The 57,671-nt window shown below is 53.5% G+C and carries 55 protein-coding genes and 1 other RNA gene (2 of these 56 cut by a window edge); 31 read left to right on the forward strand and 25 right to left on the reverse strand.

The features are described from left to right. The 4 genes from NMC31_RS11730 to panE all read right to left on the reverse strand — a co-directional run. Nucleotides 1-557: the start of a 6-phospho-beta-glucosidase gene (locus NMC31_RS11730; RefSeq protein WP_253898021.1), read on the reverse strand. 763 nt of this gene lie to the left of the window's left edge; 557 of the gene's 1,320 nt are visible here — the first part of the coding sequence; its start codon is at nucleotides 555-557; the stop codon falls past the left edge of the window. Between the two features lie 14 nt (nucleotides 558-571). After that, nucleotides 572-1,834, reverse strand: a complete 1,263-nt coding sequence (locus tag NMC31_RS11735; protein ID WP_149462139.1) for a PTS sugar transporter subunit IIC — start codon at nucleotides 1,832-1,834, stop codon at nucleotides 572-574. Nucleotides 1,835-2,124: 290 nt separating this feature from the next. Then, nucleotides 2,125-2,715 carry a protein deglycase YajL gene (gene yajL / locus NMC31_RS11740; RefSeq protein ID WP_253898022.1) on the reverse strand — a complete coding sequence of 197 codons (591 nt, stop codon included), beginning with the start codon at nucleotides 2,713-2,715 and terminating at the stop codon, nucleotides 2,125-2,127. After that, the gene (panE, locus tag NMC31_RS11745) at nucleotides 2,678-3,589 is read right to left on the reverse strand and encodes a 2-dehydropantoate 2-reductase (protein WP_149462137.1); all 912 of its coding nucleotides are present in this window, start codon (nucleotides 3,587-3,589) and stop codon (nucleotides 2,678-2,680) included. The genes yajL and panE overlap by 38 nt, the downstream gene beginning before the upstream one ends. 127 nt (nucleotides 3,590-3,716) lie before the next feature. Between panE and NMC31_RS11750 the strand changes: the two genes are divergently transcribed. After that, nucleotides 3,717-4,208, forward strand: coding sequence for a YajQ family cyclic di-GMP-binding protein (locus NMC31_RS11750; protein ID WP_015965590.1), 492 nt, complete (start codon nucleotides 3,717-3,719; stop codon nucleotides 4,206-4,208). 99 nt (nucleotides 4,209-4,307) lie between these two features. On the opposite strand, the gene NMC31_RS11755 is transcribed toward NMC31_RS11750, so the two are convergent. The 8 genes from NMC31_RS11755 to NMC31_RS11790 form a co-directional block, all read right to left on the reverse strand. Then, nucleotides 4,308-5,669, reverse strand: a complete 1,362-nt coding sequence (locus NMC31_RS11755) for an MFS transporter (RefSeq protein WP_253898023.1) — start codon at nucleotides 5,667-5,669, stop codon at nucleotides 4,308-4,310. Nucleotides 5,670-5,808: 139 nt separating this feature from the next. Then, complete coding sequence (locus tag NMC31_RS11760; protein WP_253898024.1) at nucleotides 5,809-6,816, reverse strand: Gfo/Idh/MocA family protein; 1,008 nt, start codon at nucleotides 6,814-6,816, stop codon at nucleotides 5,809-5,811. Further along, complete coding sequence (locus NMC31_RS11765) at nucleotides 6,813-8,177, reverse strand: MFS transporter (RefSeq protein WP_149462134.1); 1,365 nt, start codon at nucleotides 8,175-8,177, stop codon at nucleotides 6,813-6,815. The genes NMC31_RS11760 and NMC31_RS11765 overlap by 4 nt, the downstream gene beginning before the upstream one ends. 22 nt (nucleotides 8,178-8,199) lie before the next feature. Next, on the reverse strand, nucleotides 8,200-9,003 hold the full coding sequence (locus NMC31_RS11770) for a sugar phosphate isomerase/epimerase family protein (RefSeq protein ID WP_253898025.1): 804 nt from the start codon (nucleotides 9,001-9,003) through the stop codon (nucleotides 8,200-8,202). 66 nt (nucleotides 9,004-9,069) lie between these two features. Then, nucleotides 9,070-10,770, reverse strand: coding sequence for an FAD-dependent oxidoreductase (locus tag NMC31_RS11775; protein WP_253898026.1), 1,701 nt, complete (start codon nucleotides 10,768-10,770; stop codon nucleotides 9,070-9,072). A 10-nt stretch (nucleotides 10,771-10,780) separates the two neighbouring features. Further along, nucleotides 10,781-11,101 carry an NIPSNAP family protein gene (locus tag NMC31_RS11780; protein WP_015965584.1) on the reverse strand — a complete coding sequence of 107 codons (321 nt, stop codon included), beginning with the start codon at nucleotides 11,099-11,101 and terminating at the stop codon, nucleotides 10,781-10,783. 13 nt (nucleotides 11,102-11,114) lie between these two features. Then, a complete protein-coding gene (locus NMC31_RS11785) occupies nucleotides 11,115-12,791 on the reverse strand; it encodes an FAD-dependent oxidoreductase (protein WP_253898027.1) in 1,677 nt (558 codons plus the stop codon). Beyond that, nucleotides 12,788-13,609 carry a shikimate dehydrogenase family protein gene (locus tag NMC31_RS11790; protein WP_253898028.1) on the reverse strand — a complete coding sequence of 274 codons (822 nt, stop codon included), beginning with the start codon at nucleotides 13,607-13,609 and terminating at the stop codon, nucleotides 12,788-12,790. The genes NMC31_RS11785 and NMC31_RS11790 overlap by 4 nt, the downstream gene beginning before the upstream one ends. Nucleotides 13,610-13,761: 152 nt before the next feature. On the opposite strand from NMC31_RS11790, the gene NMC31_RS11795 reads away from it, so the two are divergent. Beyond that, a complete protein-coding gene (locus NMC31_RS11795) occupies nucleotides 13,762-14,520 on the forward strand; it encodes an IclR family transcriptional regulator domain-containing protein (protein ID WP_253898029.1) in 759 nt (252 codons plus the stop codon). 68 nt (nucleotides 14,521-14,588) lie between these two features. On the opposite strand, the gene cyoE is transcribed toward NMC31_RS11795, so the two are convergent. From cyoE to NMC31_RS11830, 7 genes are all read right to left on the reverse strand, one after another. Then, nucleotides 14,589-15,479: a heme o synthase gene (gene cyoE / locus NMC31_RS11800; RefSeq protein ID WP_149462128.1), complete on the reverse strand. Its 891-nt coding sequence runs from the start codon at nucleotides 15,477-15,479 to the stop codon at nucleotides 14,589-14,591. Nucleotides 15,480-15,490: 11 nt separating this feature from the next. Continuing rightward, a complete protein-coding gene (locus tag NMC31_RS11805; protein ID WP_015965577.1) occupies nucleotides 15,491-15,820 on the reverse strand; it encodes a cytochrome o ubiquinol oxidase subunit IV in 330 nt (109 codons plus the stop codon). Continuing rightward, on the reverse strand, nucleotides 15,820-16,431 hold the full coding sequence (locus NMC31_RS11810; protein WP_108474837.1) for a cytochrome o ubiquinol oxidase subunit III: 612 nt from the start codon (nucleotides 16,429-16,431) through the stop codon (nucleotides 15,820-15,822). Before NMC31_RS11810 ends, NMC31_RS11805 begins: the two co-directional genes overlap by 1 nt. Beyond that, nucleotides 16,421-18,412, reverse strand: a complete 1,992-nt coding sequence (cyoB, locus tag NMC31_RS11815; protein WP_253898030.1) for a cytochrome o ubiquinol oxidase subunit I — start codon at nucleotides 18,410-18,412, stop codon at nucleotides 16,421-16,423. Before cyoB ends, NMC31_RS11810 begins: the two co-directional genes overlap by 11 nt. A gap of 19 nt (nucleotides 18,413-18,431) precedes the next feature. After that, nucleotides 18,432-19,379, reverse strand: coding sequence for a cytochrome o ubiquinol oxidase subunit II (gene cyoA / locus NMC31_RS11820; protein ID WP_253898031.1), 948 nt, complete (start codon nucleotides 19,377-19,379; stop codon nucleotides 18,432-18,434). 470 nt (nucleotides 19,380-19,849) lie between these two features. Beyond that, complete coding sequence (gene ampG, locus NMC31_RS11825; RefSeq protein ID WP_253898032.1) at nucleotides 19,850-21,325, reverse strand: muropeptide MFS transporter AmpG; 1,476 nt, start codon at nucleotides 21,323-21,325, stop codon at nucleotides 19,850-19,852. 47 nt (nucleotides 21,326-21,372) lie between these two features. Further along, nucleotides 21,373-21,951, reverse strand: a complete 579-nt coding sequence (locus NMC31_RS11830; protein ID WP_108474841.1) for a lipoprotein — start codon at nucleotides 21,949-21,951, stop codon at nucleotides 21,373-21,375. A gap of 298 nt (nucleotides 21,952-22,249) precedes the next feature. Here NMC31_RS11830 and bolA point away from each other — a divergent pair, with 298 nt between their 5' ends. The 9 genes from bolA (at nucleotide 22,250) to NMC31_RS11875 (ending at nucleotide 32,680) form a co-directional block, all read left to right on the forward strand. Then, entirely contained in the window at nucleotides 22,250-22,567 is a 318-nt protein-coding gene (gene bolA / locus NMC31_RS11835) for a transcriptional regulator BolA (RefSeq protein WP_041686300.1), read from the forward strand. A gap of 337 nt (nucleotides 22,568-22,904) precedes the next feature. Beyond that, the gene (gene tig / locus NMC31_RS11840) at nucleotides 22,905-24,203 is read left to right on the forward strand and encodes a trigger factor (RefSeq protein WP_015965570.1); all 1,299 of its coding nucleotides are present in this window, start codon (nucleotides 22,905-22,907) and stop codon (nucleotides 24,201-24,203) included. 270 nt (nucleotides 24,204-24,473) lie between these two features. After that, nucleotides 24,474-25,097 (forward strand): ATP-dependent Clp endopeptidase proteolytic subunit ClpP, encoded by a 624-nt coding sequence (gene clpP / locus NMC31_RS11845; RefSeq protein ID WP_003021624.1) that lies wholly within the window; start codon nucleotides 24,474-24,476, stop codon nucleotides 25,095-25,097. 128 nt (nucleotides 25,098-25,225) lie between these two features. After that, entirely contained in the window at nucleotides 25,226-26,500 is a 1,275-nt protein-coding gene (clpX, locus tag NMC31_RS11850; protein ID WP_015965568.1) for an ATP-dependent protease ATP-binding subunit ClpX, read from the forward strand. 184 nt (nucleotides 26,501-26,684) lie between these two features. Beyond that, nucleotides 26,685-29,039, forward strand: coding sequence for an endopeptidase La (lon, locus tag NMC31_RS11855; protein WP_015965567.1), 2,355 nt, complete (start codon nucleotides 26,685-26,687; stop codon nucleotides 29,037-29,039). Between the two features lie 208 nt (nucleotides 29,040-29,247). Further along, entirely contained in the window at nucleotides 29,248-29,520 is a 273-nt protein-coding gene (gene hupB, locus NMC31_RS11860; RefSeq protein ID WP_015965566.1) for a nucleoid-associated protein HU-beta, read from the forward strand. Nucleotides 29,521-29,782: 262 nt separating this feature from the next. After that, nucleotides 29,783-31,657 (forward strand): peptidylprolyl isomerase, encoded by a 1,875-nt coding sequence (ppiD, locus tag NMC31_RS11865; protein ID WP_253898033.1) that lies wholly within the window; start codon nucleotides 29,783-29,785, stop codon nucleotides 31,655-31,657. 148 nt (nucleotides 31,658-31,805) lie between these two features. Further along, nucleotides 31,806-32,177 carry a helix-hairpin-helix domain-containing protein gene (locus NMC31_RS11870; protein ID WP_149462122.1) on the forward strand — a complete coding sequence of 124 codons (372 nt, stop codon included), beginning with the start codon at nucleotides 31,806-31,808 and terminating at the stop codon, nucleotides 32,175-32,177. A gap of 104 nt (nucleotides 32,178-32,281) precedes the next feature. After that, a complete protein-coding gene (locus tag NMC31_RS11875; RefSeq protein ID WP_015965563.1) occupies nucleotides 32,282-32,680 on the forward strand; it encodes a YbgC/FadM family acyl-CoA thioesterase in 399 nt (132 codons plus the stop codon). Between the two features lie 31 nt (nucleotides 32,681-32,711). Here the strand turns inward: NMC31_RS11875 and queC are convergent, their stop codons facing one another. Both queC and NMC31_RS11885 read right to left on the reverse strand, forming a co-directional pair. After that, nucleotides 32,712-33,407 (reverse strand): 7-cyano-7-deazaguanine synthase QueC, encoded by a 696-nt coding sequence (gene queC, locus NMC31_RS11880; protein ID WP_253898034.1) that lies wholly within the window; start codon nucleotides 33,405-33,407, stop codon nucleotides 32,712-32,714. A gap of 66 nt (nucleotides 33,408-33,473) precedes the next feature. Further along, on the reverse strand, nucleotides 33,474-35,171 hold the full coding sequence (locus NMC31_RS11885; RefSeq protein ID WP_253898035.1) for an SgrR family transcriptional regulator: 1,698 nt from the start codon (nucleotides 35,169-35,171) through the stop codon (nucleotides 33,474-33,476). Nucleotides 35,172-35,269: 98 nt separating this feature from the next. On the opposite strand from NMC31_RS11885, the gene cof reads away from it, so the two are divergent. Beyond that, complete coding sequence (cof, locus tag NMC31_RS11890; RefSeq protein WP_149462119.1) at nucleotides 35,270-36,088, forward strand: HMP-PP phosphatase; 819 nt, start codon at nucleotides 35,270-35,272, stop codon at nucleotides 36,086-36,088. Between the two features lie 49 nt (nucleotides 36,089-36,137). Here cof and NMC31_RS11895 read toward each other — a convergent pair whose 3' ends face one another. Beyond that, nucleotides 36,138-37,184 carry a PLP-dependent cysteine synthase family protein gene (locus NMC31_RS11895; protein WP_253898036.1) on the reverse strand — a complete coding sequence of 349 codons (1,047 nt, stop codon included), beginning with the start codon at nucleotides 37,182-37,184 and terminating at the stop codon, nucleotides 36,138-36,140. A 115-nt stretch (nucleotides 37,185-37,299) separates the two neighbouring features. On the opposite strand from NMC31_RS11895, the gene NMC31_RS11900 reads away from it, so the two are divergent. From NMC31_RS11900 to amtB, 5 genes are all read left to right on the forward strand, one after another. Beyond that, nucleotides 37,300-37,758: an Lrp/AsnC family transcriptional regulator gene (locus NMC31_RS11900; RefSeq protein WP_149462117.1), complete on the forward strand. Its 459-nt coding sequence runs from the start codon at nucleotides 37,300-37,302 to the stop codon at nucleotides 37,756-37,758. A 23-nt stretch (nucleotides 37,759-37,781) separates the two neighbouring features. Next, nucleotides 37,782-39,545, forward strand: coding sequence for a SmdA family multidrug ABC transporter permease/ATP-binding protein (locus NMC31_RS11905; RefSeq protein WP_253898037.1), 1,764 nt, complete (start codon nucleotides 37,782-37,784; stop codon nucleotides 39,543-39,545). Next, on the forward strand, nucleotides 39,538-41,316 hold the full coding sequence (locus NMC31_RS11910) for a SmdB family multidrug efflux ABC transporter permease/ATP-binding protein (RefSeq protein WP_253898038.1): 1,779 nt from the start codon (nucleotides 39,538-39,540) through the stop codon (nucleotides 41,314-41,316). The genes NMC31_RS11905 and NMC31_RS11910 overlap by 8 nt, the downstream gene beginning before the upstream one ends. Nucleotides 41,317-41,548: 232 nt before the next feature. Continuing rightward, complete coding sequence (gene glnK / locus NMC31_RS11915) at nucleotides 41,549-41,887, forward strand: P-II family nitrogen regulator (protein WP_015965555.1); 339 nt, start codon at nucleotides 41,549-41,551, stop codon at nucleotides 41,885-41,887. 31 nt (nucleotides 41,888-41,918) lie between these two features. Beyond that, the gene (amtB, locus tag NMC31_RS11920) at nucleotides 41,919-43,205 is read left to right on the forward strand and encodes an ammonium transporter AmtB (RefSeq protein ID WP_149462114.1); all 1,287 of its coding nucleotides are present in this window, start codon (nucleotides 41,919-41,921) and stop codon (nucleotides 43,203-43,205) included. 55 nt (nucleotides 43,206-43,260) lie between these two features. On the opposite strand, the gene tesB is transcribed toward amtB, so the two are convergent. Further along, nucleotides 43,261-44,121 carry an acyl-CoA thioesterase II gene (gene tesB / locus NMC31_RS11925; RefSeq protein WP_253898039.1) on the reverse strand — a complete coding sequence of 287 codons (861 nt, stop codon included), beginning with the start codon at nucleotides 44,119-44,121 and terminating at the stop codon, nucleotides 43,261-43,263. A 216-nt stretch (nucleotides 44,122-44,337) separates the two neighbouring features. Between tesB and NMC31_RS11930 the strand changes: the two genes are divergently transcribed. Next, complete coding sequence (locus tag NMC31_RS11930) at nucleotides 44,338-44,907, forward strand: YbaY family lipoprotein (RefSeq protein WP_253898040.1); 570 nt, start codon at nucleotides 44,338-44,340, stop codon at nucleotides 44,905-44,907. A gap of 33 nt (nucleotides 44,908-44,940) precedes the next feature. On the opposite strand, the gene NMC31_RS11935 is transcribed toward NMC31_RS11930, so the two are convergent. Beyond that, entirely contained in the window at nucleotides 44,941-45,252 is a 312-nt protein-coding gene (locus NMC31_RS11935) for an MGMT family protein (protein ID WP_149462111.1), read from the reverse strand. A 166-nt stretch (nucleotides 45,253-45,418) separates the two neighbouring features. Here NMC31_RS11935 and ffs point away from each other — a divergent pair. The 4 genes from ffs to NMC31_RS11955 all read left to right on the forward strand — a co-directional run bounded on the left by ffs (nucleotide 45,419) and on the right by NMC31_RS11955 (nucleotide 47,940). Further along, nucleotides 45,419-45,515: signal recognition particle sRNA small type (ffs, locus tag NMC31_RS11940), an RNA gene on the forward strand. 108 nt (nucleotides 45,516-45,623) lie between these two features. Next, nucleotides 45,624-46,712 (forward strand): site-specific integrase, encoded by a 1,089-nt coding sequence (locus NMC31_RS11945; protein ID WP_253898041.1) that lies wholly within the window; start codon nucleotides 45,624-45,626, stop codon nucleotides 46,710-46,712. A 68-nt stretch (nucleotides 46,713-46,780) separates the two neighbouring features. After that, on the forward strand, nucleotides 46,781-47,221 hold the full coding sequence (locus tag NMC31_RS11950; RefSeq protein WP_253898042.1) for a hypothetical protein: 441 nt from the start codon (nucleotides 46,781-46,783) through the stop codon (nucleotides 47,219-47,221). Nucleotides 47,222-47,253: 32 nt separating this feature from the next. Continuing rightward, entirely contained in the window at nucleotides 47,254-47,940 is a 687-nt protein-coding gene (locus NMC31_RS11955) for a DNA N-6-adenine-methyltransferase (protein ID WP_253898043.1), read from the forward strand. Between the two features lie 327 nt (nucleotides 47,941-48,267). On the opposite strand, the gene NMC31_RS11960 is transcribed toward NMC31_RS11955, so the two are convergent. Further along, nucleotides 48,268-48,822, reverse strand: coding sequence for a tyrosine-type recombinase/integrase (locus NMC31_RS11960; RefSeq protein WP_253898044.1), 555 nt, complete (start codon nucleotides 48,820-48,822; stop codon nucleotides 48,268-48,270). Nucleotides 48,823-48,996: 174 nt separating this feature from the next. Here NMC31_RS11960 and NMC31_RS11965 point away from each other — a divergent pair, with 174 nt between their 5' ends. The 9 genes from NMC31_RS11965 to NMC31_RS12005 form a co-directional block, all read left to right on the forward strand. Continuing rightward, entirely contained in the window at nucleotides 48,997-49,497 is a 501-nt protein-coding gene (locus NMC31_RS11965) for an HNH endonuclease (protein ID WP_253898045.1), read from the forward strand. 1,983 nt (nucleotides 49,498-51,480) lie between these two features. Further along, nucleotides 51,481-51,927 (forward strand): hypothetical protein, encoded by a 447-nt coding sequence (locus NMC31_RS11970; RefSeq protein WP_253898046.1) that lies wholly within the window; start codon nucleotides 51,481-51,483, stop codon nucleotides 51,925-51,927. An 88-nt stretch (nucleotides 51,928-52,015) separates the two neighbouring features. Beyond that, nucleotides 52,016-52,213, forward strand: coding sequence for a hypothetical protein (locus NMC31_RS11975; protein ID WP_253898047.1), 198 nt, complete (start codon nucleotides 52,016-52,018; stop codon nucleotides 52,211-52,213). Beyond that, a complete protein-coding gene (locus tag NMC31_RS11980) occupies nucleotides 52,194-53,009 on the forward strand; it encodes a hypothetical protein (RefSeq protein ID WP_253898048.1) in 816 nt (271 codons plus the stop codon). The genes NMC31_RS11975 and NMC31_RS11980 overlap by 20 nt, the downstream gene beginning before the upstream one ends. A 13-nt stretch (nucleotides 53,010-53,022) precedes the next feature. After that, entirely contained in the window at nucleotides 53,023-53,496 is a 474-nt protein-coding gene (locus NMC31_RS11985) for a hypothetical protein (protein WP_253898049.1), read from the forward strand. Nucleotides 53,497-53,710: 214 nt separating this feature from the next. Beyond that, the gene (locus NMC31_RS11990; protein WP_253898050.1) at nucleotides 53,711-54,055 is read left to right on the forward strand and encodes a hypothetical protein; all 345 of its coding nucleotides are present in this window, start codon (nucleotides 53,711-53,713) and stop codon (nucleotides 54,053-54,055) included. After that, complete coding sequence (locus NMC31_RS11995) at nucleotides 54,055-56,220, forward strand: tape measure protein (RefSeq protein ID WP_253898051.1); 2,166 nt, start codon at nucleotides 54,055-54,057, stop codon at nucleotides 56,218-56,220. Before NMC31_RS11990 ends, NMC31_RS11995 begins: the two co-directional genes overlap by 1 nt. A gap of 767 nt (nucleotides 56,221-56,987) precedes the next feature. After that, a complete protein-coding gene (locus NMC31_RS12000) occupies nucleotides 56,988-57,341 on the forward strand; it encodes a hypothetical protein (protein ID WP_253898052.1) in 354 nt (117 codons plus the stop codon). 18 nt (nucleotides 57,342-57,359) lie between these two features. After that, nucleotides 57,360-57,671, forward strand: the start of a protein-coding gene (locus NMC31_RS12005) for a major capsid protein (protein ID WP_253898053.1). Its footprint extends 717 nt past the window's final position; the window shows 312 of its 1,029 coding nt (coding positions 1-312); it begins with the start codon at nucleotides 57,360-57,362; the stop codon falls past the right edge of the window.

The raw sequence follows: 57,671 nt of genomic DNA on the forward strand, positions 1-57,671 counted from the left end.
ACGCTATATGCTTTGGCGATATCCATCATCATGCTGTTCGCGCCGCTACAAATACCAATGGTTTTAATATTGCTGTGGCGGGTAATCGCCTCGGTGACAATACCTGCCGGGTTGGTAAAGTTAATCAGCCATGCATTGGGGCACCATTTTTCCATATCTCGGCAGATATCGAGCAGCACGGGAATGGTTCGCTGCGCTTTCATAAAACCGCCCGGGCCAGTGGTTTCCTGGCCGAGTACACCATACTTCAGCGGAATACGCTCATCGGTGATACGGGCTTCAAGAAAACCGACGCGCAGTTGGGTGGTCACAAAGTCGGCGTCTTTCAGCGCTTCTTCGCGATCCAGCGTCAGGTGAATGTTCATCGGCACGCCAGCCTGCTGCACCATCCGCTGCGCCAGCTTTCCAACGATCTCCAGCTTCTCTTTTCCTTCCTCAATATCCAGAAGGTAGTAGTCGGTAACGGGTAATTCAGCGTAGCGCTTAATAAATCCGTCAATTAATTCCGGCGTATAGCTGGACCCGCCACCAATGGTGACAACTTTAAGCTTTTGCATAGGACATCCTTTTATTAAGCGGATTCTGTGGTGGCGAAAGCGTCTTCGCCTTTTTCTTCTGCCAGCTCTCTTTCAACCTGCTTGCGTTCGGCGAGTTTGAAAAAGGGGAGGTAAATCAGAGCTGAGATGACAATGGTGCAGATGGACCAAATCACCGCCGGAATATTTCCCCCTGTGACAAACCAGGCAGCGAAAATAGGCGGCATGGTCCAGGGGATTTGCAGAACAGGGCGGCCAATAATGTCGAAATACATCAGGCAATAGGTGGCGGTGCACAGCAGCATCGGCGTCAGGGTGAAAGGGATCATTAGCAGCGGGTTAAAGACGACCGGGCAACCAAATATCACCGGTTCGTTGATGCAAAATACCGCAGGCGTGACTGAGAGTTTACCCACCGAGCGATAAAGTTTGCTGCGAGAACGCAGCATCGCCAGCACCAGACCCAGCGTTGCGCCCGTACCGCCGATACACATAAAGACGATATAAAAACCATCGGCGGTAATATGGGGAATGGGCTGGTGGTTAAGATAAGCCTGGGTGTTCTCCGCGATGTATTTTAAAAAAATCGGGCTGGTAATACCGGATAACACGTTATCGCCGTGAATACCGCAGCACCAGAGCAGAGAAATCAGGAAAATCAGAGTAAGCATACCCGGCAGTGAGCCAAGGCCGCTAACCAGGGGGCTGACCAGCCAGGTGAAAAAACTATTGATATCGAAGTTGAGTAATACCCGAATCAGCCACACCAGGGTGATGACAAAAATGGCCGGAATCAGGCTGGAAAAAGATTGTGCGACCGCAGGCGGCACGCCATCGGGCAGGCTAATAACCAGGTTGCGCGTAATAAAAAAACGCAGAGTTTGAACGGTAAATATCGCCAGAATAATGGCTGAGAAAAGACCCGCTGCGCCAAGGTTATCAACGTTAAGCTGATATTCATTATTTAACTGCGCCAGTAAAAAAACGACAACGGAAACTACGCTACAGGTTATCGCGCTGAGCTTATATTCTTTCGCTAAATTATAACTGATGCCAATTGATGAAATTAAGCCAATGGCGCCAAAGGTGACTGCCGCAGGAGCGCTAAGCTTAGCAGCAAAAGGCCCAAGTAACTCCGCCCAGCCTGGGATGGGCAAATTGGCCAGAATGAGGAACAGACTTCCGGTAATGGTAAAGGGAAGCGTCAAAACAATGCCGTTACGCACGGCGACCAGATGTTTATCTTCCCCGATCCTAATCAGCAACGGAATAATACGATTTTCAATAAATGTGACCACGAGAAATGCCTCCAGTGAGGTGTTGTATTTCCCCTGTTTATTAAATCTCTTTCTCAGGAGTTTAACTGGTATATACCAGTTGATGCGGAGTTTTTCACGGATTGATTTCCGAGTCAATGCGTTGCCAAAAGGCAAGTTTTGTTAAATATCTAATTGAATAAATGATGTTTTTTTATGGGGTGACAGTACGGGTCAGGAAATTAAGAGGGGAAAAAAGTGATGTTCTGTGAGCGCTCGCACAAAAAATCGAAGGCCCGATAAGCGCAGCGCCATCGGGCGTTTCAAACGGGTTACTCGTAGTAGTTATAAATCCCCGCCGCCATCACCAGCTGTGAGGCAACTTCATGGGCTTTTTCACGCCCAACCAATAAGTCGATGATCTTCAGGCCAAAATCAATCGAGGTGCCAGGCCCCTGGCTGGTGAGCAGATTTACACGAGGATCCCACGCGACGCGCCGGTCCATCCACTGATCTTCCGGGATCTGATCCTTCAGCGTCGGGAAGCCGGTCATGTTACCGACAGGGAAGAGATTGTGCGGGACCAGTACGGTGGCGGGCGCGGCGCAAATTGCGGCCACAATACGCCCGGAGAGGTGGAACTGACGCACGGTTTCAATCAACAACGGGCTATCGCGGAAGCACTCTGCGCCTTTGATGCCGCCCGGCAGGATGATGATGTCGTAATCGCCATCGGCAACTTCCACCAGCGGGGCATCGGCCAGCAGCTTCACGCCGCGCGAGCAGACGATAGTCAGGTTGCCATCGCTGGCGACGCTTGCCGTGGTGACGTTAATGCCGCCGCGAACCAGCAGGTCGATCGTGGTGACGGCTTCCGTCTCTTCACTACCAGGTGCGAGGCAAATCAGTGCCGACGCGCTCATATTCACTCTCCTTACGTTTAATCTGTTCATACAGGCGGGTGTTTTCCGGCAGGCTAAGACCGTGGGCGCGGGCGCGTCGGAGCAGATAACCGGTGATATAGTCGATTTCCGTGTGTCGCAGCGCCCGAACATCCTGAAGCATGGAGGAGATATTTTCTCCTGTGCGTTCAATCACCTGGGTGACGTAAAATAGCAGGTTTTCCGTCGAAGTATGAATGCCTTCTCGCGCCATGGTATGGGCAACTTCCGCACAGATAAGCTCAATTTGCGCTAAATGTTGGCTCAGCTCTCCGTTCGGGCAGTTCATCAGCGCGGTCAATGGGTTGATTACGCAGTTTACCGCCAGCTTGCGCCACATCGCCGAGTGGATGTTGTCGTGCCAGGCGACATCGGGCAGCACGTCCTGCAGGGTAACCGCCAGATGGCTGTAATCGCGATCGTAATGTTTAGCCGGGCCAATGTGCGTGGTGCCGTTGGCGACGTGGATGATGATGTTACCATCACGGCGTGCGGCCTGCGTGGTCGCGCCCAGCAGTAGGGGCTGCGTAACGTCGTTTAACTCTTCTACTGTGCCCATGCCGTTATGGATGAGCAAAATAGGGGACGTTGCCGGCAGTTTCTTTGCCAGCGTTTTTACCGCGTCGGAGACCTGCCAGGCTTTAAGCGTCACCAGCAAAAGGTCACTGTGCGCCAGAAAGTCGGGGTCGTTAGCGGTTACGGACTGATTAAATACCGTGCCATCCAGCTCAAGCAGATTTACGCTACAGTAAGGCTGGGGGACGCGTAGCCAGCCCTGAACATCAAATCCTTTTTTGTATAACGCTGTAAGCCATAGCTGGCCCAGCGCGCCACATCCTAGTACTGTAATTTTCACACTGCCTCCTGAACGGCGTTGACACCCAAATTATAGCCTCGGGCGCTAAGCTTTCGGGGATAACAAGTTGAGTTATGCCGCATTGCAGGTATTATGCAACGCAAAAGTCACTGAGGGAGAGGAAAAGATGCCATCTTTCGATATTGTCTCTGAAGTTGATCTTCAGGAAGCACGCAACGGCGTGGATAACGCGGCGCGTGAAGTTGAATCACGTTTCGATTTTCGTGGCGTAGAAGCAAAAATTGAGCTGAACGATGCGAATAAAACCATCAAAGTGCTGAGTGAGTCTGATTTCCAGGTCAACCAGTTACTGGATATTCTGCGCGCCAAACTGCTCAAACGCGGCATCGAAGGTACGTCCCTGGATGTGCCGGAAGAGTTCGTGCATAGCGGAAAAACCTGGTTTGTGGAAGCGAAGCTGAAGCAGGGTATTGAGAGCGCGATTCAGAAGAAAATCGTTAAGCTCATCAAAGACAGCAAGCTGAAAGTGCAGACGCAAATTCAGGGCGAAGAGATTCGCGTGACCGGGAAATCCCGTGATGATTTGCAGGCGGTGATGGCGCTGGTGCGCGGCGGCGATTTAGGCCAGCCGTTCCAGTTCAAAAACTTCCGCGATTAATCTGTATTGCCGGATGGCGGCTTCGCCTTATCTGGCCTACGGGAATGTTATGTTGCTTCCGTAGGCCCGATAAGCGTAGCGCCATCGGGCATTTCAGGCTCAGGCGACAATAGCCTGCTCCACTTCAAACCGGTTGGTCACTTTGCTGTCGATTTTAACGTAAGCCGAACGCTCATCACCCACCAGCAGCACCTCTTTAATCCCTTCCTTCGCCAACAGTCGCGCCTTCAGGGCATCATCAACCTCGACGCCGTCGGGAATTTCAATGCGTAAACTGCTGACATAAGCCGGTTCGCTCATGGTGACGGCGACCAGCATCCAGATTGTCGCCAGCAGTGCGCCCGCCAGGAACACGGTTTGCGAATCGAAGAAGCCGTCAATCCAGCCGCCCAGCGAGCCGCCGATGGCCACGCCGAGGAACTGGCTGGTGGAGTAAATCCCCATCGCCGTGCCTTTGTAGCCCGCCGGAGACTCTTTACTGATAAGCGACGGTAACAGCGCTTCCATCAGGTTAAAGGCGAGGAAGAAAATCTGCACGCCCGCTACCAGCGCCCAGAAATCGCTGCCGGACCCCCACAACACAATTTCTGCAATCAGCAGCAGGGCGATACACAGCAGAAACACGCGCTTCATTTTGCGCTTCACTTCGGCATAAATAATGAACGGCACCACGGCGATAAACGAGACCAGCATGGTAACCAGATAAATCTTCCAGTGCTCGGGGGCCGGGAAACCTACCGCTTCCAGTTGGCCCGGCAGGGCGACGAAGGTCGACATCAACAGAATGTGCAGACACATAATGCCGAAGTTCAGACGCAGCAGTTTGGGCTCCATCAGCACTTTGCTAAAGCAGCCTTTTACCATGCCGGATTCGCGGTTCAACGTGTGATTATGACTGTTTGGTACGACCCACAGCGTCAGCAGGATGGCCAGCGACGCGAGGATGGCGATCATCCAGAACAACGCATGCAGGCCCAGCTTATGGGTGATAATCGGCCCTAATACCATGGCGATCGCAAAGGTGACGCCAAAACTCACGCCGATAAACGCCATCGCTTTGGTGCGATTCTGTTCGCGAGTGAGGTCGGAAAGCAGCGCCATCACCGCGGCGGCGATCGCCCCGGAGCCTTGTAAGGCGCGGCCAAGAATAATGCCCCAGATGGAGTCTGAGAGCGCGGCAATCACGCTACCGGCGACAAATATCATCAGCCCGCCGATAATCAGCGGTTTGCGGCCAATGCGGTCGGAGAGTAAACCAAAGGGGATCTGGAAGACGGCCTGTGCCAGCCCGTAAATACCAATCGCCAGGCCAATCAGCGCTTCGCTTGCGCCTTGCAGGGCCATACCGTACGTGGTCAGAACCGGCAGGACCATAAACATGCCGAGCATGCGCAACGAAAATACGGTCCCTAAACCCCAGGTCGCGCGCAATTCACCCGGCGTCATTTTGTAATCGTTCATTCCCACCTCATTATTAATCGCCCCATAGTGTAGTGCGGAGCGCAGGCAGGGTAAACAGAGTGTTAATGAGCAAATATTACATTCGTGAATTATTTGTGCGGTATAGAAAAGGCCCCTGCGCGGGGCCCCGGTCTGAAGATCAAATTGCCTGGCGGATCTCGTCAATCACTTCAAGCGATCGCAGTGCATCAGCGGCGTCGATAATCGGCGTCGCCTCGCCGCGAATGACGGCAATAAAGTGATTCAGTTGCAGGATAAACGGGTCGATGGCGTCTATGTGCAACGTTTCACTGATAAGCGGCTCGTGCCAGCCGCTTTTCTCGCCGTAGCGCCACCAGCGCATCTGCGGAATCGCCAGCGCGCCCAACGTGCCGGAAATCAGGTAGCAGTTTTCCGGCGTATGCGCGTAAATCGGATTTTCCGCCGAATTCATCTCCCAGCTCCACGGGCTGACGCTGCAATCGCTTAACACCGCGCTGCCCAGTGTGCCGCGCGCGAAACGTAAATTCACCACCGCGCTGTCTTCGTTAGCAAATCCGCGCGTTTCGCTGGAGGCCATCGCCTGTACCTCTTCAATTTCGCCCAGCAGATAGCGCATCAGATCGATATCGTGCACCAGGTTGACCAGCAGCGGCCCCGCACCGGGCTCGCGTCGCCAGCTCACGTCAAAATAGTCCTCCGGTTTTTGCAGTATCCAGTGGGCGGAAACGGCGACGATATTGCCGAGTTTGCCGCTATCGATGAGCGTTTTCGCTGCCGCCGTCAGGGCGTTATGGCGGCGATGATGACCGACTAATACCGGTACGTTGTGCGCAAGCGCTGCGTCCACCAGTTCACGTGCGCGCTCAGGGGATTCTGCCACCGGTTTTTCCACCAGCACCGGAATACTGCGTGTTACGCAGGCCAGCGCGCAGGGCACATGCAGAGTGTTTGGCGTGGCGTTAATCACCCCGTCTGGCCTGATTTCATCGAGCATTTCCTCGACGTCAGCAAACCACGCTACGCCGAGCTCTGTAGCCAGTTTCCGTGCCTGTTCGGAAGGATCGGCAAGCGCCACCAGCGTAGCGTCTGATGCATGCTGAATAACCTCGATGTGTTTGCGCCCGATGGCGCCGGCGCCGATCACGGCGAGTCTGGTCGGATTCATGATGGGCTCCTGAGCGAAGAGGTAACGGGAGGAACATTGTCGGGTTGGCCCGAGGCAAACCAGCCTTTTGCCGCGACGCCCAGCACGGTGAGCAGCGCCGGAATGCCCAGCAGCAGGAAGACGGTTTCAAATTTGAGGTCCATCGCCAGCATTTCCGCGCCAGCAAAGGCGCTGAGGATCGCCCCGATACGCCCGACACCGTGCATCCAGCTTGAACCGGTGGCGCGCGCCTGGGTGGGGTAAAAGCGTGCAGAGAGCGCGTTCATGCCGGTATTGGCACCGTTCAGGCAGGCGCCGCTAATCAGCGCCAGCAGGCACAGTAGCGTGAAGCTGGCGGCCGCAAAACCAATTGCCATCGTCACCAGCCCGCCAACCGCAAAAATGGCTCCCAGCGCCCGATGTGGGTTAATGCGGTCCATCAGCCACCCGGCAAACAGTGAGCCCACTGTGCCGCCCGCCTGATAGATGGCAGTCATAATTGCCGCCTGGCTAACGGTGAGACCAATCTCTTTCACCAGCGTTGGCAGCCAGCTACCGAGGATGTAAACCAAAAACAGCCCCATAAAGTAGATGAGCCACAGCATCAGCGTGCCGAAGCGGTATTGCGGTGAGAGCACGATGCGCATCGCGTTGCCGCTGACGGGCTGTGTCGGCAACACAAAACTGACGTTATCGGCTATCTGGCCCGGATAGAGACGCTGGAGGATCGCGCAAATCTGCCCGGCGGGGGCTTGCTTGATCACCAGAAAACGCACGGACTCCGGCAACTTCCACAGCAGAATCGGTACAAACAGCAGCGGTAAAATACCGCCCAGCGCCATCAGTGAATGCCAGCCATACATTGGGATCAGCCATGACGCGGTAAAACCGCCAATCGCCGCCCCGAAGGTGAAACCGCAGAAAATCACCGTAATGATGAACGAGCGTTTACGTTCAGGCGCATATTCCGAGACCAGCGTACTGATATTGGGCATCGCCGCGCCCAGGCCTAACCCGGTCATAAAGCGGAAGAAAATCATCTGTTCGATGTTCTGCGAAAACGCGGTGGCGACGGTCCAGAAACCGAAGAAGAAGACGCTGTTGATGATTATCTTTTTGCGGCCCAACCAGTCGGCGAGCGGGCCGGAGAACATCGCCCCCAGAGCCAGGCCAATCAGCGCGGTGCTGATCACAAAGCCCAGTTCATGGTTGCTGACGCCCCATTCTTGTTTCAGCACCGGCGCGATAAACCCCATGATGGCGATATCAAAACCATCCAGCGCAATGACGGCAAACCCTAAAAAAATCACCAGCTTCTGATAGCGGCTGAGCGGCTGGGTGTTAATTAACTCTCTGACGTCCAGGCGTTGAGTCTGAGCCATAACGATTCCTCGGGTGAGTGATTCACAGGAAGGGCTGCGCGGCGTTAAACAGCAGCTGTGCGCGTTGTTGAGCGGGAAGGGCGCCTTGCGCGCCCGCCAGCGGGACTTCGAGAGAAACGGGGAGTGTGGCAGGCAATGCCGCCAGCAAACCGCGTAAATCAAGGCCACCTTCGCCCGGCACTTTTCGTGCGCTGCGCGCCTGGTAAATCAACTCATCGGTGGTGTCAGGGATTTGTGCAGGGGCATCGCACAGTTGCATATAGTTCAGTTGCGCAGCCGGAATGTCAGCCAGCGTGGTCAACGATTCCCCCGCCCGCCAGAAGTGAATCGCATCGACCAGAATGCCAACGTTGTTCTGCCCGCTGGCGGTGATCAACCTCTGCGCGTCGTGCACGGTTTTTAGCGCCGTCCACGGCATCGGTTCGAGGTTCATGGTCAGACCGTACTGTTTCCCGACCTGCGCCAGCCGCGCCAGATTCTCCGCACAGCGTGTAATGTTGTCGTCATTGCCAGCGACCAGTACCTGCCGGGCTTCGAGGCGCGCGGACGTTTCCAGAAACACATGAAGCGATGGCAGATTAAAGTCAGGCGTCAGGCGAACAATCTCCACATCCGATACGCGAACCCCCGTTTCCCGTAGGGCGGCGAGCGTTTCGCGTACGGTTGCCGTGTCGCCAAGCATATCGTAGTCAGGGTCTGTCGGCGTGGCGGGGAGCAGACGCAGGCCGACGTGCGTAAAACCTGTTCGGGCAGCGATACGCACCTGTTCCGGTGGCGGAACGTCGAGCATCGTCAGTGCAGCAAGAGACAAGGAACGCGTGTTCATAGGGACTCCAGTACAGTTGCAGGTAAGATGTTGTTATATTTTTACCGTCCCTGGCAAAGCGATGAGTTACGCTGTTTTTGTTATGTTTGCGGCAAGGTTTTTGCCCACCAGATACCCGAAGGTCATGGCCGGGCCAAGCGTAATGCCGCCGCTGGGGTAGAACCCCTGCATGACGCTCGACATATCGTTCCCCACGGCGTACAGGCCGGGGATGGGCTGATGTTGGTCGTTCAGCACCTGCGCATGTTCATCGGTTAGCAGGCCACTGAACGAACCCAGCGAACCGGGCAAAATACGCACGGCGTAATAGGGCCCCTGTTTTATCGCGCCCAGCGTTGGGCTGGGTTGATGCGTGGCATCACCCTGCGCGCAGTTGTAGGCGGATGCGCCGCGTTGAAACGCTTCATCCACACCGCGTTCGGCAAAACCGTTAAAGCGCGCGACGGTTTCAACCAGCGTGGATGCATCAATCCCACAGTTTTTCGCCAGCATTTCCAGCGTCTCGCCGGACTGCAAATAGCCGTTACGCAGCCAGGCCTTAACGTGAAATGGCGTGGGCCGCGCGTGACCTAAACCGTAACGACTTAGCGTGCGCTGGTCTGCCAGCAGCCATGCCTGCGGTTTTTCACCTTCCGGCGTGGCGGAAATCAAAGCCGCGATAAAATCGTGATAGGAATCGGCTTCGTTGGTGAAGCGTTTCCCATTGGGTAACACGGCGATGAACCCCGGCTTGGCACGCTCGACCAGATGCGGGAATGCGAGCTGTAACCCGCTTGCCAGCGTGACACGTGAGACGGGGGCCCAGGCCATAGGGTGTTTGAGATTGCGCTCAAAATGGCCGCCAACCGCTTCGCCAAGCCGGATACCATCACCCTGATTCCCCGGCGGCGCGGCGGAAAAGTGGCCGTAGCCCTGACGTGCGTGCGGCACTTCCTGCGCCAGCCGCGCTTTATCGTGCGGAAAGCCGCCGCAGGCCAGCACTACCGCGCCAGCGCTGACGGTTATCTCGCCTTCATCGCTATCAAGCACCGCGCCGATAATCTGATCGTTCTGTTTTAACAGTCGTGCTACCGGGGCGTTTAACTGAAACTGAACGTCGGCATCCAGCGCCGAGCGCAGCAGGCGTGCGACCAGCGCATTGCCGTTCACCAGATGCTGCCCACGCCCGTAGCGCAGACGCTGCCAGTTGTGGCGCAGCAGACGACGAGTCGCGTAGAACGCCGAGCGTGGTGAACGAGTAGCATTGAAAAAATGCGCCATATCCGCACCACCCGCGATCCCCATGCCTGCCAGACTGATGGTCTCCAGCGGGGCGCGTAAACGGTGCAGCCAGTCGCCCAGGCCACGTCCATCGTAAGGCTGTGCGGTGACCGAGCGCCCGCCGGTGGCAAAACCGGGGGAGTTATGAAAATCCGGCATTTTGCTGCCGGAGAGAAACTGCACCGCCGTTTTTGTACGGAAGAATTCGACCATTTCCGGGCCATACTGGAGAAAGGCGTGCAGGCGCGCATCGGCAGGGCGGCCATCCATCTCCGCGTTAAGGTAGGTAAGCGGAGCGGATTCCTCTTCATTGAAGCCCTCTTCACGTGCCAGCGGATTGCGGGGTATCCACAGCCAGCCGCCGGACCAGGCGCTGGTTCCGCCAATCACCGGCTCTTTTTCTGCAACCAGCACGCTCGCGCCATGCAGCGCGGCGGTGACGGCAGCGGATAACCCCGCAGCGCCGGAACCGACCACCAGAACATCTACCTTTACCTGCCTGCTCATGTCGGGCTCCTTATTGCAGCGGGGAGAAATCGGTCGGGCGCATCAGCACTGATTCCAGGCGCTCAACCGCCGCCAGCTCGCGATTTTTACGCGAGAAAGTCAGCCAGCGTTCGTCCTGAGCCATGCGGCCACGGCGAACCAAACGATCATCCAGGCTTTCATACGCCCAGATATGCACCACCTGATTCACCACGCCAATTTCCGTAAAGAAGAAGCCAATCAGTTTGCCGAGGTGCTCGGTTTGCACGGCATAAGCGTCGCTCTTATACAGCGCCAGCCAGTCGGCCATTTTCAGGGGATTGATGGTGTAGGTGCGTTTTTCGTAGATCATGTTGTTCTCCTGGTTAAAGGGATTGTTGTTGAGCCATATGTTTTGCGGCGAGGTAGCCGAAGGTGAGCGCCGGGCCGAGCGTAATGCCAGGGCCGGGATAGGTGCCCGCCATCATCGAATCCATGTCATTACCGACCGCATACAGGCCGGGAATGGCTTCGTTTTGCTGATTCATCACCTGCGCGTCGGCGGTGGTGACCAGCCCGCGCGAGGTGCCTAAATCACCGGTGTAAAGGGTGATGGCGTAGAACGGACCCTGGCTGAGCGGCGCGTTGCAGGCGTTCGGCTGATGCGCCGGGTCGCCCATCGCCCGGTTGTAGCTGTTCCCGCCTTTGCGAAATTCGCTGTCGGTACCGTTAGCGGCATCGCGGTTATAGCGTGCGACGGTCTCTTCCAGCGTGAGCGGGTCGAGGTTGAGCTGCTGCGCGAGTGCGGCGAGGGTATCGGCTTTATGCAAATATCCCGCTTTGATCAGCGCATCGTTATTAACCGGGGCCGGACGGGCGAGGCCGAGACCGTAATTTTTCATCGCCAGGGCATCGCCAATCAGATAGCAGGGCGCGTTTTCCGGCTGCTGCTGCATCGCGCTGGCGAAGTGATGGTAAGAGTTCGACTCGTTGACAAAGCGTACGCCACGCTGATTGACGGCAATCACGCCCGGTTTAGCGCGGTCGGTAACCAGATGCGGGAAGCGCTCTTCCGTGCCGTCCGGATGACGTAAAACCGACACCGGCGCCCAGAAAAAGTTTGAGGGGAGATTGGCACCTTCTTGCGCACCCACGCGGCCTGCCAGCTGAAATGCTGCGCCGTCGTTAGTCGCGGGCGACATGGTGAAATGTTGCTGTGTCGCCGGGCGGAACTGCGCGGCAATCTGCCCGGCAGCAAAACCGCCTGCTGCCAGCACCACGCCGCAGCGCGCGTGCAGTCGTTCTTCTTTGCCTTCGCGTTGGATGGTGACGCCGGTAATGCGCCCCTGCTCTTCGATTAATGACGTTACGTTGACGTTTAGCGCCAGGTCCAGCCCTTTACGCAGTGCCAGCGTCGCCATCCGTGCAATCAGCGCGTTGCCCATCGCCAGACGCGTACCACGCGGATGACGCAGACGATCGCGACCGTAGCGCAGCAGCAGGCGCGAACAGTGACGGAACGACGTCCACGAACGGCGCATGTCCAGGAAGTGCTGAATGTCGACGCGATTGACCATCATGCCGCCAAACAGCAGCATTCCCGGCGGTGGAGAACGCAGAGTGCTGAAGTGTTCACCCAACTCGCGACCGTCAAATTCCACCACTTCCAGTGCGCGCCCGACATCCACCGCACCCGCTTCATCCGGGTAATAATCAGGTGAAAGCGGGCGCAGGCTGTATTTCACTGCGCCTTCCTGCTCAAGGAATGCCAGCGCTTCACGTCCGGATTCCACAAACGCATCCACCAGCGCCGGGCGGTAATTCGCATCGCCAATGATGGTGCGCAGATAGGTTTTGATGGCGTCCGGTGAACCACTTTTACCCGCCTGGCGAGCCTGGTCGGTGTCGTTGATCCACACCGCACCGCCGGAAATCGCCGATGTGCCGCCAAAGTGCGGCGCTTTCTCCAGCATCAGCACCGACAAGCCTTTGCAGCAGGCCGTGACCGCTGTAGCAAAGCCCGCCGCACCGCTGCCGATAACGATCACATCCCAGTTTTTCATGCGGCCGCCTCGTGCTCGGTGGGGATCGCGCCAATAAACTGGCCCATCAGTTTCATCTGCGCTAACGCCATTTCCGGGCCGGTTTGCACCGTGCAGCCGCGCGTTTGCGCAAAGGCCAGCAGCGGGGTGACTACCGGAGCCGTTACCACATCGGCAACGTGGGTGCTGTTTTGCAAGGTATCGAGCAGAGGCTGCGGCAACGGCAGTGGATCAAAACCCTGCATGCCCGCCGGGGAACCGTTGATCAGCAGGTCGAGGCCCGTGAGCGTCTCGGGCAGTTCACTGAGATGGACTTCCGGAAAGTGCGTTGCCAGACGGTTTTCCAGCCGCTGACGCGTGGCGTCATCCCTATCGTACAGCGCCAGATGACTGATACCCGCTTCACACAATCCCCAGGCAATCGCGCTGCCGACGCCGCCACAGCCAGACAGCAATGCGCGTTTGCCTGCAGCAGCAAAACCGTGCGCTTCGGCGGCCAGCTGGAACCCAACGCCGTCGAGCATGTCGCCCTCCAGGCGCCCGTCGGCCAGTTTTCTGACCACGTTCACCGCATTAAGATGGCGCGCACGGGGCGTCAGGCTGTCCAGCAACCCGGCAACGCGCTGTTTATGCGGCACGGTAACCAGCACACCGCTCATGTTCTGCCAGCCGCGCAGGGCATTCAGGTAATCGGCAACTGCTTTCGGGGCGATATCGACCGGGATCATGACTTTGTCCATCTGCTTATCGGCAAAGTAGCGGTTGAAGTTTTCCGGCGATTTCACCTGGGTGATGGGATGCCCGAGTACAGCCACGATTTGCGTAAATCCACTGACCATTTTTCATCTCACTTGTTAATCAAATGTTGATTGAGTATTTCAGCGGATCCGGTGACCAACAACGCAGAATTCGGACAGGTGGGTTGTTAATCGCACTAACAGTGCGATAATCGCAGTAAATGGGCTTGTTTGTTGCGAAAGTGTGAACGACTATGCAAAATCAGATTCATTCCCGCGATTTGATCGTCGGCCTGCAAAAAGGGCTGGCGATTATTCAGCTTTTCTCCAAAGAACATCCGCGCCTGACGGTTCCGCAGGCGGCAAAAATGAGTGGCCTGACGCAGAGTGCGGCGCGGCGATTTTTCCTCACGCTGGTGCATGAACGCTATCTCTGCACCGATGGTCGCTACTACTGGCTGACGCCCAAAGCGCTGCGGCTGGGGCAGGCGTACGTCGATTCCGCCCAGTTCCCGCGCATGGTACGGCCCATCGTTGAGTACATCGCCAGCCGAACGGAAGAGCATGCGTCGGTGGGGGTGATTGATGAAAATGAACTGGTGTATATCGCGCGCAGTAAACACACACCGTTTAACTCGACGTCCGTGCGTCTCGGCGAGCGCGTGCCGGTGTACTGTACGGCAGGCGGGCGTTTATGGCTGGCGTCGCTGCCGGAAGCGGAGTGTGAAGCAGTGCTGCGGCAAATCAAGCGCGAACGCCGCACGCCCTACACCGCCGTTGAGATTGATGAACTGATGGCGCGTATTGCGCTGGTTCGCGAGCAGGGCTACGCCACCATCGAGCAGGAATTTGAAATCGGCATGCTGGTGGTGGCCGTACCGCTGGCCGACAGGGGAGGGCTTTACTGGGGGGCGCTGAGTTTAACCAGTCATCAGTCGCGCACATCGCTGGAGGCGTTGTGCCGCGATCATCTTGATTTGCTGTATAGTGCGCGGGAAATGCTGGTGAGTTAGACCGACAACTTCATACTCACAGACAATAAAAAACCCGCCGAAGCGGGTTTTTTCACATCCTTCAAACCTTACCAGACGTACGTCAGCAGGCTTTGGGAGTTCGGGACCATAAAGTCGATGGACATCATTACAGAGAGTGCGGTGATGGCGATGATGGAGAAGCCGAAGAGCTTGCGCGCCCAGACTTTATCATCTTCCACTTTATAACCGCGTAGCGCCATGCCGAGCCACCACACACTGACCGCCGCCGCAACGATCAGGTATTTATACCCTGCGTAGCCGCCAAGCGTCAGCATCAGCGTGGCGATAGCAAATGCCACGATGTACAGCGTGATGTGGTTTTTCGCCACTGAAATGCCTTTCACCACCGGCAGAACCGGAATGTTCGCCGCCTGATAATCCTTGAAGCGGAAAATCGCGATAGCGTAGGAGTGAGGCATCTGCCAGAGGCTGAAAATCGCCAGCAGGATCAGCGCGCCGCTGTCAAACGTACCGGACACTGCGCAGTAGCCAATCACTGGCGGCGCCGCGCCGGAGAGAGAGCCAATCAGCGTGCCGTAGACGGAGTGGCGCTTCATGTACAGGCTGTAAACGCCGACATAAACCACAAACCCCATCACGCCCAGCCAGCAGGCCAGCGGGTTAGCGCCGAACCACAGCAGCATGAAGCCAGCAATACCCAGCAAGGTGGCGTAGACCAGCGACGTTTTAGGCGCCATCAGTCCTTTGACCAGCACTCGGTTTTTCGTACGTTCCATCTTACGGTCGATGTCACGATCGATGTAGTTGTTGAATACACAACCCGAGGCGACCACCAGAGACACGCCAATCAGCGTCGCGACAAACAGCGGGTAATCGATGCTGCCCTTGGAGGCCAGCAGGAAACCGCCGATCACGGAGATCAGGTTGCCAAAAATGATGCCTGGTTTCGTTACTTGCAGGTATTGCTTAAACATCATACTCGCCGCTCTTAGTGAACCATCATGTTGTAGTTCAGGTTCCACATAATCCAGATGGAGCCTACAACCACGATGGCAATGATGATCACGGTGAAGACAAACGCAGTCAGGTTCCAGCCTTCGTCAGACTTCGAGTTCATGTGCAGGAAGTACACCAGGTGTACCAGAATCTGCACAACCGCCGTTACCAGAATGGTTCCCAGAATCACCGCCGGCGACGCTGAACCCGTCATCACCATCCAGAACGGAATCACCGTCAGGATGATGGACAGGATAAAGCCCGTCATATAGGACTTCACGCTGCCGTGGGATGCGCCGTTGTGATCGGTAGAATGACTCATTACATCGCCCCCATCAGATAAACTACAGAGAACACACAGATCCACACGACGTCCAGGAAGTGCCAGAACAGGCTCAGGCACATGATACGGGTGCGGTTAGTGCTGGTCAGCCCGCGACGGGAAACCTGAATCATCAGCACGGCCATCCAGATAAGACCAGAGGTCACGTGCAGACCGTGGGTACCTACCAGCGCGAAGAACGCGGACAGGAAGCCACTGCGATCCGGGCCCATACCTTCAGCAATCAGGTGATGGAATTCATAGATTTCCATCCCGATGAACCCTGCCCCGAAAAGGAAGGTCAGAGCGAGCCAGGAAACGACCTGGCTCTTGTTGTTTTTGTACATGGCGATAGCCGCCATGCCATAGGTGATGGAGCTGAATAACAGCAGGAAGGTTTCCACCAGAACGAACGGCAGTTCGAAGATGTCCTTACCGGTCGGGCCGCCCGCAGTGCCGTTTACCAGCACCGCGTAAGTTGCGAACAGACAGGCGAACAAAATACAGTCGCTCATCAGGTAGATCCAGAAACCGAATACCTTATTCGGGCCTGCATCGTGGTGCCCATGTTCGTGCGCGTGGGCGTTATGCGCCAGAGTATCAGTTGCCATTTTTCAGCCCTGCCTTAGAAATCTCATCGAAATGCTGGTTTTCCAGTTTTTCGACTTCAGCGACCGGCACGTAGTAGTCCACGTCCTCGTCGAAGCTTTTCACAATCCAGCTGATAACAATGCCCGCGAAGCCGACGATTGCCATCCACCAGATATGCCAGATCATGGCGAAACCGAAGAGGGTTGCGAAGGCGGCAATCACGATGCCTGCACCGCTGTTTTTCGGCATATGAATTTCTTCATACTGCGTAGGCTGTTTGTACGCTTCGCCTTTCTCTTTCATTTCCCAGAATGCATCGCGTTCATGGATCTGCGGCACAATGGCAAAGTTATAGAACGGAGGCGGGGAAGAGGTTGCCCACTCCAGCGTACGGCCACCCCATGGGTCACCGGTCAGGTCACGGTTCTGGTCGCGGTCGCGAATAGACACGTAGAACTGAATCAGCTGGCACAGGATACCCAGAGCAATCAGCGCCGCACCGCAGGCTGCAACAACCAGCATGGTGTGGAACTGCGGGTCAATCTGCTGGCTGAGGCGACGGGTCATGCCCATGAAGCCCAGCACGTACAGCGGCATGAACGCCACGAAGAAGCCGATGATCCACAGCCAGAATGCGCGTTTACCCCAGGTTTCGTTCAGCGTGAAGCCAAAGGCTTTCGGCCACCAGTAGGTCAGACCTGCGAAGCACCCGAAGACCACACCACCGATAATGACGTTATGGAAGTGCGCAATCAGGAACAGGCTGTTGTGCAGCACGAAGTCTGCGCCCGGAACCGCCAGCAGTACGCCGGTCATACCCCCTACAGAGAAGGTCACGATAAAGCCGATCGTCCACAGCATGGCGGAGTGGAATACGATACGGCCCTGGTACATGGTGAACAGCCAGTTGAAGATCTTCACCCCGGTCGGGATGGCGATAATCATCGTGGTAATACCGAAGAAGGCGTTGACGTTCGCGCCCGCACCCATCGTAAAGAAGTGGTGCAGCCAAACGATGAACGACAGGATGGTAATACACACGGTCGCCCACACCAGCGAGGTGTAGCCAAACAGGCGTTTACGCGAGAAGGTCGCCGCGATTTCGGAGAAGACACCGAATACCGGCAGAACCAGGATGTACACTTCCGGGTGGCCCCAGGCCCAAATCAGGTTGATGTACATCATCATGTTGCCGCCCATATCATTGGTGAAGAAATGGGTGCCCAGATAGCGATCCAGGGTCAGCAACGCGACGGTAACCGTCAGAATTGGGAAGGACGCGATAATCAGGATGTTGGCGCACAGCGATGCCCAGGTAAATACCGGCATCTTGAACATGGTCATGCCCGGTGCACGCATCTTGATAATGGTGACGAAGAAGTTGATACCCGTCAGCGTTGTACCGACACCGGAGAGCTGCAATGCCCATATCCAGTAATCGACCCCGACGCCCGGGCTGTACTCAATTCCCGACAACGGCGGATAGGCCAGCCAACCGGTCTGTGCGAACTCACCGACGCCCAGAGAAAGGTTAACCAGAATCACACCGACAACCGTGAACCAGAAGCTCAGGTTGTTCAGGAATGGATACGCAACGTCACGCGCACCAATCTGCAGCGGAACCACGAGGTTCATCAGACCGATAACGAATGGCATCGCCACGAAGAAGATCATGATGACACCGTGAGCGGTGAAGATCTGATCGTAGTGGTGTGGCGGCAGGAAGCCCGCCTCGCCCGCGGAAGCCAGCGCCTGCTGACTACGCATCATGATAGCGTCGGCAAAGCCACGCAGCAGCATGACGATAGCGACGATGACATACATGATGCCAAGGCGTTTGTGGTCGACCGAGGTCAGCCACTCTTTCCAAAGGTAGCTCCACTTACCGAAATAAGTGATCGCTGCCAGTATCGCCAGTCCCCCGACGATAATTGCAGCTATCGTTACCATGACAATTGGTTCATGGAACGGCACTGCATCCAGTGTCAATTTTCCGAACATCGTTTTCTTCCTCGGCCCCTTAGTGAGCGGCTTCCGCGTGGCTCATGTCCATGCCTTCCATTCCTTCATGCGCTGCGTGCTCGCCTTCAGGTTGGGACATTTTCATGTTTGTGTCGTGAGACATAAATTTGCCCGTAATAGCCTTAAACAAATCCGGTTTCACGCTGGAGAAGTACTCCACCTTGTTGTATTCACTCGGTGCAGCCACTTTCTCAAATGCCGCCATGTCATCCATGGTGTTCCCAGACTGTTTCGCTTTCGCGACCCACTGGTCGAACGCGGCACGATCCGGCGTCGCAATGGCTTTGAACTTCATACCTGAGAAGCCCGGGCCACTGTAGCTGGCGGAAATACCGTCATAGATACCCGGCTCGTTGGCGATCAGGTGCAGGTTAGTCTGCATACCGGCCATCGCGTAGATCTGGCTACCCAGACGCGGGATGAAGAAGGAGTTCATCACGGAGTTCGAGGTCACTTTGAACTGCACCGGAACGTTCGCCGGGAAAGCGATTTCGTTAACGGTAGCAATGCCTTGTTCCGGATAAATGAAGAACCATTTCCAGTCCAGAGAAACCACTTCAATAGTGATAGGCTTCTCGTCATGGGCTAACGGTTTGCTTGGTTCAAGTGCGTGCGTGGTTTTCCACGTCAGTACGGCGAGGAACAGGATGATCAGGATAGGTACCGTCCAGACCACAGCTTCCACTTTATTGGAGTGTGACCAGTTCGGACTATACTTCGCATCTTTATTATTCGCACGATACTTCCAGGCGAAACCAACTGCCATCAAGATGGCGGGAATAACGACAATCAACATCAGGCCGAAAGCCGTCAGTATGAGCGAACGTTGCTCCAGTCCTATCTGTCCTTTGGGGTCAAGAAGTGCAGAATCGCAACCACTGAGTAAAACCGTGCCTGCGATTAATGACAACCATCCCAAACTTTTATTGTATTTCCTGAGTCTCATGTAACGACCTCAATTCCACGGGGTTTGGTGGCGCTTAAAGCGTGTGGGTATTTTACGGGAAAGTTACATTACTGTAAATGCGAATGGCTCTCTGTCAGTTATCTGTTACTGGGTTCTGCCGTTGATGTCACATATGTTGCCAATTGTGTCTATTTTTCAGGCAGATCGCCCATTTGACGGGCGTTATAACGAAAGGGGGATAAAAGGATGATATGAAATGTCAATTGGTATAACCATTGTCAATAATATACAAATAATTAACAATTAATCATCAAAATCTAGACAAATCAGTAAAGGAAAAATAATAGAGTGGATGCTGAATCGGTTAACGAAATAAAGCGCTTTTTATTGGTTCCAGTAATTTCCAGAATTCTAAAAAGCACGAAACAACAAATTATCCAGTTGGTTCATAGCAAGCCCCAAATAATTACTCACAGTGACTACTCAGGACTCGCATGATTTGTGCTGAACTACATCTGATGTGTTTTACGTAGCGCCAGATAATCAAGCACACAGCCGACTAAAATACCGGCAATGGCAATCAATGCCCCGGCTTCCAGAACGCTGGTCGAGAAGGGGAGTGACGCCAGATCCAGCGCATCAATTACCAGCATGACCAGCCACGCGCCTAACAACAGTGCGCCAATGAGCAACAGGCGCAGGGCAAAGCGATAACCTCCGCTGAAGGTGCTGCGCGGCATAAACTGTTCGGTTTGCTGGGTATATTCCAGCGTCCGGCGGCAGACAAGCAGCAGTAAAATTCCCGGAACGGCGGCAACAACCGAGAACAGATAGAACGTCGGCCAGCCGTGTGCGTCAACGAACCAACCGGCGATAGGCCCAACGTAAACGCGGCCCACGGCAGAGAGCGCCGATAACAGAGCGAACTGGGTGGCAGAAAACGACTTGTTACACAGCGTCATCAGCAACGCAACAAACGCCGCAGTGCCCATCCCGCCGCACAGGTTTTCGAAGAATACCGCCGCGCCCATCGAGAACAGATGTTTATCGGTGACCGACAGCAGCCAGTAACCCGCGTTCGATGCGCCTTGCAGAATGCCAAAAATCAGCAGTGCGCGGAACAGCGTTAAACGTTGCATCAGAACGCCGCCGTACAGCGCGCCAAGGATGGTGGCAAACAGGCCCAGGGTTTTATTCACCATCCCGACTTCACCGGCATCAAAACCGACGCCGCGAATCAAAAAGGTGGTCGTCAGACTCATGGCGAAAGCGTCGCCGAGTTTGTACATCACGATCAACAGCAGAATCAGCCACGCGTTGTTACGGCCAAAGAAGTCTTTTAACGGTGCGACAACCGCTTGTTCAAGGCTGCGCGGCACAGGAATGACATCACTGGGCTCTGGCGCGAGCAGGGTGGCGATAATACACGGCACCAGCAGCGCCGCCATCAGCCAGTACATGCCTTGCCAGCCCAGCCATTTATCGGCCAGCCACAGCGCCAGGCCACCGGAAACCAGCATCCCCAGGCGATAGCCGAGCACGCTGATAGCCGCACCCGCGCCGCGTTCTTCCGCAGGCAGAACGTCGGTTTTCCAGGCGTCAAAAACGATGTCCTGAGAGGCCGAGCAGAAGGCAATCACCACCGCCAGCGCCGCCATCCAGCGTAACTGCGAGGCGGGCTCAAGGAAGCCCATTGCGGCAATAGCGATTAACAGTAAACATTGCGTGGTCAGCAGCCACCCGCGACGGCGTCCCAGGAACGGCGGTGTGTAACGATCCATCACCGGCGACCAGAGAAACTTAAAGACGTAAGCCTGGCCGACGAGGGAGAAGAAGCCGATTGTTTTCAGATCGATGTTTTCGACGGTCATCCACGCTTGCAGCGTCCCGGAGGTGAGTGCAAGGGGCAAACCGGAGGCGAAACCAAGAATCAGCAGAATGGCTGATTTAGGTTGTTGGAAAATACGTAAATAATGGCTGGACATGTTCTTATAGCACTGACCCGACGTGGTGTCGGGTCAGTTTAGTGGGATTAACGCGCGTTTTGCTTGATAAAGTCGTGGACGCTGGTGTCCTGAGACATATCGGCAATGGTATCGGTCAGAACGCTGTTTACAGCATTCGCGATATTTTTGTTCGATGCCTGGAACGCCCCTTCTACAGAGTAGCTGGCGCGATAGTTTTTGGTCATCTTGTTGCCATTCTTCGCGGTGGCGATGATGGCGATATCCGCTTTGGTGGAGATGTTGTAACGCACGTTGCCCTGTGAGACATCCGCATACAGGTTGCTGACGATAATCTGCAGATCGACAGCGCCGTTAGGCCCAATCATATAACCGCGCGCGGTCATCTGTTTTTCCAGCACTTCTTGTAACAGGAAGCGCAGGTCGCGAGAGGCGGTCAGGGTAACCTGCTGGTTATCACGGGTGACTTTGGCCAGCGCCTGATCCTGACGCTGGTCAGCGCCGTTGATGCTGACGGTTACGCCCATCAGGCTTGGATCCTGCTGCGGCAGAGTCATCTTAGGAGACACATCAATGGTGGTCGGCGGCGTGGCGCATCCTGCCAACATAAACAGTGCTACTAAGGGAAAGAGGATTTTTTTTAACATGTTCAGGCTCTCAAACGCATTGTTTACTGAAAATTCCCGCCATCATAACATCGCCAACGGCAAGGGGAAGTAGGCAATGCATGTAAATTCATCGTGTTGTGCGTTTTATAACCTTGCGCCGCAACAATGACCTCGGCGTGAGGCGTAAAAGGCGTGAGAAGGCAGTTAACGCCATTGGTTTGTCGGTTCACATCAGACAAACGCTAATTTTTTGTTGTCTTTGTGTAATGGAAACGGTAAAAGCGGCTAACATTTAAAGGGATAGACGGCATCTCAACGTTGTCGGAGGAGTAACTTCATGATGATACGTGAACATATAGAAGAAAAATTAAGGGCAGCGTTTGAACCTGTGTTCCTCGAAGTGACGGATGAGAGCTATCGTCACAACGTACCGGCGGGTTCTGAAAGCCACTTCAAAGTGGTGCTGGTCAGCGATCGTTTCACCGGTGAACGTTTTCTCAATCGCCATCGCATGATCTATGGCACGTTAACGGAGGAACTGGCTTCCACGGTGCACGCTCTGGCGTTGCACACCTACACGCGCAAAGAGTGGGAGGGGTTACAGGATACAGTCGTCGCATCACCACCGTGTCGTGGCGCGGGCAGTCTCGCGTAGAAAAGGCATTTGCAACGAACGGAACTTTTCCAGTATGTTGCGTACAGATTTATGAGAAAACGGCCTGCGGGCCGTTTTGTTTTGTCTGAAAAATGGACCCGTTTGACCTTTTTCAGACAAAAATTCGCCGGGAATTGTGAAAAAAGCCGCATCCAGGCATAACAACCGTTCTCGACTCATATCAGTGATGCCGCTATAATGCGCGTCTTATTTTTCGGAATGTCTTCGGGATGATTCTGGCGACACGGAATGTGAATCTGATTTAAAGAGAACATCCCGGTATTGCGAGGCAAAACTCAGAGTTGACCGAGCACTGTGATTTTTTTGAGGTAACAAGATGCAAGTTTCAGTTGAAACCACTCAGGGCCTTGGCCGCCGCGTAACGATTACTATCCCTGCTGACAGCATCGAAACTGCTGTAAAAAGCGAGCTGGTCAACGTAGCGAAAAAAGTACGCATTGACGGCTTCCGTAAGGGCAAAGTACCAATGAATGTTGTTGCTCAGCGTTATGGCGCATCTGTTCGCCAGGACGTGCTGGGTGACCTGATGAGCCGCAACTTCGTTGATGCGATCATCAAAGAAAAAATCAACCCGGCTGGCGCACCGAACTACGTTCCGGGCGAATACAAACTGGGCGAAGACTTCACCTACGCGGTTGAATTCGAAGTGTATCCGGAAGTTGAGCTGAAAGGCCTGGACGCAATCGAAGTTGAAAAACCGGTTGTTGAAGTGACCGAAGCCGACGTTGACGGCATGCTGGACACCCTGCGTAAACAGCAGGCGAACTGGAAAGACAAAGACGGCGCAGTTGACGCTGAAGACCGTGTTACCGTTGATTTCACCGGTTCTGTAGACGGCGAAGAATTCGAAGGCGGCAAAGCGACTGATTTCGTACTGGCAATGGGTCAGGGTCGTATGATCCCAGGCTTCGAAGACGGTATCAAAGGTCACAAAGCGGGTGAAGAATTCACCATCGACGTCACCTTCCCGGAAGAATACCACGCTGAAAACCTGAAAGGTAAAGCAGCGAAATTCGTTATCAACCTGAAAAAAGTTGAAGAACGTGAACTGCCGGAACTGACTGCTGAATTCATCAAACGTTTCGGCGTTGAAGATGGTTCCGTTGAAGGTCTGCGTGCAGAAGTGCGTAAAAACATGGAACGTGAGCTGAAAGGCGCTGTACGTAACCGTGTTAAAACTCAGGCGATCGAAGGTCTGGTAAAAGCGAACGAAATCGACGTTCCGGCTGCCCTGATTGACAGCGAAATCGACGTTCTGCGTCGTCAGGCTGCTCAGCGTTTCGGTGGCAACCAGCAGCAAGCGATGGAACTGCCGCGTGAACTGTTCGAAGAACAGGCTAAACGTCGTGTAGTGGTTGGTCTGCTGCTGGGCGAAGTAATTCGTACCCACGAACTGAAAGCTGACGAAGCTCGCGTTGCGACTCTGATCGAAGAAATGGCTTCTGCCTACGAAGATCCGAAAGAAGTGATCGAGTTCTACAGCAAAAACAAAGAACTGATGGAAAACATGCGCAGCGTCGCTCTGGAAGAACAGGCTGTTGAAGCGGTTCTTGAAAAAGCGAAAGTGTCTGAAAAAGCAACTTCCTTCAACGAACTGATGAACCAGCAGGCGTAATTTCGCTTCCTGCGTTTAAAGTTTGAGCAAAAACCCGTTGTCTTTCGGCAGCGGGTTTTTTTTATCACATTGATAGACAGCGTAAGCGTGATAAAACACAGTTTCGGTGTTAGCGTAACGGCAAAATATTGTTATGCTTGAAATAGGGTGGATTCGTCCCCATAAAAGGGGAAGTATTAGCTGCGATGGCTGGTAAACCGTCCACAAGGTACAATGAGTACAGCAAGCAGGCAGTACAGCAGGTTTCATTTTTTTATCCAGGAGACGGAAATGTCATACAGTGGCGAACGAGATAACTTTGCACCCCATATGGCCCTGGTGCCGATGGTCATCGAACAGACCTCACGCGGTGAACGTTCTTTTGATATCTACTCCCGTCTTCTTAAGGAGCGCGTTATCTTTCTGACCGGCCAGGTGGAAGACCACATGGCGAACCTGATCGTAGCGCAGATGCTGTTTCTGGAAGCGGAAAACCCGGAAAAAGATATTTACCTGTACATTAACTCTCCAGGCGGCGTCATCACCGCCGGGATGTCGATTTATGACACCATGCAGTTCATCAAGCCGGACGTGAGCACCATTTGTATGGGCCAGGCGGCGTCCATGGGCGCATTCCTGCTGACCGCAGGGGCGAAAGGCAAGCGTTTCTGTCTGCCGAACTCGCGCGTCATGATTCACCAGCCGCTGGGCGGCTATCAGGGTCAGGCGACGGATATCGAAATCCACGCGCGTGAAATCCTGAAAGTGAAAGGGCGCATGAATGAACTTATGGCTCATCACACGGGTCAATCTCTTGAGCAGATCGAACGCGACACCGAGCGCGATCGCTTCTTGTCTGCTTCAGAGGCGGTAGAGTACGGTTTGGTCGACTCCATCCTGACCCATCGTAATTGATGCCCGGAGCGTGAGTGTGCCGCTATACTATGTATGGGCGGCACAACGCTTGCGTAGCGGCTTGCGCTTGAGAATGGCATTTGCGTCGTCATATGCGGCACAAAGAACTTAAAAAGAGGTTTTGACTCATGACAGATAAACGCAAAGATGGTTCGGGCAAATTGTTGTATTGCTCTTTTTGCGGCAAAAGCCAGCATGAAGTGCGTAAGCTGATCGCCGGGCCGTCAGTGTATATCTGCGACGAATGTGTTGATTTGTGTAATGACATCATTCGCGAAGAGATTAAAGAAGTGGCGCCGCATCGTGAACGTAGTGCATTGCCGACGCCACATGAAATTCGCCATCACCTGGATGACTATGTCATCGGTCAGGAACAGGCGAAAAAGGTCCTGGCCGTAGCGGTGTATAACCACTACAAACGTCTGCGCAATGGTGATACCAGCAACGGCGTTGAGCTGGGCAAAAGTAACATTCTGCTGATTGGCCCGACCGGTTCCGGTAAAACGCTGCTGGCTGAAACGCTGGCACGCCTGCTGGACGTACCGTTCACCATGGCTGACGCCACCACCCTGACCGAAGCCGGTTATGTGGGTGAAGACGTCGAAAACATCATTCAGAAACTGCTGCAGAAATGCGATTACGATGTACAGAAAGCCCAGCGCGGTATTGTCTACATCGATGAAATTGATAAGATTTCTCGTAAATCTGATAACCCGTCTATCACCCGTGACGTCTCGGGCGAAGGCGTTCAGCAGGCGTTGCTGAAACTGATTGAAGGCACCGTCGCTGCCGTTCCACCTCAGGGGGGGCGTAAACATCCGCAGCAGGAATTCTTGCAGGTTGATACCTCCAAGATTCTGTTTATCTGCGGCGGCGCATTTGCGGGCCTCGATAAAGTTATCGCTAACCGTGTAGAAACAGGTTCCGGTATCGGCTTCGGCGCGACCGTGAAATCGAAAACCGATAAAGCCAGCGAAGGCGAACTGCTGACGCAGGTTGAGCCGGAAGATTTGATCAAATTTGGTCTGATCCCGGAATTTATTGGTCGTCTGCCGGTGGTTGCAACGCTCAATGAGCTGAGTGAAGAGGCGCTGATTCAGATCCTGAAAGAGCCGAAAAATGCCCTGACCAAACAGTATCAGGCGTTGTTCAATCTGGAAGGTGTGGATCTCGAATTCCGCGATGAAGCGCTCGACGCGATTGCCAAGAAAGCGATGATCCGTAAAACCGGCGCGCGTGGTCTGCGCTCTATCGTCGAAGCCGCACTGCTCGATACCATGTACGATCTGCCTTCCATGGAAGACGTCGAAAAAGTGGTTATCGATGAGTCGGTGATTGGCGGCCAGAGCAAACCGCTGCTGATTTACGGTAAGCCGGAAGCGCAGCAAGCCTCTGGTGAATAATTCGCCAATTCATACAATCAGTTAATCAAAAAGGGGGGATTTTATCTCCCCTTTTATTTTTCCGTAATCATGGCGTTGAATGTGTGGAATACATCCCCATATACTGACATACATGTTAATGATGGCATGACGCACACTTGTGTCATCTGATTACCTGGCGGACATTAAACTAAGAGAGAGCTCTATGAATCCTGAGCGTTCTGAACGCATTGAAATCCCCGTATTGCCGTTGCGCGATGTGGTGGTTTATCCGCACATGGTCATACCCTTGTTTGTAGGGCGGGAAAAATCTATCCGTTGCCTTGAAGCCGCCATGGATCATGATAAAAAAATCATGTTGGTTGCGCAGAAAGAAGCATCGACGGATGAGCCGGGTGTAAACGATCTTTTCACCGTCGGGACCGTGGCCTCTATTTTGCAAATGCTGAAGCTGCCGGATGGCACTGTCAAAGTGCTGGTTGAAGGCTTGCAGCGTGCGCGTATCACCACGTTGTCGGATAACGGGGAACACTTTTCGGCAAAAGCGGAATATCTGGAATCACCGGATATCGAAGAACGCGAGCAGGAAGTGCTGGTTCGTACCGCGATTAGCCAGTTTGAAGGCTACATCAAGCTAAACAAAAAAATCCCACCAGAAGTGCTGACGTCGCTGAACAGCATCGACGACCCTGCACGTCTGGCTGACACCATCGCTGCGCACATGCCGCTGAAACTGGCGGATAAACAGTCTGTGCTCGAAATGTCTGACATCAATGAACGCCTTGAATATCTGATGGCGATGATGGAGTCGGAAATCGATCTGCTGCAGGTTGAGAAACGCATTCGCAACCGCGTTAAAAAGCAGATGGAAAAATCTCAGCGTGAGTACTATCTGAACGAGCAAATGAAAGCGATTCAGAAAGAGCTCGGCGAGATGGACGACGCACCGGACGAAAACGAAGCGCTGAAGCGTAAGATTGACGCGGCGAAAATGCCGAAAGAGGCGAAAGAGAAAACCGAAGCCGAACTGCAGAAGCTGAAAATGATGTCGCCGATGTCAGCCGAAGCGACCGTGGTTCGCGGGTATATCGACTGGATGGTTCAGGTGCCGTGGAATGCCCGCAGCAAGGTCAAAAAAGACCTTCGTCAGGCGCAGGAAATCCTCGATACCGACCATTACGGCCTTGAGCGTGTGAAAGACCGTATCCTTGAGTATCTCGCGGTTCAGAGCCGTGTGAACAAAATTAAAGGCCCGATTCTGTGCCTGGTTGGGCCGCCGGGGGTGGGTAAAACCTCTCTGGGTCAATCTATCGCTAAAGCGACTGGACGTAAGTACATTCGTATGGCGCTGGGCGGCGTGCGTGATGAAGCGGAAATTCGCGGTCACCGTCGTACCTACATCGGCTCTATGCCGGGTAAATTGATCCAGAAAATGGCGAAAGTGGGCGTTAAAAACCCGCTGTTCCTGCTCGATGAAATCGACAAAATGTCGTCCGATATGCGTGGCGATCCGGCTTCAGCCCTGTTAGAAGTGCTGGATCCAGAGCAGAACGTGGCGTTCAGCGATCACTATCTGGAAGTGGATTACGATCTCAGCGACGTCATGTTCGTTGCGACCTCGAACTCCATGAATATTCCGGCACCGCTGCTGGACCGTATGGAAGTGATTCGTCTGTCCGGTTATACCGAAGACGAGAAACTGAACATTGCCAAACAGCACCTGCTGCCGAAGCAAATCGAACGTAACGCCCTGAAAAAAGGCGAACTGACGGTGGATGACAGCGCGATTGTCGGCATCATTCGTTACTACACCCGTGAAGCGGGCGTGCGTAGCCTTGAGCGTGAAATTTCGAAACTGTGCCGTAAGGCGGTTAAACAGCTACTGCTGGATAAATCCCTGAAGCACATCGACATTAACGGCGACAATCTGCACGATTACCTCGGCGTTCAACGCTTCGACTACGGCCGGGCGGATGACGAAAACCGCGTTGGTCAGGTGACTGGCCTGGCATGGACGGAAGTAGGCGGCGATCTGCTGACCATCGAAACCGCCTGTGTGCCGGGTAAAGGCAAACTGACCTATACCGGTTCGCTGGGCGAAGTCATGCAGGAGTCCATTCAGGCTGCGCTGACCGTGGTACGCGCGCGTGCAGAAAAACTGGGTATCAACCCGGATTTCTACGAAAAACGCGATATCCACGTTCACGTGCCGGAAGGGGCAACGCCGAAAGATGGCCCAAGCGCCGGTATCGCCATGTGCACCGCGCTGGTTTCTTGCCTGACTGGTAACCCGGTTCGCGCCGATGTGGCAATGACAGGGGAAATTACCCTGCGTGGTCTGGTGCTACCGATTGGCGGTCTGAAGGAAAAACTGCTGGCGGCACACCGTGGCGGCATTAAGACTGTTCTGATTCCGGATGAGAATAAGCGCGATCTGGAAGAGATTCCGGACAACGTTCTGGCCGATCTTGATATTCACCCTGTGAAACGTATCGAGGAAGTTCTGGCCCTTGCGCTGCAAAATGAGCCCACTGGGATGCAGGTTGTAACCGCAAAATAGTGACCTCGCGCAAAGAGCGTCAATAAAAACAGGGCTGGCAGGTGAAAACACACTTGCCAGCCTTTTTTTGTCTCGCTAATTTAAGACCCTGACAGGACTGTTATCGACAACTATTGTTGTAAGGGCATGACAGTCCTGATATAACTGCTGCGCGTTGCACCGTGAAGGATTCAGGTGCGATATAAATAATAAAGAGAGGAAGAGAACAGTGAATAAATCTCAACTGATTGACAAAATTGCTGCTGGCGCGGATATCTCCAAAGCTGCGGCTGGACGTGCGTTAGACGCTTTAATTGCTTCTGTTACTGAATCTCTGCAATCCGGGGATGATGTTGCGCTGGTAGGTTTTGGTACTTTTGCCGTTAAAGAGCGTGCTGCCCGTACTGGCCGCAATCCGCAAACGGGTAAAGAGATCACCATCGCTGCAGCGAAAGTACCGGCGTTCCGTGCAGGTAAAGCACTGAAAGACGCGGTAAACTGATCGCTCTCCCGTTTGGGAATGTGACACAGTACAAGGGCGCATCGAACGATGTGCCTTTTTTTATGTCCAAAATGTCACTTTCTGCGAGTTTCTACGCGTTTCGGGCTGACAACGGCCCCGTTTTCTTGTCAAAATACGGCCTCACGCGCAGCGGTCGAGACGTGCTATGCTGCACGAGGTATTTGCTCTGAATTTGCCGGGTTGTCAGCAACCTGCGGCAGGACGGGTATAAAAGTCACCTACAGCGGAGTGTTGTTACACCATGATGGACAATTTACGCACGGCAGCCAATAGCGTCGTGCTCAAGGTAATTTTCGGTATCATTATTGTGTCGTTCATTTTGACCGGCGTAAGTGGCTATCTGATTGGCGGCGGCAACAACTATGCCGCGAAGGTGAATGGCCAGGAAATCAGCCGCGGTCAGTTTGAAAACGCTGTTGCCAGCGAACGTAATCGTATGCAGCAGCAGATGGGCGATCAATTCTCCGAACTGGCGGCGAACGAAAATTACATCAAAACGATGCGTCAGCAGGTGCTGAGCCGCCTGGTGGACGAAGCGCTGCTCGATCAATACGCTAAAGAGCTGGGTCTCGGCATTAGCGACGAACAGGTGCGCAAAGCCATCTTCGCGACCCCGGCCTTCCAGAACGAAGGTAAATTCGATAACACCCGCTACAACGCGCTGGTGAATCAAATGGGGATGACCGCCGATCAATACGCGCAGGCGCTGCGTAACCAGCTGACCACTAACCAGCTGATTAGCGCCGTTGCGGGTACCGATTTTATGCTGCCGGGTGAAACCGATCAGTTGGCCGCGCTGGTTTCCCAGCAGCGTCTGGTGCGTGAAGCCACCATCGATGTCAACGCGCTGGCCGCGAAGCAGCAGGTAAGCGATCAGGAAGTTGCCAGCTACTACGAACAGAATAAAGGTCAATTTGTTGCGCCGGAACAGTTCCGCGTGACCTACATTAAGCTTGATGCGGCGAGCATGCCGTCTTCCGCGTCTGAAGAAGACGTACAGGCCTACTACGACCAGCACAAGGATGAGTTTACTCAGCCTGAGCGTAAACGTTACAGCATCATCCAGACCAAAACCGAAGCCGATGCCAAAGCCATCCTTGATGAGCTGAACAACGGCGGTGACTTTGCGACCATTGCCAAAGAGAAATCTACCGACGTTATCTCTAAACGTAACGGCGGTGACATGGGCTGGCTGGAAGATTCCGCCACCGTGCCAGAACTGAAAGATGCGGGCCTGAAAGAGAAAGGCCAGCTGTCTGGCGTAATCAAGTCTTCCGTGGGCTTCCTGATTGCACGTCTTGACGATGTACAGCCGGAGCAGGTGAAACCGCTGGCCGATGTTCACGCGCAAATCGCTGACAAAGTGAAACAGGAAAAAGCGCTGGATGCCTACTATGCCCTTCAGCAGAAAGTCAGCGATGCCGCCAGCAGCGACAACGACTCTCTGGCGGGTGCTGAGCAGGTTGCTGGTGTGAAAGCGGCAGTGACCGGCTGGTTTGGTCACGATAACGTTCCGGCTGAACTGAACTTCAAACCGGTTACGGACGCTATCTTCAACGGTGGTCTGGTGGGCGAAAACGGCGCGCCGGGTAACAACTCCGACATCATCACCGTCGATGGCGATCGTGCTTTTGTTCTGCGTGTGGCTGAGCACAAAGCCGAAAGCGTGAAACCGCTGGACGAAGTGAAAGCGCAGGTGACCGATATCGTTAAGCACAACAAAGCAGAGCAGCAGGCGAAACTCGATGCTGAAAAACTGCTGGCTGCGCTGAAAGATGGTAAAGGTGACGAGGCGATGAAAGTTGCTGGTCTGCGCTTTGGCGAAACCAAAACCCTGAGCCGTACCGGTCAGGATCCGCTGAGCCAGGCTACCTTCGAACTGCCGTTACCGCAGCCTGGTAAACCAAGCTTCGGTATGGGCAACGACATGCAGGGCAACGTGGTTCTGCTGGCGCTGGACGAAGTGAAAGCGGGCGAAATGCCGGAAGCGCAGAAGAAAGCGATGGTTCAGGGTATCACCCAGAACAACGCGCAAATCGCGTTCGAAGCGTTGATGAGCAACCTGCGTAAAGCGGCGAAGATTAAGATGGGCGACATTGTCGACCAGCAACAATAATCGGAACCCTCCTCGCATTAATTTGTAATGCAGTGCACACCTCAAAGGCCGCTTTCGCGGCCTTTTCCACATTTGAAATCTGCCTTTTGAATTGTTTTTCGCACCCCGCTATGGTGGCTTCGCTATCAATCAACAAGGAGAAATCAGTATGAAACGTGGAATCAAAATGCTGGCGATTGCCGCAGTCATGTCTTGCATGGGGATGAGTTTAAGCGCGCAGGCAGCTTCCACTGCCGGGGCAAAACCGACGGCGACGCAAAGCGCGAAGGCGAGTTCCGAGCAGACGAAAGCGGTGCCTGCGGCGAAAACCGATGATGAGGGTGGCAGTAAAGTCAGCATCAACTCGGCCTCGGCGGAAGAACTGGCGCAGGCAATGAACGGGGTGGGCCTGAAGAAAGCGCAGGCGATTGTCAGCTATCGCGAGGAGTACGGCCCGTTCAAAACGGTGGACGATCTGAAGCAGGTACCGGGAATGGGCAACGCGCTGGTGGAACGTAATTTGAACCACCTCACGCTTTAATTGCTACCCGCAGCTTGCGCTGGCGTCAAATTTTGCCAGACTAAAGAGGTCATACCAGTGGTGTGACCTCTGACTCTTCTAATAACATGTAAGGCTATGGCGCTATGCAGACAAAAATTAAAGTTCGCGGGTATCACCTGGACGTGTATCAGCACGTTAACAACGCCCGATATCTGGAGTTTCTGGAAGAAGCCCGCTGGGATGGGCTGGAAAACAGCGCCAGTTTCCAGTGGATGACCGCGCACCATATCGCTTTTGTGGTGGTGAACATCAATATTAATTACCGTCGCCCGGCGGTGCTGAGCGATGTACTTACGGTAACCAGTAAAGTGGAGCAGCTAAACGGGAAAAGCGGTGTATTAAGCCAGGTGGTCACGCTGGACCCGGAAGGGCAGGTAGTGGCGGATGCATTGATTACGTTTGTCTGCATTGACCTGAAAACGCAGAAGGCGTTGCCTCTGGAAGGGGAATTACGCGAACACCTGGAGCAGATGGTCGCGTAAGTGCGCAGCGCCCCCGGCGGATCCACCGCAGTTATTTCAGCCCGGTTTTCTGCTTCATCGCTGCCGCCACGCCGACTTTATCCGCCAGATAATGGTTCAGCCCGTTAGCCCGTAGATGACAGGATGCGCAATGCCCGCAGCCATCGCCTTTAATACCGTTATAGCAGGTCAGGGTTTCACTGCGCACCAGGTCGAGCTTGCCCCAGTAGTCCGCCAGCGCCCAGGTTTCGGCTTTATCGAGCCACATCAGCGGCGTTTCGAAACGAATATCTTTCGCCATGCCAAGGCTAACCGCGTGATGCAGCGCCTTCACAAATTCGTCGCGGCAGTCCGGGTAGCCGGAAAAATCGGTTTCACAAACGCCCGTGATGATCGCTTCGGCCTTTACCTGATAGGCGTAAATCGCCGTCAGAGTCAGGAACAGAATATTACGCCCCGGCACAAAGGTATTCGGAATACCGTCAGCCTCCGGTTCATAGTCCGGCACCGGAATACTGTCGCGCGTCAGGCTGCTGACCGCCAGTTCATTAAGCAGGGTGACGTCGAGCACTTTATGAGCACGCGCGCCCAGTTTTAATGCCAGCTCACGGGCGACGTCGATCTCTGCGCGATGGCGCTGACCATAATCAAAAGTGACGCAGTGAACCTCATCATATTGATGGAGCGCCTGCACCAGGCAGGTAGTGGAATCTTGTCCGCCGCTAAAGACGACAACCGCGCGTTTCATAGCATTTCCTGTTGATGACGATAAAGACGCTATGGTAACGCGCAGGCAGCGTGCCGACCAGCTTCTTCACCGCGTTGATGGTGGTAGCCAGGCCTGGGTGAAATCAAACCAGCCGCGCGCGTTCAGGTGAATACCGTTTACGCCCGGCGGCGCGCTGATTTGATATTGATAGTTAAACAAAGGCGTCAGCATGCCTTCTTCCATTAACAGGGTGAAGATGGTTTTCAGCGCCGCGATACGCTGTGTCTCATTCTCCTGCGCCTGCGCGGCATCCAGCGCGGTAATCAGCGCTGAGTAACGTGACTCGCTCAGTATGGCGGGCCATAACGGATCGCAGCGCAGCCACTGTTCAAGCGTGTATTCCGGCATTTCGCCAATCAACCGATCGCCCATCAGCAGATCGGCCTGATCCAGATCCGGATAATCGTCCCAGCTTTTCGCATCGTGGAAGCAGAGCGTCAGTTCACAGCCCTGCTGTGCCAGCGCCCGTTTAAGCTCCCCGGCCATGGTGTGCAATTCTACAGGCAGATGATAATGCAACGTCAGATGCGGCGGCAGGGGCGTGTCGTCTTCCGGCGCAGGCGGAATTGCCCAGCCGGGAAGCAGCGCCTGGCTGGGGGTAATCAGGTTTTCATCCACCGGCAATGATTGCAGCAGGCTGCTGTGATGGATCAGCGAAATCACCCGCTGCGCCTGTGCCTTCGACAGCCGTGAACTCTGACGAAACGTCAGGTAGCAGAAGCCGAGACTGATGCTGTTGCTCACCAGCCGCAACTGGCTGAGCTCTTCCGCTTCGCCGACCGCGATTTGCACCGGATGACGGCAACTGGTGCCGAGATCCTGTTCGAAAAGCTGTGGGGTGATCCAGAACTCGATCGCCTGTAACAGCGGATGCCCCAGATGATAGCGGTGATGGCTTTCCAGACGAACCAGCTCAGGCTCAAAGATCTTAAGCTGAAACGGGCCGCTGCCGAGCGTGGGATCGTCCGGATGTGCCAGCACGCTGCAATAGCTTGCCAGCCGATGCGGCAGCCAGTAATCCGGGCGAGTAAGCGTAAAGCTCAGGCACTGGGCGTGGGGCTGCGCAATCTGTTCCACGCTGGCAAACAGTCTGCTCAAACCAGGGAGCGTCAGCAGCATTTCCAGCCGTTGCTTGAGCTGGGCCGTTTCGATGGGGTCGCCATTGTGCCAGTGCAGGGTGGAGCGAATATAGAACTGCCAGTGCAGTCCATCTGCCGATACCTCCCAGTGATGCGCAAGATCGCCTTCAGGGCGGGCGCTATCGCGGCCAAAGCGAGTCAGTCCGGAATGGATTTGCCCGGCTAAATGCTGTTCGGCGCGACCCACTAGAAACCCAGGATGCAATGGCTCCAGCGGACGATAGTAAGGGATACGCAGCGTCGGCGTATTGTTCTGCCACTGACCGCCCAAAAAAGGGTGCAGCAGCGCGCGCAGTTCCACCGGCGCCAGTTGCGCCAGTTCCAGCGCATTGTGTTGCTGACCGCTGCTCAATGCCAGCTCCATCATTTCATTACGCAGTGCGTCCGGCGTCGTGTGGAAGGTCAGCGTACCGCGCTTTCCCCGCCCGGACTGCGCCTGCCACTGAAGCCAGCCTGCCTCGCTCGCCTGACGCAGCAGGGTGCGGACGTGTCGCTCACTGCAAAAACAGCGCGCCGCGAGATCGGCAATGGTGACCTGCTGCGGTGCGCCGGAAGAGGGCAGCCACAGGCGCTGAAACTGGTTTAATCGGTTAAGCAGTCGCATAAAAACCCGGAACAATAAAGATGAACAATTCAGTATTACTTCCGTATATCTCAGGCAATACTGGTACGCAAGAGAGCGGGATCACAGGCGGACATAAAATGGCAAAACTGGCGGCATTTGATATGGATGGCACTCTGCTGATGCCCGATCATCGGCTGGGTAACGAGACGATCGCCACGCTCAAGCGCCTGCGCGAACGCGACATTACGCTGACCTTCGCCACGGGTCGGCACGTGCTTGAAATGCGCCCACTGATCGATCAACTGGCGCTCGACGCTTTCCTGATTACCGGCAACGGAACCCGCGTTCACTCTCTGCACGGCGATGTCATGCATCGTAGCGACCTCGCCCCGGACGTGGCCGATGAAGTGTTGCATGCCCGCTGGGAGACCCACGCCAGCATGCACGTTTTCAACGATAACGGCTGGTTCACCGGCAAAGCAATTCCGGAAATGTTGCAGGCGCATATGTACAGCGGCTTTCACTATCAGCTGCGCGATCTGCGTCAGATCCCGGCCCACGAGGTGACCAAGATCTGTTTCTGCGGCGATCACGATGATCTTGTGCGTTTGAGTATTCAGCTACAGGAGGCATTGGGCGATCGTGCGCATCTCTGCTTTTCGGCAGTTGATTGTCTGGAAGTATTGCCTGTTGGCTGCAACAAGGGCGCGGCGCTGACGGTGCTTAGCGCGCATCTTGGCCTGACGATGCAGGAATGTATGGCATTTGGCGATGCTATGAACGATCGCGAAATGCTGAGCTTGGTCGGGCGTGGCCTGGTGATGGGCAACGCGATGGGACAACTGAAAGCGGCATTGCCGCACCTACCGGTTATTGGACACTGCCAGAATCAGGCGGTATCCCACTATTTAACACATTGGCTGGACAAACCCAACCTTCCTTATTCCCCCGAATAATGAGACCTTCCAGCAAGCCGGGATGATAAGCCCGGCTTTTTTTTACCTATCATGCCAGCAGGCACTCAATTTCCGTCTGCCACGGCGCGAGATCGCCGATATTCTCTTTCACCCATTCTGCGTTGTAATAGGTTTCCAGATATCGCTCGCCGCTGTCGCACAGTAGCGTCACGATGGACCCGCTACGCCCCTCTTTACGCATCCGCGCGGCCAGTTGCAATGCGCCCCACATGTTGGTGCCGGTTGACGCGCCAACCTTCCGACCTAACTGGCTTTCCAGCCATTGCGCGGTGGCGACGCTTGCCGCATCCGGTACCCGAAGCATGTCATCGACAACATCAGGAATGAAGGAGGGCTCGACGCGCGGACGGCCAATCCCTTCAATTTTACTCCCAACGCTGCTGCGCAGGCTACCGTCGCGGCTCTGCCAGTAGTCCATAAACACCGAGTTTTGCGGATCGACCACCATTAATTGCGTGTTATGCCCCTGACAGCGAATGTAGCGGCCAATGGTCGCCGACGTACCGCCAGTGCCCGCGCTCATCACAATCCAGTCAGGGATCGGGTTAGGTTCATGGCTCATCTGGCGGAAGATGCTGTCGGCGATGTTGTTGTTTCCGCGCCAGTCGGTCGCGCGTTCGGCGAAAGTAAACTGGTCCATATAGTGACCGTTAAGTTCGCGCGCCAGCTTTTCGGAAGCGGCATAAATTTCGCAGGCACTGTGCACGAAATGGCAGCGTCCGCCGTAAAATTCAATCTGTTCGATTTTGCGTTTTGCCGTGCATGAGGGCATGACGGCAATAAAAGGCAGCCCCAGCAGGCGAGCGAAATAGGCTTCCGACACGGCAGTAGAACCGGAAGATGCTTCAATAATGGGCGTACCTTCTTTGATCCAGCCGTTGCACAGGCCATACAGGAACAGCGACCGCGCCAGACGATGCTTCAGGCTGCCGGTAGGGTGGGTGCTTTCATCTTTTAAGTAGAGCTGAATGCCGGGAAACGCCGGCAGCGACAGACGAATCAGGTGCGTGTCGGCGCTACGTTGATAGTCGGCGTTAATTTCGCTAATGGCGTTTTTGACCCAGGTGCTGTTCATGGTGATTTTCCATTTGTCATTTTGTGCCTAGCTTAGCGAAAGATGCGGAAAAAATTGTTGCTATCTCCACTTTAAAATAGACTTACAGGAGAAAAATTTTCTCCTGAGGACAGCGATGTTAGATAAAATTGACCGCAAGCTGCTTTCGCTGCTGCAAACGGACTGCACCCTCTCTTTGCAGGCACTGGCCGATGCCGTTAATCTGACCACCACACCCTGCTGGAAGCGGCTCAAGCGGCTGGAAGATGAAGGCATTCTGCTTGGGCGCGTGGCGTTGCTGGATGCGGAGAAACTGGGCCTCGGCCTCACCGCGTTTGTGCTGATAAAAACGCAACATCACAGCAGTGAATGGTATAGTCGTTTTGTAAATGAAGTCAGCCAGATGCCCGAGGTACTCGGCTTCTGGCGTATGGCAGGCGAATACGACTACCTGATGCGGGTACAGGTCGCCGACATGAAACGCTACGATGATTTTTATAAAAGCCTGGTGAATCGCGTCCCCGGACTGTCGGACGTCACCTCAAGTTTTGCGATGGAACAGATTAAATACACCACAGCGCTTCCCATCGAATAACACTATCTCTGGAATTTTACTGCGTGCGATTATTTGCTCAATTAAGCTGGTATTTCCGCCGGGAGTGGCGTCGCTATCTTGGCGCCGTCGCGCTGCTGGTGGTTATCGCCATTCTTCAACTGATCCCGCCGAAGGTGGTGGGCTACGTCGTTGACGGCGTCACCCAACAACACTACACCGCGACGACCATCTGGATGTGGATCGGCCTTATGGTGGCGATTGCCATCGTGGTCTATCTGCTGCGCTACGTCTGGCGCGTGCTGTTGTTCGGTGCGTCCTACCAACTCGCGGTCGAACTGCGGGAAGACTTTTATCGCCAGTTAAGCCGCCAGCATCCGGAATTTTATCTGCGTCACCGCACCGGTGATTTAATGGCACGCGCCACCAACGATGTTGACCGTGTCGTCTTTGCCGCCGGGGAAGGCGTGCTGACGCTGGTGGATTCACTGGTGATGGGCTGCGCGGTGTTGATTGTGATGTCCACGCAAATCAGCTGGCAGCTTACGCTGCTGGCGCTGTTACCGATGCCAATAATGGCACTGGCGATTAAGCGCTATGGCGATATGCTGCACAACCGCTTCAAGCTGGCGCAGGCGGCATTCTCCAGCCTGAACGACCGCACACAAGAGAGCCTGACCAGTATTCGCATGATTAAAGCCTTTGGCCTGGAAGATCGCCAGTCGGCGTTGTTCGCCGCCGATGCGGCGGATACCGGGGCGAAGAATATGCGGGTGGCGCGTATTGACGCCCGTTTTGACCCGACGATTTATATCGCTATCGGTATGGCAAACCTGCTGGCGATTGGCGGCGGAAGCTGGATGGTGATGCAGGGGACATTGACGCTCGGTCAATTGACCAGCTTCGTGATGTATCTCGGTTTAATGATCTGGCCAATGCTGGCACTGGCGTGGATGTTTAATATCGTCGAGCGCGGCAGCGCCGCCTACAGCCGTATTCGCGCCATGCTGATGGAAGCGCCGGTGGTCAATGACGGCACCGAATCGGTACCGGATGGGCGCGGCGTGCTGAAGGTCGCCATTGACCAGTTCCATTATCCACAAACGGAAAAAGCGACGCTGACGAAAGTCCACTTCACGCTGCAACCGGGGCAGATGCTGGGCATTTGCGGCCCAACGGGCTCCGGTAAATCCACTATTCTGTCGCTGATTCAGCGCCACTTCGACGTGGAAAAAGGCGAAATCGATTTTCACGGTATCGCCCTGCCAAAACTCAAACTGGATGCCTGGCGCAGCCGCCTGGCAGTGGTCAGCCAGACGCCGTTCCTCTTTTCAGATACGGTAGCCAACAACATCGCGTTAGGCCGCCCGGGGGCAAGCCAGCAAGAAATTGAACACGTCGCCCGGCTTGCCAGCGTCCATGAGGATATTCTGCGTTTGCCGCAGGGCTACGATACGGAAGTGGGCGAGCGTGGGGTAATGCTCTCTGGTGGGCAGAAGCAGCGCATTTCGATTGCGCGCGCGCTCTTGCTCAATGCGGAAATCCTGATCCTCGACGATGCGCTCTCGGCGGTGGATGGTCGTACCGAGCACCAAATTTTACACAACCTGCGCCAGTGGGGCGAAGGCCGAACGGTGATTATCAGCGCGCATCGCCTGTCGGCGTTGACGGAAGCCAGTGAAATCATTGTGATGCAGCACGGGCATCTCTGCCAGCGCGGGCAGCATGAACAGTTGGTGATGCTGCCGGGCTGTTATCGCGATATGTATCGCTATCAGCAACTGGAGGCGGCGCTGGATGAAGAACCGTCGGAGGTGACCGATGCGTAATTTTGGTCAACTGTGGCCGACATTAAAAAGATTGCTGGCCTACGGCTCACCGTGGCGCAAACCGCTCTCCATTGCTGTGGTGATGTTATGGGTGGCGGCTGCGGCGGAAGTCTCCGGGCCGGTTCTGATAAGTTACTTCATTGATAACATGGTGGCGAAACACACGCTGCCAGTGGGCACCGTTGCGGGTCTGGCGGCGGCGTATATCGGCCTGCAACTGCTGGCAGCGACGTTGCACTATAACCAATCACTGCTGTTCAATCGCGCGGCGGTTGGCGTGGTACAACAGTTGCGAAGTGACGTGATGGACGCCGCGCTGCGCCAGCCACTGAGCGAATTTGACACACAACCCGTCGGGCAACTGATTTCCCGCGTAACGAACGACACGGAAGTGATCCGCGATCTCTACGTCACCGTCGTGGCGACGGTGCTGCGCAGTGCTGCGCTGATTGGCGCGATGCTGGTGGCGATGTTCAGCCTCGACTGGCGCATGGCGCTGGTGGCGGTTTGCATTTTCCCGGCGGTGCTGACCGTCATGGTGATTTACCAACGCTACAGTACGCCTATCGTGCGCCGTGTGCGGACATATCTGGCGGATATTAATGACGGTTTTAACGAAGTGATCAACGGCATGAGCGTTATCCAGCAGTTCCGTCAGCAGGCGCGTTTTGGCGAACGCATCGGCGAGCATAGCCGTCAGCACTATCTGGCGCGTATGCAAACCCTGCGTCTTGATGGCTTCCTGCTGCGTCCGCTGCTCAGCCTTTTCTCTACGTTGATCCTGTGCGGTTTGTTGATGCTGTTTGGTTTTACTTCGGTTGGCACCATTGAAGTGGGCGTGCTGTACGCATTTATCAGCTACCTGGGGCGTCTCAATGAACCGCTGATTGAACTCACCACCCAGCAGTCAATGCTGCAACAGGCGGTGGTGGCCGGGGAGCGCGTATTCGAACTGATGGACAGGCCGCGTCAGACCTACGGCGACGATGCGCGCCCGCTGGAAAACGGCGACATCGAGATTGATAACGTCTCCTTTGCTTACCGCGATGATCGTATGGTGTTGCAGGATATCTCGCTCTCAATTCCCTCGCGCAGTTTTGTGGCGCTGGTAGGGCATACGGGCAGCGGGAAAAGCACGCTTGCCAGTTTGCTGATGGGCTATTACCCGCCGAATGCAGGTGAAATCCGCCTGGGTGGTCGCCCGCTTGGCAGTTTAAATCATCAGGTCCTACGCCAGGGCGTCGCCATGGTGCAGCAGGACCCGGTTGTCCTGGCCGACTCTTTCTTCGCGAACGTCACGCTGGGCCGTGATATCAGCGAAGCGCAGGTATGGCAGGCGCTGGAAACGGTGCAACTGGCGGAACTGGCGCGTGGGCTGAGCGATGGTATTTATACACCGCTCGGCGAGCAGGGCAATAATCTCTCCGTTGGGCAAAAACAGTTACTGGCTCTGGCGCGCGTGCTGGTTGATACCCCGCAGGTGTTGATTCTGGATGAAGCCACCGCCAATATCGACTCCGGCACCGAACAGGCTATTCAGCAGGCGCTGGCCGCCGTGCGTGAACACACCACCCTGGTAGTGATTGCGCATCGACTCTCCACCATCGTTGATGCTGACACCATAATGGTGCTGCATCGCGGGCAGGCGGTGGAGCAGGGCTCGCACCAGCAACTGCTGGAAGCCAAAGGCCGTTACTGGCAGATGTACCAGCTTCAATTGGCCGGGGAAGAGCTTGCCGCCAGTGCGCAGGATGAAACGCTGACCGCCTGATGCACTTTTTTTAAGCAATTTGCTAACAGACGCACCAGCGCGTGCAATTCAACCACGCATCATGCACTCGCATGGTGCGTTTTTGTTTCATTTCCAGTTCATGCATGTGCACCGCCACGAGCCTGACGCCGTTAATCGCCAATTCCCTCTCAGTTTTCATTTCTGGCACGCCCCTTGCTTTATCTACTTCGTGTAGCAGCAGCCATTACCGAATTCTGACTGGAGGGGATCTATGAAGCTGGTTACCGTGGTAATCAAACCATTCAAACTCGAAGACGTCCGCGAAGCGCTGTCTTCAATTGGTATTCAGGGACTGACCGTGACGGAAGTGAAGGGCTTCGGTCGTCAGAAGGGGCATGCCGAGCTGTATCGCGGCGCGGAGTACAGCGTGAACTTCCTGCCTAAAGTGAAGATTGACGTCGCGATTGCCGACGACCAGCTTGATGAAGTCGTGGATGTGGTGAGCAAGGCGGCATACACCGGAAAAATTGGCGACGGTAAAATTTTCGTCGCCGAGCTGCAACGTGTGATTCGTATTCGTACCGGCGAAGCCGACGAAGCGGCACTGTAATTCCTGGCGCACAGTGATAGGGATCGAGAAAATGAAAATAGCAAAATTGAAAACCGGTTTGGCGGCTCTGGCGCTGTTACCGGGCCTGGCGATGGCGGCTCCGGCGACGATCGATAAAGCCGATAACGCCTTTATGATGATTTGTACCGCGCTGGTGCTGTTTATGACCATTCCGGGAATTGCCCTGTTTTATGGCGGCCTGATTCGTGGGAAAAACGTGCTTTCTATGTTGACGCAGGTGGCGGTGACGTTCGCGCTGGTCTGCGTGCTGTGGGTGGTTTACGGCTATACGCTGGCCTTCGGTACCGGCGGTAGCTTCTTCGGTAATTTTGACTGGGTGATGCTGAAAGGTATTGCATTGACCGCGCCGATGGGCACGTTCTATCAGTATATTCATGTTGCCTTCCAGGGCTCGTTCGCCTGCATCACCGTAGGCCTGATTGTCGGCGCGCTGGCAGAACGTATTCGTTTTTCAGCGGTGCTGATTTTCGTGGTTATCTGGCTGACGCTCTCCTATATTCCGATTGCGCACATGGTGTGGGGCGGCGGTTTGTTGGGCTCGCACGGCGCGCTGGACTTCGCAGGCGGTACGGTGGTTCATATTAACGCGGCGGTTGCGGGTCTCGTTGGGGCCTACCTGATTGGTAAACGCGTCGGTTTTGGCAAAGAAGCGTTTAAACCGCATAACCTGCCGATGGTGTTTATCGGGACTGCCATCCTTTACTTCGGCTGGTTTGGCTTCAACGCCGGTTCAGCGAGCGCGGCGAACGAAATTGCCGGTCTGGCTTTCGTGAACACCGTTGTGGCAACCGCGGCAGCGATTCTGGGCTGGGTCTTCGGTGAGTGGGCACTGCGTGGTAAACCGTCTCTGCTGGGCGCGTGTTCCGGGGCGATTGCGGGCCTGGTTGGTATTACCCCCGCGTGTGGCTTTATCGGTGTCGGCGGTGCGTTGATCCTCGGTATCGTGGCGGGTCTGGCAGGGCTGTGGGGCGTCACTATCCTGAAACGCTGGTTGCGTGTGGATGATCCTTGCGATGTCTTCGGCGTTCACGGCGTGTGTGGCATTGTAGGCTGTATCCTGACCGGTATCTTCGCCTCTACCTCCTTTGGCGGTGTAGGTTACGCGGAAGGCGTCACAATGGGTCATCAGGTGCTGGTACAGCTGGAAAGCATCGCCATCACCATTGTCTGGTCGGGCATTGTGGCCTTCGTTGGCTACAAAGTAGCAGACCTGACCGTTGGCCTGCGTGTTCCGGAAGAGCAGGAGCGCGAAGGGCTGGACGTCAACAGTCACGGCGAAAACGCGTATAACGCCTAATCAGTTCTAACAAAAAAGCCTCCGCTTGCGGAGGCTTTTGCTTTCAGACGTAATCTTATCCGCGATTACGCATCACCCCTTCCTGTACCGTCGAGGCCACCAGTACACCCTCCTGCGAATAGAACTCGCCGCGCACAAAGCCACGCGCGCTGGAGGCTGACGTACTTTCCACGCTGTAGAGCAACCAGTCGTTCAGGTTAAACGGACGGTGGAACCACATGGAATGGTCAATCGTTGCGACCTGCATCCCTTTTTCCAGGAAACCGACACCGTGCGGCTGAAGTGCGACCGGCAGGAAGTTGAGATCGGAGGCGTAGCCCAGCAAATTCTGGTGTACACGTAAATCATCCGGCACCGTCCCGTTTGCGCGTAACCACACCTGACGTTTTGGCTCAGCGACATGGCCCTTCAACGGGTTGTGGAACTCGACCGGGCGAATTTCCAGCGGGCGTTCGCAGAGGAATTTATCTTTCAGCACCTGCGGCAGCAGATGCTCCAGCGAACGGGCGATATCGGTTTCTGACGGCAGGCTCTCCGGCGCGGGCGCTTCGGGCATGGTTTTCTGATGCTCGTAGCCCGGTTCGGGTGCCTGGAATGACGCAGTCATATAGAAAATCGGTTTACCGTTTTGAATCGCCGACACGCGGCGAGCGCTGAAGCTGTTACCATCGCGCAGTACTTCGACGTCATAGACAATCGGCTTCAGGCTGTCGCCAGGGCGCAGGAAGTAGCTGTGGAAGGAGTGAATCAGGCGCTCAACGGGAACCGTTTCTTTTGCGGCATAAAGAGCCTGACCCACAACCTGACCACCAAATACCTGACGCAGCCCCAAATCTTCGCTCTGTCCGCGGAATAATCCTTCTTCGATTTTTTCCAGATTCAATAATGCCAGTAAGTTAGATAGCGCCTGACTCATAGATTTCCTCAATAATTTTTATCATCGCCGCGGCGAGGGATTAGCACAGTATAACGCAGTTTTGCAGCTGGTCCGATGGGTGCAAAAGTCTGAATAAAGGGCAGTTTGCAGGAAAAAAAAGGAGATCTGTGCCACACTTAACCCGTTATGACTGTCATGAATGGTCGCTCTGGCAGGAATAAATCCTGCGGATGCATGAGCGAAAAGGAGAACGCAATGAAAATCGTGCCAATGTTAAGTGGAATAGCCATCGCCGTCGCTCTGTCTGCCTGTGCAGATAAGAGTGCAGATATTCAGACCCCTGCGCCGAATCCGAGCGCTGCGGGCGCGACGCAAGCGGCGATTCAGCAGCCGAGTGTCACGGGGACCGTGTGGATCCGTCAGAAAGTGGCGCTGCCACCGGATGCGGTGCTGACCGTTACCGTTTCTGATGCCTCGCTCGCCGATGCACCGTCCAAAGTTATTGCTCAGAAAGTGACGCGTACCGAAGGGAAACAGGCACCCTTTAGCTTTGTGCTGCCGTTCAACCCGAAGGACATCCAGCCTAATGCCCGAATTCTGTTGAGCGCAGCCATTACGCTGAATGATAAGCTGATCTTTATTACTGACACCGTGCAGCCCATTATCAATCAGGGCGGCACCAAAGCCGACCTGACACTGGTTCCGGTACAGCAGACAGCTGTGCCGATGCAGCAAAGCGGTGGAGCGGCTATGACCGTGCCATCAACGTCGCCGACCCAGGTTAACCCGTCGTCCTCGGACCCGGCGCCGACGCAAATCCCATAAGCCTTTCAATGCCCTCCTCGTGAGGGCATTTTTTTAGTAGATCCAGCGATACTTCTGCAAATCAATCTTCCCGCCGCCTGATACCTGCACGCCCTCGGCGAGCAGCGCCTGACGCTGACGCTGTAAATCAGGGCCGGTAAGGGAAATTGTGCCATGACGATTCACCACCCGATGCCAGGGCAAAGTCGAGCCTTCCGGCAGTCGCTTTAATACGCCGCCAACCTGCCTTGCTGCGCGCGGCGAACCCGCCAGACGCGCTACATCACCGTAGGTGGTGACAAAGCCTTCGGGGATCGAGGCGACAATTTGCCAGACTCGCTGGGGAAAGGAATCGAATGCGTCCATAGTCAGTTCCTGATAAACCAGCGTTCAGCATAATCAGCATCCTGCGTGCTGTGAAGGGGCGATTGCGCAAGAATCCAGCAGGTAAGCGCAGATGGCTTGCAATTGCATGAGGCAGCAGGGATAATGCGCCAGCGCGTTAGGTAACTAACGCTCTCAATGGGGGCTCTGTTGGTTCTCCCGCAACGCTACTCTGTTCACCAGGTCAGGTCCGGAAGGAAGCAGCCAGGGCAGATGACGCGTGTGCCGGGATGTAGCTGGCAGGGCCCCCACCCATTTGAGCTAAGTGCATGATATCCATCATGTAACCCTCTGTTTTCGTGCATTGAAACAGCGGTGATACAACTTTCGTGTATCACTTAGGACGCTAATCAATGTCGCATCTTATGCTTTCCCGTCACGGGATCTGGTACTACCGTAGGGTCTACCTGACACCTCGGAAACGCCGTGAAATTCGAATTTCTCTTCGTACACGTTCCAAACGTGAAGCCTTGCTCCGTGTGGAGAAATATCTCACCTCACAACCTTTCCACTGCGTTCCGCAGTCCATCCCGGCACACACTGCAACCCCGTCTGCTTCCTTCCAACAACCACAACAGAAGAAGGCATTCAAGAGCCTGAAGGGTGAGCTTGATAAGTACACCAAAGCTAAAACGGGATCTGTTGGTGAACGGGAAATACTAACGATCAACAGGTGCGTAAATGCATATCTGAATTCAACAAAAGAGCCTTTCAGCAAAAGAAGCGCGGCAGCGTTTGTCGATGGTCTTGAAGGTTCAGCATCCACCAGAAACCGTTACATTAAAAAGAATTCGGCGTTTTTCAAATGGCTTGCGACTCGTACTGATGAAGATATTCGAAACCCATTTGAAGGAATGGCAGTGAAGGAAACTACATCACCAATGGATCGCCGTCCTGCGTACACACTCAACGATCTGAAACGATTGCACATTGCATTACATGGCGTGAAGGATTGGAAGCGGTGGATCATCTTAATTGGTCGCTATTCGGGGATGAGGCAGAATGAGATTTGCCAGCTTTACCACAATGACGTGATGAAAGTTGACGGGGTTTGGTGTTTCCGTGTTGATAACTTGAATCCGAATCAGACGCTCAAAACCGACAGTTCACGGCGGTTCGTTCCGATTCATTCTCAATTGCTGACGCTTGGGTTACTTGATTTCATCAAAGAAAGAAAAGGACATCTGTTCCCTGAGCTTACCTTGCACCTTGGTAGCTATGGTCACTATTTCAGCCGCTGGTTTACGAGGTTCAGGGGTAAGCATGGTTTGCCTGAGTATCATTCATTGCGCCATTATGCCGCCACAACATTTAAGCAGCATGGCTTCCCTGAGCAGTTCGCCTCCCAAGTGCTCGGACACTCGAACGCAACAATTACATACAATCGATACGGGAAGGGCATTGAAGTCTCGCGGTTGGTTGAATTGGTGGAATATCTATGATGGTTGCTTTTGTCTATAGCTTGGTGGCTAAATGCTTTGGTTATTTCGGGATAACAACAGGATAGGAAATGGATCTCAGCGGATACAGTTTCAAACAGCAACTATCAGAACTTCTTTTACCGACAAAAGAATTCATTGCTACCGTCAATCCGGCATACCTGAATTCTGGTGGTGTGTACATCCTACGTAGTTTTAACGATACAGGGCAAGCACTCACCATACCGCGAGTATTAGATGATGATCGGGACGGAATTTTGTACATAGGCATGGCCAAACTGTTCTGCCACCGTACTGGTGATCTGGCTCGTTCATTTAGTTCTCATTATCGGCAGAGTAAGCATCAGACCGGAATGCGTTACTGGAGTGATGAACGATATCAGCAGCGTTATCCGTATGAACATCTCAAAATGTTCATGTGGGTGAGTGATACTCCCGCGATATTGGAGCAATCATTCTTTCAGAGCTACCTTGCGAAATTTGGAGAGACTCCACCACTGAACAGAATTTGAGAGTAATGATCTCGAAGAGGATGTGAACATACATGATGCACAAAGGAGCCTACAGTCACGGAAAGCAGCGCGGTGGGGCTGATAACTGGCGGTCACCATTCGGTCTATTCCGTAATCTGAACCGAGAATTCACCTTTACTGTAGATGCAGCCGCTAGCGGTGAAAATGCGTTATGTGAGCGATTCTGGACGGAAGAGCAGGACGCTCTGCGACAGGACTGGTCTCAGGAGTTAGCAATCTATGTTAACCCGCCATATTCACAGATCCCCGCATTTCTGGAACATGCGCACAAAGCAGGTGTGACTGTCTACCTAATACCTGTACGAACACAGGCGCGGTGGTGGCTACGTTATGTTCTCATGAACCCTCATACTCACGAGATTCGTTATCTCTCACGTAATGTTCGTTTCAATGCAGCGGTGGGAACAACGCAGAAGCGGCTCAATAACCGCTCTCCGATGGCGTGTTGTTTGATTATTTTTAGAAACACACCACGCAAAGGAGAAATCCGGCAGACCGTTAACTGTGCTGATACTGGTTTGCTGCTACACGTTATTAACCGTGGAAGTGTTCCCGGCAGACCAACGGCCTACAATGCGGAAGTGTTGGATCAGGTGATTGACCTCTACGAACGTAAAAGGCAAAAGCCAAAGGAGATAGCCGAGCGGCTCAAAATCCCTTTACGGACGGTTCAACGGATAGTCCAGAGATTAAACTGAATGCGCCATTATCCCGGTACATTATGGCGTGAATGGTATGTTTTTTATTAGTTTTTTTACTCAGAATCTTCCGTGTTGAACGTTTTCACACTGGCACATTTACGACTTTGTATGATGGTGAAATTATAAATACTGCTCGAGTAAACACAGAGATTTTTACCGTCATGTGTTTTCTCTGTACTACTCAATTGCATAGTAATCCTTCCAGCATGGGCCGCCAGCGGTAGGAGCGTCAGCACACACAACAATGTAAACAGTCTCTTCATTACCTTCTCCTTAAATGTTCAGCACCTGAGGTGTTTACCTCTGGTGAAGTGCTTCGAACCGTTAAATGTTCAACTCGTAGTAGGTCTGGTTAACCTCGTCCTGAGTGATATCTAGGTACGTCATCGTGACCGCTGGGCTGCTATGGTTCAGCATCTTACTGATAGTCTCAATTGGTGTTCCTGCTTCCCACAAGGCACGGCCCCGGCACTTACGGGCGCTGTGGCTGCTGATGTTCTTCTCTGTGACCATTTGCCCGGCCTCACTGAATGCACGGCTTGCCGCTTCTCTCGTTATGGCCTTGGCTGGCTGATTCTTCACTCGGTTAGACTTTGACTGGAACAGAAACACGTCTGTCGGGTATGCAGCACGGCGGCGGCTGATAATCTCCCGCGCGCGGTTGTTAATCGGGAATACCTTCAGCTTACCTGTTTTCTTCTCCTTTATAGTAACCACGTTCCCGGCGACATCATCAAAGGTGAGCGCCAGCAGGTCACTGATGCGTAATGCCAGATTCAGGTTGAGCGCCCAGGCGTCAGCAAAGGTTTCATTGCGACGGCGTAGGACAGCCTCGATCTGACGGGCCTCTTCAGGTGTCGGTGCGTTTGTTCTTGCCATTTCATTATCTCCCTTTGGTTAAGTTATGAAGTATATAATTGATCATAACTAGATCATTATCAAGGTATTTTTAGATCACAAAATGAATTTAGAGGAGGGTTGATGCTCATATCTTATACATCCCAGCATTAGAGGTGTATTATTGTCTTCAGACACAGATTTTGAGGTAAATTGATGGAAGGGGTAGTAATAATTATCTGCGTGGTTGTCCTGCTATTTATAGGAATGAGATTCCTTGCTGGTAGCATTTATGGCAGAAATGATAAAGACGCAGACATTAGGCCAGCTCTTGATGCGTGGGGGCGGGTGGAAGGAACAGGCCCAAAATACACGCCTCCAGATAAAGAGAAGGAGAAACGGGAGCGGGCAGAGCAGATAAGAAGAAAGGCGGCTGAAGAGGCTGCAATACGCGAAGAACGAAAAGCAGCCAGTGCCAAAGCTTTCTACCAATCTCCTGAGTGGCGTAGCTTGCGCTATGCAGCAATCAAAAAATATGGTGGTGCTTGTAGCGCCTGTGGTCGCACAGCTTCCAAGCACGGCATAGTGATACATGTTGATCATATTAAACCTCGCAGCAAGTACCCTGAATTAGCCCTCCGTCTTGATAACTTGCAGTTGCTATGTAACGAATGCAATTGCGCGAAAGGTAATCGTGACGAAATAAAATGGCGCTAGGGCTTATGTGCTAGGCCGGGTTGTCAACCCCACAAGAAAAGTGCGGCGTTATTTCTAAATATCTTGGCAGCTAGGGCAGGTACATTGAATAATTAATGCTGTTTTATTCGTGTTTAATGAATCGCTATTCACATCATTAGTGCATAGACTGCATGCACTCAAAGTCTAGTTATGACATCGCACAATAATTATAATAGATTCAATTAGTTGAATGATTACCAGGTATGTTAGGTCACATTCTGATGAACTGTGATGTAAGGGCGTGATGTAACTCCGTGGGCTGTCCGGTGCATTCTCTGGTGTGCTGATGCTTTCACCAACAATAGGCCAGTGCCTGGCGATATCTCCCGGTCAAGTGATCACGGTTGCCTTCCTTTTCCCACATAATTGTAAACAGCCCCACCAATAGCCCCTAAACCTCACAGAATGCCCGTAGCGGCACTATCTCCCACACAATGTAAACTGACTCACCGATAATTCATGACATCCCACAGCGCGATACTGGCGGCTCAATGCGTCCAGAAATAGATGGATTTCCAGAAGGTTGTGAAGAAAAATTTATTTTTTCGGTATGGAAGGGCGCATTACGTGTGTTGCTTGATCCCCACCATTAGCATCAAATTTGCCGAAGCCGCGCCACTACTGGTTGCGTTATGTACTCAACGCTATAGTGTTCACAACATCTGTACACTGTCCAGCACGCCAGGCGGGGTATTACGAGGCATTTACTGGCATTTAATCGCTATTAACGCGATTTATTTCACAGCAGGTATTGATATGCTTTATGGAAGATGTATTGTTTCGCTCCTTTTCTTTATCCCACAAACGCGAGGTAAACTCTAGATCCGCCGAGGATCACCACATAGCCGCTGTTAGAATTGCGGATGAGTCGATGACCATGATGATATTCATTTATCGTGAGGTTGTCGGGTTGAGTGTGGTCAGGAGTTTATCATCGATGCCGCAGTTTCTGCCGTTCCCTGAACTCCTCACCAGTAACAACGCAACGCAACACACAACGGTTGTACATGGCGAGCCATTAGTAAAGATCCTTAACCAACCATGCCGGAATTTCAGACATAAACCACTGAAGAAAGGTAAGTGGATTGCCACTGTAGAAAGGTAAGTGGTGAGACGTATTCCACCACTGAAGAAAGGTAAGTTTACTAACGCACGTTTGTTAACTTCGTTAACTCTTTTACTAACACATTCTTTTGACTAAAACATCCAGGTCAAAGGCAGGAATAGACATGCGTCTATTTTGTTGGAGGTGTTAAAGAGAGGGTGATACCTGTATCGCTCTGCTCTGAATGGCTACGCCACTTCAGATATCTGTGTGGGTAATAGGCTATAGCGATAGCGTAAACTGCCACGCCACCGCATACCCTATAACCTTCGTTAGCACATCAACCAGCAAGCTGGTCTCTGTGACTCAGGTAACCCGACAGGCTACGCCAGAGAGCTACGCTCTCACTCTGTGTGTTGCTACGCAATGAACCTCCGGTTCACTGGCTCTGCCAGCATGTGTGGAAGCTGCGAACTTGTTCGCCATATGTGGATCGGAGCACGGCGGAGAGGACTGCTTTGCATCTGTCCGCTTCACTCCGGGGCGGCGCGGGTTAACTAACTAACTGACCTCCCCAGCGCCTCTCTGCGGCGTTTAAAGGTGGTGGTGATGCGTATGTACTCCTATGGTGATAAGTCCCCGCAGAACGCGTTACAGAGCGATTTAGCCCTATTGACAAAGATTTCTTTGGCTGGTAATGTGATGATGAACTATACGTATTATAAAATCCTACATGATAATGATTGCTATTCTCATGGAAATCTGATACAATAGATCTTAGTAGGGCAATGATTTATCTACTAATCCTCGAACGAAAAAAACTGCCGCATTTCTGACACCCTCTGTCAAACCGACGGCAATACAAAATGGGTACAAAGAGACCTCCGCTAATATTTTTAACAAAAACGGAGAACCCAATGAACAAACCAAAATCCCAACGCTTTGACCTGACCACTATGACAGGCGAGGAAATCGCACAGCTGATCCTTTTCGGCAAATATACTAAAGCAGCGTTATGGGCCTTCATCAGACGACATGGTGGCGCTTCTGCTGTACATGCCAAGTACCCACAGATCGCCGTCTGCCTGCAAATCCTGAAGCAGGAACGGAAGAAGGCGAAGCAGGCACGAGCATTTAAAACTGTCATTACGCCGCTAAGCAAACAACGTGCCGCCGGGATGGAGTTAACCGAAATACTTCGTCCAATCCTGGAAGGTCATCGACAGCTTTATTTGGATAAGCTAGGTCTTTCCCTGACTCATGAGCAGATCATTATGCTTCTTGTGGCTGTCAGCGGTGCAGAAGAACTTGAAGCCTACGGTTATCCACTGGCTGGCGAATTCCCGACAGCAACCGCAGCCTAACAACACTGAACAAAACCTGAGCCGGTTCGCCTTCTGGGCGACCACTGGCGGGAGGTCTTTTGTACCTAGAACGAGGAGGACAACTTGAATGAACATCAAATTTCAACAGCACGTTTATCAGGCTCTACTGGCTGAGGCCAAAAGGCAGGACAAGCCCCTGGCACGGCTCTGTAATGAAATCTTGGAGACTGCCGCGAACATTTTCGACAACACATCAGACATCAAACCAGCATTAGCCAGCAAGGCGAAACCTAACGGAGAACACAATGAGCAAGCCAAAAACTGACACCTATGATGTCGTTTATTCCTGCATCCGCCGAATTACTAAACTACGCACAGTGGAAGGTGAAATTCGATTCACTGGTACGATGAAGCTGATTTATGCGTATATCTGGACGTTTCAGGAGAATAAGAAGCGCGGAAATGATGACCCTATTCATACCAACACCAACGTTATCGCGTGGGAAGTGGGGGTATCAGAAAAGGCCGCGATTGAAGCCCTTAAGGCTCTGGATACTGCAAAGGTGGTTAGAAAAGCTACTGTAAAAGTGCGCGGTAACGTTAATTCAAGTAATTATGTTGCGATACCGCCTGCGTCCGTTGCCGTGCGTGGTGTTACACCTCCACACCCGAACGAAGTAAAGCCCAAACCCAAGAAGAAAGCAGCGCCAGCAAACGAGGAGAACAAAGGCGATGAAGACCAGGCACAGCAGCAAGAACACGAACAGAAACCCGTTACTGACGGTCCTGAGACTGCCGCGCCTGCTGCTGGAAAACCAGACGGCGTACCTGCTGTGGATATTCCTGTCGATGTTGAGTTATCCGGTGGTGATGATGCGGTGAACGCTTCTACTCAGTATACCGATGAACAATTACGCACCAAGTTCAGGAAATGGCGCAATTTGGGGCTAGATGAAGAAGCAAAAGCGTCTTGCCTCTCTCATAGCGTCAGCAACGATGAGGACAGTATGAAGCTCTTTATTCAAAATTATCATATACCTGTACCAGAACCTGTAAAACAACAGGTTAACGTTCAGGCAAATGAGCCACCACTTGATTTTGATGACACGATCCCTTTTTGATACTGGAGGAACATTGCTAACAAACAGAGAATTTAACAGCTTATCCGCTGACCAACAGCAAAAACTCTTCAACCTTCTGAACTACATTACTCACGATGATCCCCGCATCTCGAAAGCTAAACGTCTGTTGGTGGCAGGTATGACGCCGCAGAAGGTCTGCATGCTGCTGGATATTCCACTGGACAGGGTGGAGAAACTTCACCGTGAAGGCTGGAATCCCCGTTGCAGACAACAGGCTAAGCCCAAACAGGCTGAAGTTTCAGCGATGCTGCAACAAGCTTTCCAGGAAGGGGCCGACCTAAAAACACTGTGTGAACGGTTCGATCTGCCGCTCTATACCATAACGCAATTGCTAAAGCGGTCTGGTGTCAGCAGTCAACAGTTGGCTGGCAGAATGCCAGAACCGAATGAACCACTTTACCGTGAATATCTTCGGACCGTTGAACGTCACGAGAACCGCAAACAGAAAGCGCCAACTTTGCACTAACACCCGCCAGTGGGTTAACGGTGATTGCCGTTAATCACCCTGAGATGAACTAACCCCAGCCGGGGGCTAATGAACCTTGAATATTTATCTTACCTGCCCGTTGTCTGGCTGGCGTATCGCTGTGCTCGCGATGGGGTAATCCTCTTGCTGCGAAGCAGTGACGTTGGCCGTCATCGCCTTGCGACAAAAATCCTACTCTGGAGACACTATAAAAATGACACTGAACACTATAAAAAACGCGCTGTTTGCAGCGATGCACGGCATGACGCCGGAAGAGTTTACCCTACAAAAGGCGAGGGAGAGCCTGACAAATGCCGCCGCCGATTTTTTGGATCAACATCCCGAATATCTCCGAGCGAAACAGACAACAACGCCAGCAGCAGTAAGCAAAACAACCAAAATTTACAAGATGCTTGGTTCTGATAGTCGTCCTCTGGTTGCACACACCGCTGATCATATCGACCCGGAGGTGCTCGAAAGGGCTAAGGCCGCTTGTCGGAAACTGGTTGCTGATAATCCAGAACGGTACGGCAATATCATCCCGGCACAGGAGGCGTAATGGCGAATGGCAATATCATAGTGACTAAAACCGTAAACGAGGTGACATGGTCTGTCGATCGGACAGCCTTCGGTCGCGTTCTCAAACAGATTCGATCTGTAGGCACAGCCTGGAACAAGGTCGGGAAGAATTACCAGGCTAGTGCTAAAAAAATTCAGCAGTCTAACGGAAAAATGCAGTTACAACAGGCACGTGATGAGACGAGACGCCTAAAACTCCACCAAAAATTAACTGCTGAGTCGCAGAAACAGAGTGCGATCAATGCACGTATAGCGACTAACGAGCAGCGTCACGCCCAAAAAATGGCAGTGATTGCAGCACGTAACCCAGCCGCCGCTGGTCTGGTTCCCAAAAATGCACGTGGACTTGCAGAGGCAATCCGTCTTCAACGTGAGCAGGCAGAGCAGGACAAACGCACACAGCAGATTCGAGCAAAAGGTATCCGTTTTAGCACTGCCACCAACGGTTATAACCTGACCCCACGCCAGCGAGCGCAAGCAATCAGCGACTTCGCTCAATTAACGAAACAATATCATGCTGGTTCAATAGCGCTGGGTGAGTACAACGCCAGAGTAAGTAAGCTTCAGCAAGGACTCAGGCAGCAGGGCGGTTTAGTCAAAAAGCCGGTAACCCTTCCAGTCAAGGCAAGAGTGACGGGCCTTGATACCTCACTCCTAGACCATGCAGGCACTGCGATCACCATCGGCGCAACTATTGGTATCGGCAAAACTATCATGCAGACCGGGCAAGACTTCGAATCAATGATGTCTGGTCTACAGGCTGTCACAGGTGATAGTCAGAAAGCCGCTCAGGAAATGGCATATCTACAGAAACAGGCGCTCTCCCTTGGTCTTGACCTGCAAAAGACATCGAAAGACTACGTTAAGTTCTACGCTTCAGCCGTTGGCAAGGCGACCAACAGCCAAATCAAAAACCTGTTTGAGGGTGTCAGCCAGTACGGAACCGTATTGGGGGCCACAGGTGAAGAGCAGAGTCGCGCCTTACTTGCTATTAATCAAATGTACGCCAAAGGTACGGTGCAGGCTGAAGAGCTAAAAGGACAGCTTGGTGACGCATTGCCTAACGCCGTTGGGATCTTCGTTAAAGCCCTGAATAAGCTGAAAGGCAGGACAGACCTTACAGAAAAAGATCTGATGTCTATGATGAAAAACGGTGAGCTACTGGCTAAAGATATCCTCCCCCTTGTTGGTGATGAGTTCAAGGCGGCAGCACAGAAAGGTGGCGCGTTTGAGAAGTCACTGAAATCTAACCGTGTTGCGATGATGCGCCTACGTACAACGATGCAACTTGCACAGAAAAACTTCTTTGATTCAGGATTCGGCAGTCAGTTAACTGACACGTTTAACGGTCTGACAGACGCTATTAACAGCAACCAGGACGCATTTAAAACGCTGGGAGCGATAGCTGGTAAGGTTGTTCAGGGCTTCACCGATGCAGGGGATACGGTCTATAACACCTTCATCCTCATTGAAGCGCTGATCAAGAGGTACGCCCCAGGACTATCTAAAACCTTCGAGGGATTCGGCAATACAGCAGCGTATGCAGCAGGTATAGCGATCTTCACTGGAGCAATCTTCAAGTTAGCTGGTGCTCTAAAATGGCTTGTGAGCTTCGCGAATCCGTTGAAAGGTTTGCTTGGGACACTCGCCAAGGTAGGCGCTCTTGGTGGAATTGCCACACCGGGAACAGACAGCACCAAACCAACAAAAGGCGGTAAACAGGGTTTCTCTATCGGTCTCCCTGCGATCATTGCTGCTGTAAGCCTCAATGACCAACTTGATAAAATTCAGGCTGATCCTGATGCCTTTATAAAGCAAGTGCAGGCGAATAATGACCGACCAACCATGTGGACGGACATTAAAAAGTTTTTTGTTGACCATACACAGGGCTTTACCAATGCGTTCACTGGGGCGAATACGCTCCCCGGAATGTCACCGCTTCCAACGCCAACGTTTACACCGCCAACTCTGGAGAATATGACCCAGCGCCAACCGTACAGCGTCAATATTCGTGGTGAGGCCGAGGTGAAGCTTTCACCAATCGACATCAATGTTCATGATGGTGCGGTTACTGGCCTAGTCGATGCACGTATCAGGGACAATGAACTCAATAATCAGAACATGATTCTCGGAGTCGCGAGGTGATGTAGCGATCCGGCGGCGAATCTGTCGCCTTTTAATCAAGAAGTCAATACGTCACCGTGAAATTTGTTGTAATTCTAATAGTGACATGATAAAATAATAACGTGAGGTGATTATGTGCAAATAACTGATTGCAGTTATGGTATGTGCGTACTACTGCCATTGTCGCTTCCCAACTCTCAAGGGGAATGCGATGTCAGGTCGCAAGGCAGCAAAATAAAAGCACCCGTACCGGGTTTGGCTCTGCCAAATCGCTACCAGCGATAAAAGTACACCTCGACTAGATCGGGATGCCATTAAATCCGGCGCTCTCCTCGTCGGTCATCTTGTCACGATGGAAACTGACAACAGGTGTGCAATGTTTTGGGTTCCTACTCCTTACCCATTGGACGGCGTTGCACACCTCCCATCTCTCCACTCAGAAATTTCATCTCACCGATGATCCACCAACCGGGCAGGGATATTCCTGTTCCGGGGTCTTTTCTGTCTGGAATTCAAAGTGAAGAACATCGCGAAGCGATTAGCAATCCTAATTACTAACTCGTGGAGCGAGTGAAAGAAGGTCGCCACTGTGCGGCCTCTTTTACGCCTGTAACAAATTCCGGCATATCTGCCGAGTAACAATACCTGCCTGTAAAGCAGGTGACTTAACAAGGCCGCTTGGTGGTGAACCTTCAGCACTGGAGGTGTTTGCCTTTAGCAAATGGCATCGCCCCGTAAACCATAGGTTCATCACTTTGTGACCGAATAACTGATGGAGATAAAAAAACATGGCTTTTGAATATGAAAGTAAGACCCCACAGGCTGTATTGGTTTATACCGATTCACCGATATTCCACAAACGCGAGGTAATCCTTGATCTGGCTGCTGACGTGACTTGCGGAGATGTGATTAACCCATCCACTGGCGCGGCTTATGTCGCAGCTGATGGCGATGATTGCGCTGTAGCACTGCAAAATCAGGTCGCTGGTGATGCTCGTAGTCTGGTTATCAGTGACACCCAATGTGTGTTCAATCCGGCGGGGTTGGTTGTGGACGCAGCCGCAAAAGATGCTGCTTACACCGCACTTATCAAACAGGGCAATCGCATTGCCGATGCAAACACCACTATCGCAGCGATCTAATCAGGGAGAGATAACATTATGAAATTGAATGATTTTACTAACCTAAGCGGTCAGTTTGTTAAACCAAGCGGCGAGGGATTCCTTCTGTCCAGCCTGGGCCTGTTTACCAGCCGTCCAAGCGATACGCAGATCATCGCCCTGGATACGATTGAGGACGTGCAGAGAGAAATTACCAAATCGGTAGCTCGTTATGGCTCAGAAATGTCGGGGCTTTCATTTCCCCGTGCAGCTAACGTGACCGTTCAGGCTCCGTTACATGTCTACAGCTCCACCATCACCAGCCAGGATTGGCAGGGCAAGCGTCAACCCGGTGAAAACCGTCAAATGACC

Origin of the sequence: Pseudocitrobacter vendiensis, from assembly GCF_943590815.1 — a bacterium.
GTDB lineage: Bacteria > Pseudomonadota > Gammaproteobacteria > Enterobacterales > Enterobacteriaceae > Pseudocitrobacter > Pseudocitrobacter vendiensis.

Coding starts and splice junctions, on each gene's coding strand:
- clpX (WP_015965568.1), top strand. CDS start 25,226: ATGACAGATAAACGCAAAGATGGTTCGGGCAAATTGTTGTATTGCTCT.
- NMC31_RS11990 (WP_253898050.1), top strand. CDS start 53,711: ATGACACTGAACACTATAAAAAACGCGCTGTTTGCAGCGATGCACGGC.
- ppiD (WP_253898033.1), top strand. CDS start 29,783: ATGATGGACAATTTACGCACGGCAGCCAATAGCGTCGTGCTCAAGGTA.
- amtB (WP_149462114.1), top strand. CDS start 41,919: ATGAAAATAGCAAAATTGAAAACCGGTTTGGCGGCTCTGGCGCTGTTA.
- NMC31_RS11965 (WP_253898045.1), top strand. CDS start 48,997: ATGGAAGGGGTAGTAATAATTATCTGCGTGGTTGTCCTGCTATTTATA.
- cyoE (WP_149462128.1), bottom strand. CDS start 15,479: ATGATGTTTAAGCAATACCTGCAAGTAACGAAACCAGGCATCATTTTT.
- NMC31_RS11775 (WP_253898026.1), bottom strand. CDS start 10,770: ATGAGCAGGCAGGTAAAGGTAGATGTTCTGGTGGTCGGTTCCGGCGCT.
- NMC31_RS12000 (WP_253898052.1), top strand. CDS start 56,988: ATGGCTTTTGAATATGAAAGTAAGACCCCACAGGCTGTATTGGTTTAT.
- queC (WP_253898034.1), bottom strand. CDS start 33,407: ATGAAACGCGCGGTTGTCGTCTTTAGCGGCGGACAAGATTCCACTACC.
- glnK (WP_015965555.1), top strand. CDS start 41,549: ATGAAGCTGGTTACCGTGGTAATCAAACCATTCAAACTCGAAGACGTC.
- NMC31_RS11760 (WP_253898024.1), bottom strand. CDS start 6,816: ATGAATCCGACCAGACTCGCCGTGATCGGCGCCGGCGCCATCGGGCGC.
- tesB (WP_253898039.1), bottom strand. CDS start 44,121: ATGAGTCAGGCGCTATCTAACTTACTGGCATTATTGAATCTGGAAAAA.
- NMC31_RS11995 (WP_253898051.1), top strand. CDS start 54,055: ATGGCGAATGGCAATATCATAGTGACTAAAACCGTAAACGAGGTGACA.
- lon (WP_015965567.1), top strand. CDS start 26,685: ATGAATCCTGAGCGTTCTGAACGCATTGAAATCCCCGTATTGCCGTTG.
- tig (WP_015965570.1), top strand. CDS start 22,905: ATGCAAGTTTCAGTTGAAACCACTCAGGGCCTTGGCCGCCGCGTAACG.
- NMC31_RS11780 (WP_015965584.1), bottom strand. CDS start 11,101: ATGATCTACGAAAAACGCACCTACACCATCAATCCCCTGAAAATGGCC.
- NMC31_RS11830 (WP_108474841.1), bottom strand. CDS start 21,951: ATGTTAAAAAAAATCCTCTTTCCCTTAGTAGCACTGTTTATGTTGGCA.
- NMC31_RS11755 (WP_253898023.1), bottom strand. CDS start 5,669: ATGAACGATTACAAAATGACGCCGGGTGAATTGCGCGCGACCTGGGGT.
- NMC31_RS11805 (WP_015965577.1), bottom strand. CDS start 15,820: ATGAGTCATTCTACCGATCACAACGGCGCATCCCACGGCAGCGTGAAG.
- cof (WP_149462119.1), top strand. CDS start 35,270: ATGGCAAAACTGGCGGCATTTGATATGGATGGCACTCTGCTGATGCCC.
- NMC31_RS11870 (WP_149462122.1), top strand. CDS start 31,806: ATGAAACGTGGAATCAAAATGCTGGCGATTGCCGCAGTCATGTCTTGC.
- clpP (WP_003021624.1), top strand. CDS start 24,474: ATGTCATACAGTGGCGAACGAGATAACTTTGCACCCCATATGGCCCTG.
- NMC31_RS11910 (WP_253898038.1), top strand. CDS start 39,538: ATGCGTAATTTTGGTCAACTGTGGCCGACATTAAAAAGATTGCTGGCC.
- NMC31_RS11935 (WP_149462111.1), bottom strand. CDS start 45,252: ATGGACGCATTCGATTCCTTTCCCCAGCGAGTCTGGCAAATTGTCGCC.
- NMC31_RS11970 (WP_253898046.1), top strand. CDS start 51,481: ATGAACAAACCAAAATCCCAACGCTTTGACCTGACCACTATGACAGGC.
- NMC31_RS11960 (WP_253898044.1), bottom strand. CDS start 48,822: ATGGCAAGAACAAACGCACCGACACCTGAAGAGGCCCGTCAGATCGAG.
- yajL (WP_253898022.1), bottom strand. CDS start 2,715: ATGAGCGCGTCGGCACTGATTTGCCTCGCACCTGGTAGTGAAGAGACG.
- NMC31_RS11945 (WP_253898041.1), top strand. CDS start 45,624: ATGTCGCATCTTATGCTTTCCCGTCACGGGATCTGGTACTACCGTAGG.
- ampG (WP_253898032.1), bottom strand. CDS start 21,325: ATGTCCAGCCATTATTTACGTATTTTCCAACAACCTAAATCAGCCATT.
- NMC31_RS11765 (WP_149462134.1), bottom strand. CDS start 8,177: ATGGCTCAGACTCAACGCCTGGACGTCAGAGAGTTAATTAACACCCAG.
- NMC31_RS11980 (WP_253898048.1), top strand. CDS start 52,194: ATGAGCAAGCCAAAAACTGACACCTATGATGTCGTTTATTCCTGCATC.
- bolA (WP_041686300.1), top strand. CDS start 22,250: ATGATGATACGTGAACATATAGAAGAAAAATTAAGGGCAGCGTTTGAA.
- NMC31_RS11810 (WP_108474837.1), bottom strand. CDS start 16,431: ATGGCAACTGATACTCTGGCGCATAACGCCCACGCGCACGAACATGGG.
- cyoB (WP_253898030.1), bottom strand. CDS start 18,412: ATGTTCGGAAAATTGACACTGGATGCAGTGCCGTTCCATGAACCAATT.
- NMC31_RS11885 (WP_253898035.1), bottom strand. CDS start 35,171: ATGCGACTGCTTAACCGATTAAACCAGTTTCAGCGCCTGTGGCTGCCC.
- NMC31_RS11895 (WP_253898036.1), bottom strand. CDS start 37,184: ATGAACAGCACCTGGGTCAAAAACGCCATTAGCGAAATTAACGCCGAC.
- NMC31_RS11875 (WP_015965563.1), top strand. CDS start 32,282: ATGCAGACAAAAATTAAAGTTCGCGGGTATCACCTGGACGTGTATCAG.
- NMC31_RS11950 (WP_253898042.1), top strand. CDS start 46,781: ATGGATCTCAGCGGATACAGTTTCAAACAGCAACTATCAGAACTTCTT.
- NMC31_RS11900 (WP_149462117.1), top strand. CDS start 37,300: ATGTTAGATAAAATTGACCGCAAGCTGCTTTCGCTGCTGCAAACGGAC.
- cyoA (WP_253898031.1), bottom strand. CDS start 19,379: ATGAGACTCAGGAAATACAATAAAAGTTTGGGATGGTTGTCATTAATC.
- NMC31_RS11770 (WP_253898025.1), bottom strand. CDS start 9,003: ATGAACACGCGTTCCTTGTCTCTTGCTGCACTGACGATGCTCGACGTT.
- NMC31_RS11795 (WP_253898029.1), top strand. CDS start 13,762: ATGCAAAATCAGATTCATTCCCGCGATTTGATCGTCGGCCTGCAAAAA.
- NMC31_RS11750 (WP_015965590.1), top strand. CDS start 3,717: ATGCCATCTTTCGATATTGTCTCTGAAGTTGATCTTCAGGAAGCACGC.
- NMC31_RS11955 (WP_253898043.1), top strand. CDS start 47,254: ATGATGCACAAAGGAGCCTACAGTCACGGAAAGCAGCGCGGTGGGGCT.
- NMC31_RS11785 (WP_253898027.1), bottom strand. CDS start 12,791: ATGAAAAACTGGGATGTGATCGTTATCGGCAGCGGTGCGGCGGGCTTT.
- NMC31_RS11930 (WP_253898040.1), top strand. CDS start 44,338: ATGAAAATCGTGCCAATGTTAAGTGGAATAGCCATCGCCGTCGCTCTG.
- NMC31_RS11790 (WP_253898028.1), bottom strand. CDS start 13,609: ATGGTCAGTGGATTTACGCAAATCGTGGCTGTACTCGGGCATCCCATC.
- NMC31_RS11975 (WP_253898047.1), top strand. CDS start 52,016: ATGAACATCAAATTTCAACAGCACGTTTATCAGGCTCTACTGGCTGAG.